The sequence below is a fragment of the Rubellimicrobium rubrum genome, from assembly GCF_006152115.1.
Classification (GTDB): domain Bacteria; phylum Pseudomonadota; class Alphaproteobacteria; order Rhodobacterales; family Rhodobacteraceae; genus Rubellimicrobium; species Rubellimicrobium rubrum.
Window position 1 is genome coordinate 1 of the sequence record NZ_VDFU01000029.1, and the last position, 43949, is coordinate 43949.

The 43949-nt window shown below is 67.0% G+C and carries 41 protein-coding genes, 3 tRNA genes, 1 pseudogene and 1 riboswitch; of the genes and pseudogenes, 20 read left to right on the forward strand and 25 right to left on the reverse strand.

Annotation, left to right across the window (positions count from 1 at the left end; genetic code table 11):
- The 6 genes and pseudogenes from FHG66_RS17405 to FHG66_RS17430 all read right to left on the reverse strand — a co-directional run.
- Positions 1–799, reverse strand: a 799-nt coding sequence (locus FHG66_RS17405; RefSeq protein WP_139078326.1) for a CHASE3 domain-containing protein, incomplete at its 3' end; no start/stop codon positions are given.
- The gene (locus tag FHG66_RS17410) at positions 796–996 is read right to left on the reverse strand and encodes a hypothetical protein (protein WP_139078327.1); all 201 of its coding nucleotides are present in this window, start codon (positions 994–996) and stop codon (positions 796–798) included. The genes FHG66_RS17405 and FHG66_RS17410, both read right to left, overlap by 4 nt.
- Positions 997–1056: 60 nt before the next feature.
- The gene (locus FHG66_RS22990; protein ID WP_176556319.1) at positions 1057–1524 is read right to left on the reverse strand and encodes an EAL domain-containing protein; all 468 of its coding nucleotides are present in this window, start codon (positions 1522–1524) and stop codon (positions 1057–1059) included.
- Complete coding sequence (locus FHG66_RS22995) at positions 1521–1772, reverse strand: EAL domain-containing protein (protein ID WP_139078365.1); 252 nt, start codon at positions 1770–1772, stop codon at positions 1521–1523. The genes FHG66_RS22990 and FHG66_RS22995 overlap by 4 nt, the downstream gene beginning before the upstream one ends.
- Positions 1773–1948: 176 nt before the next feature.
- Positions 1949–2444, reverse strand: a pseudogene (locus FHG66_RS17425) (IS3 family transposase); the annotation flags it as partial.
- 95 nt (positions 2445–2539) lie between these two features.
- Positions 2540–2615, reverse strand: a tRNA-Arg gene (locus FHG66_RS17430).
- A gap of 106 nt (positions 2616–2721) precedes the next feature.
- Here FHG66_RS17430 and FHG66_RS17435 point away from each other — a divergent pair.
- On the forward strand, positions 2722–3756 hold the full coding sequence (locus tag FHG66_RS17435; RefSeq protein WP_139078328.1) for a LacI family DNA-binding transcriptional regulator: 1035 nt from the start codon (positions 2722–2724) through the stop codon (positions 3754–3756).
- 37 nt (positions 3757–3793) lie between these two features.
- Here FHG66_RS17435 and FHG66_RS17440 read toward each other — a convergent pair whose 3' ends face one another.
- The 6 genes from FHG66_RS17440 to FHG66_RS17465 form a co-directional block, all read right to left on the reverse strand.
- Entirely contained in the window at positions 3794–5308 is a 1515-nt protein-coding gene (locus FHG66_RS17440) for an ABC-F family ATP-binding cassette domain-containing protein (protein WP_139078329.1), read from the reverse strand.
- A 231-nt stretch (positions 5309–5539) separates the two neighbouring features.
- The gene (locus FHG66_RS17445; RefSeq protein ID WP_139078330.1) at positions 5540–6196 is read right to left on the reverse strand and encodes a sulfite oxidase-like oxidoreductase; all 657 of its coding nucleotides are present in this window, start codon (positions 6194–6196) and stop codon (positions 5540–5542) included.
- A 9-nt stretch (positions 6197–6205) separates the two neighbouring features.
- Positions 6206–8272: an NAD(+) synthase gene (locus FHG66_RS17450; RefSeq protein WP_246082667.1), complete on the reverse strand. Its 2067-nt coding sequence runs from the start codon at positions 8270–8272 to the stop codon at positions 6206–6208.
- Positions 8269–8772 (reverse strand): CinA family protein, encoded by a 504-nt coding sequence (locus FHG66_RS17455; RefSeq protein WP_139078332.1) that lies wholly within the window; start codon positions 8770–8772, stop codon positions 8269–8271. The genes FHG66_RS17450 and FHG66_RS17455 overlap by 4 nt, the downstream gene beginning before the upstream one ends.
- 93 nt (positions 8773–8865) lie before the next feature.
- Positions 8866–8941: transfer RNA gene (locus FHG66_RS17460), tRNA-Lys, on the reverse strand.
- A gap of 67 nt (positions 8942–9008) precedes the next feature.
- A tRNA-Lys gene (locus FHG66_RS17465) sits at positions 9009–9084 on the reverse strand.
- 81 nt (positions 9085–9165) lie between these two features.
- Between FHG66_RS17465 and dapF the strand changes: the two genes are divergently transcribed.
- The 3 genes from dapF to FHG66_RS17480 all read left to right on the forward strand — a co-directional run bounded on the left by dapF (position 9166) and on the right by FHG66_RS17480 (position 11953).
- Positions 9166–10002, forward strand: a complete 837-nt coding sequence (gene dapF / locus FHG66_RS17470; RefSeq protein ID WP_139078333.1) for a diaminopimelate epimerase — start codon at positions 9166–9168, stop codon at positions 10000–10002.
- Entirely contained in the window at positions 9999–11255 is a 1257-nt protein-coding gene (mtaB, locus tag FHG66_RS17475) for a tRNA (N(6)-L-threonylcarbamoyladenosine(37)-C(2))-methylthiotransferase MtaB (protein ID WP_139078334.1), read from the forward strand. The genes dapF and mtaB overlap by 4 nt, the downstream gene beginning before the upstream one ends.
- A 95-nt stretch (positions 11256–11350) precedes the next feature.
- Positions 11351–11953 (forward strand): glutathione S-transferase, encoded by a 603-nt coding sequence (locus tag FHG66_RS17480; RefSeq protein WP_139078335.1) that lies wholly within the window; start codon positions 11351–11353, stop codon positions 11951–11953.
- Positions 11954–11957: 4 nt separating this feature from the next.
- Here FHG66_RS17480 and FHG66_RS17485 read toward each other — a convergent pair whose 3' ends face one another.
- The gene (locus FHG66_RS17485; RefSeq protein WP_139078336.1) at positions 11958–12551 is read right to left on the reverse strand and encodes an outer membrane protein; all 594 of its coding nucleotides are present in this window, start codon (positions 12549–12551) and stop codon (positions 11958–11960) included.
- Between the two features lie 341 nt (positions 12552–12892).
- Between FHG66_RS17485 and petA the strand changes: the two genes are divergently transcribed.
- The 3 genes from petA to FHG66_RS17500 are packed head-to-tail and all read left to right on the forward strand — an operon-like array spanning position 12893 to position 15718.
- A complete protein-coding gene (gene petA, locus FHG66_RS17490) occupies positions 12893–13474 on the forward strand; it encodes a ubiquinol-cytochrome c reductase iron-sulfur subunit (RefSeq protein ID WP_139078337.1) in 582 nt (193 codons plus the stop codon).
- Positions 13475–13485: 11 nt separating this feature from the next.
- Positions 13486–14832: a cytochrome b gene (locus FHG66_RS17495; protein WP_139078338.1), complete on the forward strand. Its 1347-nt coding sequence runs from the start codon at positions 13486–13488 to the stop codon at positions 14830–14832.
- Positions 14833–14845: 13 nt separating this feature from the next.
- The gene (locus tag FHG66_RS17500) at positions 14846–15718 is read left to right on the forward strand and encodes a cytochrome c1 (protein WP_139078339.1); all 873 of its coding nucleotides are present in this window, start codon (positions 14846–14848) and stop codon (positions 15716–15718) included.
- 99 nt (positions 15719–15817) lie between these two features.
- On the opposite strand, the gene FHG66_RS17505 is transcribed toward FHG66_RS17500, so the two are convergent.
- Genes FHG66_RS17505 through thiB form a run of 3 tightly spaced genes read right to left on the reverse strand, consistent with a single transcriptional unit; the run spans position 15818 to position 19017 of the window.
- Entirely contained in the window at positions 15818–16519 is a 702-nt protein-coding gene (locus tag FHG66_RS17505) for a thiamine ABC transporter ATP-binding protein (RefSeq protein ID WP_139078340.1), read from the reverse strand.
- Positions 16506–18032, reverse strand: a complete 1527-nt coding sequence (locus tag FHG66_RS17510; RefSeq protein WP_139078341.1) for an ABC transporter permease family protein — start codon at positions 18030–18032, stop codon at positions 16506–16508. Before FHG66_RS17510 ends, FHG66_RS17505 begins: the two co-directional genes overlap by 14 nt.
- A 7-nt stretch (positions 18033–18039) precedes the next feature.
- Complete coding sequence (gene thiB / locus FHG66_RS17515; protein ID WP_139078342.1) at positions 18040–19017, reverse strand: thiamine ABC transporter substrate binding subunit; 978 nt, start codon at positions 19015–19017, stop codon at positions 18040–18042.
- A gap of 32 nt (positions 19018–19049) precedes the next feature.
- Positions 19050–19151, reverse strand: a riboswitch (TPP riboswitch).
- 97 nt (positions 19152–19248) lie between these two features.
- Here thiB and FHG66_RS17520 point away from each other — a divergent pair.
- The 3 genes from FHG66_RS17520 (at position 19249) to FHG66_RS17530 (ending at position 22702) form a co-directional block, all read left to right on the forward strand.
- Positions 19249–20241 (forward strand): potassium channel beta subunit family protein, encoded by a 993-nt coding sequence (locus tag FHG66_RS17520; protein ID WP_139078343.1) that lies wholly within the window; start codon positions 19249–19251, stop codon positions 20239–20241.
- Positions 20242–21966 (forward strand): sn-glycerol-3-phosphate ABC transporter ATP-binding protein UgpC, encoded by a 1725-nt coding sequence (gene ugpC / locus FHG66_RS22780; protein WP_139078344.1) that lies wholly within the window; start codon positions 20242–20244, stop codon positions 21964–21966.
- Between the two features lie 91 nt (positions 21967–22057).
- On the forward strand, positions 22058–22702 hold the full coding sequence (locus tag FHG66_RS17530; RefSeq protein ID WP_176556322.1) for a 5-deoxy-glucuronate isomerase: 645 nt from the start codon (positions 22058–22060) through the stop codon (positions 22700–22702).
- A gap of 25 nt (positions 22703–22727) precedes the next feature.
- Here the strand turns inward: FHG66_RS17530 and FHG66_RS17535 are convergent, their stop codons facing one another.
- From FHG66_RS17535 to FHG66_RS17555, 5 genes are all read right to left on the reverse strand, one after another.
- Complete coding sequence (locus FHG66_RS17535) at positions 22728–23435, reverse strand: polysaccharide deacetylase family protein (protein ID WP_139078346.1); 708 nt, start codon at positions 23433–23435, stop codon at positions 22728–22730.
- Positions 23435–23782, reverse strand: a complete 348-nt coding sequence (locus tag FHG66_RS17540) for a hypothetical protein (RefSeq protein ID WP_139078347.1) — start codon at positions 23780–23782, stop codon at positions 23435–23437. The genes FHG66_RS17535 and FHG66_RS17540 overlap by 1 nt, the downstream gene beginning before the upstream one ends.
- A gap of 2 nt (positions 23783–23784) precedes the next feature.
- The gene (locus FHG66_RS17545) at positions 23785–24657 is read right to left on the reverse strand and encodes a carbohydrate ABC transporter permease (protein WP_139078348.1); all 873 of its coding nucleotides are present in this window, start codon (positions 24655–24657) and stop codon (positions 23785–23787) included.
- Positions 24658–24750: 93 nt separating this feature from the next.
- Positions 24751–25641 carry a carbohydrate ABC transporter permease gene (locus tag FHG66_RS17550; RefSeq protein WP_139078349.1) on the reverse strand — a complete coding sequence of 297 codons (891 nt, stop codon included), beginning with the start codon at positions 25639–25641 and terminating at the stop codon, positions 24751–24753.
- 28 nt (positions 25642–25669) lie between these two features.
- Complete coding sequence (locus FHG66_RS17555; RefSeq protein ID WP_139078350.1) at positions 25670–26932, reverse strand: extracellular solute-binding protein; 1263 nt, start codon at positions 26930–26932, stop codon at positions 25670–25672.
- Positions 26933–27421: 489 nt separating this feature from the next.
- Here FHG66_RS17555 and FHG66_RS17560 point away from each other — a divergent pair, with 489 nt between their 5' ends.
- Positions 27422–28405: an NAD-dependent epimerase/dehydratase family protein gene (locus tag FHG66_RS17560; RefSeq protein WP_139078351.1), complete on the forward strand. Its 984-nt coding sequence runs from the start codon at positions 27422–27424 to the stop codon at positions 28403–28405.
- 77 nt (positions 28406–28482) lie between these two features.
- On the opposite strand, the gene FHG66_RS17565 is transcribed toward FHG66_RS17560, so the two are convergent.
- Entirely contained in the window at positions 28483–29460 is a 978-nt protein-coding gene (locus FHG66_RS17565; RefSeq protein ID WP_139078352.1) for an SDR family NAD(P)-dependent oxidoreductase, read from the reverse strand.
- 210 nt (positions 29461–29670) lie between these two features.
- Here FHG66_RS17565 and FHG66_RS17570 point away from each other — a divergent pair, with 210 nt between their 5' ends.
- The 9 genes from FHG66_RS17570 to FHG66_RS17610 all read left to right on the forward strand — a co-directional run bounded on the left by FHG66_RS17570 (position 29671) and on the right by FHG66_RS17610 (position 38615).
- Positions 29671–31947 carry an FdhF/YdeP family oxidoreductase gene (locus FHG66_RS17570; RefSeq protein ID WP_139078353.1) on the forward strand — a complete coding sequence of 759 codons (2277 nt, stop codon included), beginning with the start codon at positions 29671–29673 and terminating at the stop codon, positions 31945–31947.
- Between the two features lie 109 nt (positions 31948–32056).
- Positions 32057–33139, forward strand: a complete 1083-nt coding sequence (locus tag FHG66_RS17575) for a lysine-2,3-aminomutase-like protein (protein ID WP_139078354.1) — start codon at positions 32057–32059, stop codon at positions 33137–33139.
- Positions 33140–33266: 127 nt separating this feature from the next.
- Entirely contained in the window at positions 33267–34343 is a 1077-nt protein-coding gene (locus tag FHG66_RS17580) for a LysR family transcriptional regulator (protein WP_176556323.1), read from the forward strand.
- Positions 34344–34458: 115 nt separating this feature from the next.
- A complete protein-coding gene (pqqA, locus tag FHG66_RS23000; protein WP_139078366.1) occupies positions 34459–34539 on the forward strand; it encodes a pyrroloquinoline quinone precursor peptide PqqA in 81 nt (26 codons plus the stop codon).
- Positions 34540–34573: 34 nt separating this feature from the next.
- On the forward strand, positions 34574–35476 hold the full coding sequence (gene pqqB / locus FHG66_RS17590; protein ID WP_139078356.1) for a pyrroloquinoline quinone biosynthesis protein PqqB: 903 nt from the start codon (positions 34574–34576) through the stop codon (positions 35474–35476).
- Positions 35473–36237, forward strand: coding sequence for a pyrroloquinoline-quinone synthase PqqC (gene pqqC / locus FHG66_RS17595; protein ID WP_139078357.1), 765 nt, complete (start codon positions 35473–35475; stop codon positions 36235–36237). The genes pqqB and pqqC overlap by 4 nt, the downstream gene beginning before the upstream one ends.
- On the forward strand, positions 36237–36536 hold the full coding sequence (gene pqqD, locus FHG66_RS17600) for a pyrroloquinoline quinone biosynthesis peptide chaperone PqqD (RefSeq protein WP_139078358.1): 300 nt from the start codon (positions 36237–36239) through the stop codon (positions 36534–36536). The genes pqqC and pqqD overlap by 1 nt, the downstream gene beginning before the upstream one ends.
- On the forward strand, positions 36529–37698 hold the full coding sequence (pqqE, locus tag FHG66_RS17605) for a pyrroloquinoline quinone biosynthesis protein PqqE (protein WP_139078359.1): 1170 nt from the start codon (positions 36529–36531) through the stop codon (positions 37696–37698). Before pqqD ends, pqqE begins: the two co-directional genes overlap by 8 nt.
- Positions 37698–38615 carry an alpha/beta fold hydrolase gene (locus tag FHG66_RS17610; RefSeq protein ID WP_139078360.1) on the forward strand — a complete coding sequence of 306 codons (918 nt, stop codon included), beginning with the start codon at positions 37698–37700 and terminating at the stop codon, positions 38613–38615. Before pqqE ends, FHG66_RS17610 begins: the two co-directional genes overlap by 1 nt.
- On the opposite strand, the gene FHG66_RS17615 is transcribed toward FHG66_RS17610, so the two are convergent.
- The 3 genes from FHG66_RS17615 to FHG66_RS17625 form a co-directional block, all read right to left on the reverse strand.
- Entirely contained in the window at positions 38612–41434 is a 2823-nt protein-coding gene (locus FHG66_RS17615; RefSeq protein WP_176556324.1) for an insulinase family protein, read from the reverse strand. The genes FHG66_RS17610 and FHG66_RS17615 overlap by 4 nt on opposite strands.
- 155 nt (positions 41435–41589) lie before the next feature.
- Positions 41590–42801: an MFS transporter gene (locus FHG66_RS17620; protein WP_139078362.1), complete on the reverse strand. Its 1212-nt coding sequence runs from the start codon at positions 42799–42801 to the stop codon at positions 41590–41592.
- 201 nt (positions 42802–43002) lie between these two features.
- Positions 43003–43949 (reverse strand): ABC transporter ATP-binding protein (locus tag FHG66_RS17625; RefSeq protein ID WP_139078363.1); only part of this gene is annotated, 947 nt, incomplete at its 5' end.

Genomic DNA, 43949 nt, shown 5'->3' on the forward strand with positions numbered 1-43949 from the left:
CGCTCACCTCCGTCACAATGGCGCGAAGCTTCAGGATCATCTCATTCTGGCTGGTCAGGAGATCGGTGATCTCGTCATTGCCCCGCAGCGCCGCAGTCTCGGTGAGATCGCCACCGGCCACACGCTGCGACAGCCCGATGGCTTGGGCCAGCCCGCGCGAGAGACCAATCAGGATCGTGACGCATAGGATGAGCGACAGCACAATGGTGCCGCCGACCGAGGCTATGACTGCATTGTAGGCCGTTGCGAAGGCACTCTCCATCGCTTCCGACCGTTCGGTCAGGAGCGCCTGTTCGATGCCGATCATCTCGGCGGTCTTGGCCCTGATGCCGTCCATGGCCTGCTTCCCCGCGCCGGAGACCTCAAGATCGTGCCCTTCGGCCGAGCCGCGTCTGGTCAGGCTGATGGCGCGTTCTGCGACGTCCCGCGTCCACTGGGTCTGAAGCGCTTCCAACTCCTCCAGATTTCCCTGCTGAATCGGGTTGTCGGAGGTCAGTTCCGCAACCTCGGCAAGATGCTCGGCAAAGGTCTCTCTGCCTTGGGTATAAGGTTCCAGAAAGGATTCGTTCGGATTCCCAGTGGCTGACGAGAGCAGATACCCGCGCAGCCCCGTCTCCTGATCCACCATGGACTGGACAAGGTTGCTGGCTTTCTCGATCACCGTAAGCGTGTGGGTGTTCCATTTCTGGGCTTGCTGGATCACTCCCACACTCTGGAAGATCGCGTAGCCTGAAATGGCTACAGTGATGATCACCGCGCCGAAAGAGAGCCCCAGTTTGGCCCTCAACGTCAGTCTCATGGGTTGGTCCTTTCGAGAGGAGTCGGGTTTACCCCCGATCCAGAAGTTCGTCGCATAGCGGGGACGACGATGAACTGCCCGTCGTGCCGTGCCGCGCCGCGCAGGTGTTCCGGGCGACAATGCATGCCGACCTTGGGCGCCTCCTCCATGCCACCGAGATTATTGTCGGCGAGCTTGAGAATGAGGGTCAGGCGCATAAGGGGATCATCCAGGGCAGATGGTCTAGGCCCACAGGTGTTAAAGCCGATGCCGCAACCTCAAACACAAACCCATGAACATTTTCCTATCAGGCGGGAAAGATCGTTGAATGGTGAATGAAGTCCTAGTACAATGCCTGGTCGCCAAGAGCCGACTACCTGCCCGGATCGGAGCGATCTGGTCTTCGGACCCCAAGGCCCAATCCATTCGCGCGCAGAATGACCGCAGTGCCGGGGGTTCTCGGCGAGGTCTGCGACAAAGCTCCTGTCGATTTTGATGTTGCCCACGGGGCACCGCCGCAGGCAACCCAGCGAAGAATAGCCCGTGCCGAAGTCGTCGACGGACAGACGCGTCCCTGGCGCTCGTAACGCGTCCAAGGTCTGGCAGATGATCACCTCGTCCCGAAGGAACAGGAATTCGGTGATCTCCAGCCGAAGCCGGTGCGCTGGAAGTCCGCTCATCCGAAGCGTCTCTCTCACGCAATCGACAATTCCCCTTCCGCGGAACGACCGAGACCGCAGGTTCACCGAAACGGAGATCGGCCACGGTTATGCCATGGCTTGTCGGCACGCCTTCTGCAGAACCCATGTCCGAAGGGCCACAATGGCGCAGGTGGACTCGGCCATGGGGATGAACTCGACCAGGCTGACCAGAGCCCCCTGCGAAGATGCTGCCAGCGCAGAAGCGCCCAAAAGGCCGACACCAGGCCGGTGTCGAGCTGCACAACGGGTTGGTAGTGCAAGGTGAACTCGCCCCGCGAGAGCGCCTGATGCAGATCGACCCGGAGCGCTTGGCTTCCCTAGGCCGATTGCTCCATGCCAGACTCGAGTAAGCGAGACATGCCTCGCCCATCCGCCTAGGCAATGTGAAGCGCGATGTGGGCCTTCTCGATCAGGTCATCAGTATCGTGGCCAGGCCGGATCACCCGCTTGACGCTGATGCTGGCCCCCACCACGTCTGCTCAACGCGCTTCACGTTCACCGTCCAGCCGGCCTCTCGAAGGAGCGCGATGATGCCGGCGGTCAGCGCCTCCTCGTCGGACCGGCCCCGCGGCGCCTTGCGGCTCGTGTCGAGCGATGCTGCCCCAGAACACGACAGGCGAAGCGCTCCGAGACCTGGAACGTCTGCCTGACATGCTCGATGCAGCGACGACGGCGGGCGGGGCTCGAGACAGCTCCCCGAGGCGTTCGGCCGATGGGCCTCACCCCGGAGGATCAGCCTCTCGAGCGTGAGGTCCGAGACCGCCTTCCGCAGCCGCGCGTTCTCCTCCAGCTCCCTGAGCCGCTTCACCTGGTCGGTCTTCAGGTCACCGAACTCCTTGCGCCAGCGTCAGTCAGGGGAACGGCGTCACGCCGATCGAGCGGATCGCCTCGGCCACCCACTGGCCCTACCACACCAGCACATCGACCGGCCAGAGCTCCTCGGGCTTGTGCTTCTTGTGGGGCATTCCTTCGCCTCCATCCGGCCCGAAAGCCTACTTCAGGGAGGACCACTCTGCAGGGGGTAGGCCACAAATTGGGACGCGACATCTTGGACCTTAGCTGGTGACCCCGGATGGATTCGAACCATCGACCTGCCGCTTAGGAGGCGGCCGCTCTATCCCCTGAGCTACGGGGCCCCGTGACCCCTCATGCCCGCGCGAGGGGCTCAGGTCAACGCCCGAGGCCGGGCTTGGCCATCACGGATCAGCGGGGCATAAGGAGAGCACAACCTTCGGCGGAGCCATGCCTGTGACCAAGCTGCCCAAACGCCCGCTCACGCTGCGCGACGTATCCGAGGCGTCGGGCGTGTCCGAGATGACCGTGAGCCGGGTGTTGCGGGGCATGGGCGATGTGAGCGAAGCCACGCGCACCCGCGTGCGTGAGGCCGCAGCCCGCCTGGGCTATGTCCCTAATCGGATCGCGGGGGCCTTGGCGTCAAATCGCGTGAACCTCGTGGCCGTCGTGATCCCCAGCTTGGCCAACATGGTCTTTCCCGAGGTGCTGCGCGGCATCTCGGAAGAATTGGGGCATACGGGGCTCCAGCCGGTCGTCGGAGTGACCGACTACCTGCCCGACACGGAGGAGAAGGTCCTCTTCGAGATGCTGTCCTGGCGGCCCTCCGGGGTGATCGTGGCGGGTCTGGAGCATTCGGCCGCGTCGCGCGCCATGCTGGAGCGGGCCGGCATTCCGGTCGTGGAGATCATGGACGTGGACGGCGAAGCCATCGACGCCGTCGTCGGCATCTCCCATGCCCGCGCCGGGCGCGAGATGGCCGAAGCCATCCTGGCCGCGGGCTATCGGCGGATCGGGTTCCTGGGAACCAAGATGCCGCTCGATTTCCGCGCCCGCAAACGGCTGGAGGGGTTCCGGGCCCGGCTGGCCGAGGCCGGGATCGCCCTGGCCGACCAGGAGTTCTACGACGGTGGGTCCGCGCTGCTCAAAGGTCGCGAGATGACGCAGGCGATGCTGGAGAGGAGCCCGGATCTCGACTTCCTTTACTACTCCAACGACATGATCGGCGCCGGGGGGCTCCTGTGGCTCCTGGACAAGGGTGTAGCCATCCCCGAAACGATCGGTCTGGCCGGGTTCAACCGGATCGAACTGCTGGACGGGCTACCCCGGCGCCTGGCCACCATGGACGCCTGCCGGCGCGAGATCGGCCGTCGCGCCGCCGCCATCGTCGCCGCCCGCCATGCCGACCCGGCCCTGCCAGGCGGCGAGCGGATCGAACTCACGCCGACCCTGGAAAGGGGCGACACCCTGCGCGGGCCGAGGTAGCTCGTGCCTCGGCCCTGGTCCGCCGCGCCGGAAGGGATCAGCCGCGCAGCGCATCCCTGAAGAAAGCCTCGGGCCCGTCCACCTCCACCAGTCTCCGCCCCTGGATCTGCCAGAAGCGGGTTCCCACCCCACGCACGAAGGCACGATCGTGCGACACGAGCAGGCCGCTCGCCTCGCGGGCGCAAAGCTCGGCTTCCAGCATCTCCTGTCCCTCGATGTCGAGATGGTTGGTGGGCTCATCAAGGAGGTAGAGGTTGGGTGCCGTCAGCCGCAACACCAGCATCGCGAGGCGTGACTTCTGCCCGCCCGAAAGCGCCGCCATCCGGGCTGACTGAAGATCGATCCCGATTCCCGCTCCGGCCAGCAGGGCCCGCGCCCTTTGGTCGCCCACGTCGAAGCGTTCGGTGACGGCGGCCCAGGGTGTCACAAACGCCTCGAGCTGGCCAAGGCCCTGGTCCGACCAGCCTTCGACCACCGTGGGCGCGACGGTGACGCCGGCGACGCTGCCTCCGACGGCGTGGTGGAGGAGTGACATGAGTTGGGTCTTGCCGCTGCCGTTTTGGCCAAGCAGCACGATCCGATCGCCCTTGTTGATCCAAAGGCGGCCCGTCCTGAAGAGCAGCCGTCCGTCCGGCGTGGTCACTGCCACGTCGTCCAACATCACGAGCGCCTTGGACGGGGTGCCACCGTTCACGAGCCGGATTGCCCCGGCCGACCGTTCCTGATGCGCGGGCCGCGCGGCTTCCTCCAACTTGTCGGCGCGGTCCTTGAGTTGCTTCGTCTTGACCACGAGAAGGTCAGAGCCCGAGTTGATGCCGATGTTCCGCAGCTTGGCCGCCTGCCGTCGCAACTGGGCGGCCTGCTTCATGTCGGTCTCGAACCGCCGTTCCTGCGCCTCGTCGGCTTCGGCCAAGGCGGCGCGGGCAGGACCGTAGGGGAGCCCGAACACCTGCGACCGTGCCTCGCGCAGGAACAGCGTCCGGTTGGTCACCGCGTCCAGGAAGGCGCGGTCGTGGCTCGCCACCACCACGGGCACGCCCTTCGCGACCGTCGAAAGCCAGGACTGGAGGTACCCGATCCGGCCCAGGTCGAGGTGGTTCGTAGGCTCGTCCATCAGCAGCGCGTCGGGTTCGGTCACCCACACGCGCGCGAGGAGCGCCGTCCGCTGCCAGCCACCGCTGAGCGCGCCCAAGGGGCGGTCGCGCAGATCCTCGGGCACCTCTAGGTCGTCCAGCACGATGTCCACGCGCCAGCCTTCGCTGTCCTGCTCGTCCGCCGACAGGGTGTCGAGCACGGCCTCACGCAGGGTCATGGTCAGGAGCGTCGCAGGCACGTCCTGCTCCACATGGCCGACGCGAAGGCCGCGGGCGCGCGTCACCTCGCCCGTCGTGACCTCGTGAGTACCGGCCAGGCAGCGCAGCAGGGTAGACTTGCCACGCCCGTTCGCGGCCACGAGACCCAGGCGGTCGTTCTTGGCAATGGTGAGATTCAAGCCGGTGAAGAGAGGCGCACCCAGGGTGACGCCAAGGTCCTTGCAACTGATGAGGGTCATGTTCGTCTCGGGATCGGAGCGTAATGGCCGCTGGCCAGAGGCCAGCCGCCGGAGCGGGCCGTCCGAGAGGAGATGCTAGGCGATGTCCCTCGGATCAGCCCTGCGAGCGGAGCCGCAGGGCAGGATCAGGTCCGGGATTGCGCTCGTGGAACGAGGTGGTGGGCACGACGGGCCTCTGCCGGAACGAAGAACTTGCTCAGTATATCAAACCCGTCGGGGTCCGGGCAAGCCTCAGTCCTCGCTGTAGCGCTGCTCGCGCCAGGGGTCGCCGTACATGTGGTAGCCGTTCCGCTCCCAGAACCCCGCGCGGTCGGCCCCGATCAGCTCGATCCGGCCCAGCCACTTGGCGCTTTTCCAGAAGTAGAGGTGCGGAACCATCGCCCGCATCGGCCCGCCATGCGCTTGGGTCAGCGGCTGCCCCTGCCAGTGCGTGGCCAGCATCGCGTCGGGCGCGGCAAAGTCCGTCAGCGGCAGATTGGTCGTGTAGCCGTCATAGGAATGGAGGAGGACGTGGGTCGCCTGCTCGACAGGATGCGCCACGTCGAGAAGTTCGCGCACGCGCACCCCTTTCCAGTCGTTGTCATAGCGCGACCATGTGGTGACGCAGTGGATGTCGGTGCGAAGCTCCGTCTGCGGCAGGGCCTGGAACTGCTCCCAGTTCAAGGACAGCCGGTTCTCCACCAACCCGACCACATCGAGCCGCCACGTAGAGAGCGGCAGGTCCGGGTGAATGCCCAGGTCCAGCACCGGCCAGTCGCGGACAAGGTGCTGGCCGGGAGGCAAGCGATCCTCCTCCGGGCGGCTCTGACGTCCTGTCAGGAACTTGCCTGCCTCGGCCCAAAGGCGCTTGGTGCGGGTCAGCTTGCTGTCGTCGGGGGTGTCGTCCATCGCCACCTCTTACGCTTCGGGAACGGACCGGCGCAGCTCCTCCAGCCAGACAGTCGCGACCGAATCCGACGGCGCGCGCCAGTCGCCGCGAGGGCTGAGCGACCCGCCCGCCGAGACCTTGGGCCCGTTGGGCAGCGCCGAGCGCTTGAACTGGCTGGTGGTGAAGAAGCGCCACAGGAACGACTCCATCCATTTGCGGATGGTGGCGAGGTCGTACTGCCTCTTGAGGCTGTCCGGAAACTCGTGCGGCCAAAGGCCGGCGCTCGCCTCCCGCCAAGCGTGCCAGGCCAGGAAGGCGACCTTGGACGGCGGCAGGCCGTAGCGCATGATGTGGAACAGGAAGAAGTCGTGCAGCTCGTAGGGACCGATCTTGTCCTCGGTGCTCTGCATCCCGGCCTCGTCGTCGGCCGGGATCAGCTCGGGCGAGATGGTGGTGCCCAGGATCGCCTCCAGCACGGCGTCGGTCTCCGGGTCGAACTGGTTCGACCGCACGGCCCAGCGAATCAGATACTGGATCAACGTCTTGGGGACGCCCGAGTTTACGGCGTAGTGGCTCATCTGGTCGCCCACGCCATAGGTGCACCAGCCCAGCGCCATCTCGGACAGGTCGCCCGTGCCGATGACGAAGCCGTTCCTCTGGTTGGCCAGTCGGAACAGGTAATCGGTCCGCAGCCCCGCCTGCACGTTCTCGAAGGTGATGTCGTACTGCGGCGCGCCCGATGCGAAGGGGTGGCCCATGTCGGCCAGCATCTGCCGCGCGGCGGGGCGGATGTCGATCTCGGCCGCGGTGATGCCCAAGGCACGCATCAGCTTCCAGGCGTTGGACTTGGTCGTCTCGCCGGTCGCAAAGCCCGGCATGGTGAAGCCCAGGATCGTGGAGCGCGGGATGTTCAGCCGGTCACAGACCTTGGCCGCGACGATCAGCGCGTGCGTCGAGTCGAGCCCGCCCGAGACGCCGATGACCATGGTGGTGCCGCTCGTCGCCTCGAAGCGGCGGCGCAGGCCCTCGACCTGAATGTTGAACGCCTCGTAGCAGTCGAGGTCGAGATGGCTCGCCCGGTTCGGCACATAAGGAAAGCGGCGGATCTTTCGGATCAGGCCCACGTCGCGGAAATGTGGCTGGTGGTCGAAGGTCACGCGCCGGAACACCCCTCCACTGCGACGCGCATGCTCGGCCGCGTCGGCGAAGGTGCCGGTCCGAAGGCGTTCGTTGAGGATGCGCTGCGTGTCGATGTCGGCCATGCAGAGCACGGGCTCCAGCGAGAACCGCTCGGACTCCGCCATCAGGTCGCCCAACTCGTAGATTGCCCCCTGCCCGTCCCAGGCGAGGTCGGTCGTGCTCTCCCCCGGTCCGGCGGCGGAATAGGCGTAGGCGGCGAAGGCCCGGGCCGACTGCGCGCGGCAAAGCATGTGCCGGTCGTCGGACTTGCCGATGACGATGTTGGAGGCCGACAGGTTGGTCAGGATCACCGCCCCGGCCAACGCCGCCTCGGAGGACGGCGGGATCGTCGCCCAGTAGTCCTCGCAGATCTCCACATGGAAGACGAAGCCGGGGAGGTCCGCCGCTTCGAAGATCAGGTCGGACCCGAAGGGCGCGTCCCTTTCCGCGACCCGGATCGTCTGACTCCGGATGTTGCGACCATGCGCAAACCAGCGCTTCTCATAATATTCCCGGTAGTTGGGCAGGAAGGACTTGGGCACGACGCCCAGGATCACGCCCCGCGCCACCACGACCGCGCAGTTGTAAAGCCGCCCCTCGTGCCGCAGCGGCGCGCCGATCAGGAGAACGGGCGAGAGGTTCCGGCTGGCCTCCACGATCGCTGCGATTGCGCCCTCGACCGCGTCGAGCAGCGCCGTCTGCATGTGCAGGTCGTCGATGGCGTAGGAAGACACGCAGAGCTCCGGGTAAACTACTAGATCCACGCCGACCTCATGCGCCCGCCGCGCTTCGGCCAGGATGGCATCGCAGTTGAACCCTACATCCGCCGGGCGGACACGCGGCGTGCTGGACGCGACCCGGACGAAGCCATGACGGTGCATGGCGTGGAAGTGGTCGGGCCCCGTGCGATCCGTCAATCCAGCATCTCCTCGATCATCTTCGTCGCGGCCTTGAGGCATTCGAGCCGGACCCCGCCGCGTCCGATCGCACCATAATGCGCCTCGCGGTGGATGGTATCCCGTCCTCGCCGGGCGCAGGCGAAATGGACAAGCCCTTCCTCCTCATCCCCGGCTGGCCCGGCATAGCCGGTGATCGCGACGGCGATATCGGCTGGAGAACGGTCCAAGGCCCCCTCGGCCATGGCACGCGCCACAGGCTCTGATACCGCCGTATGCTCCTCAAGGACGGCAGGAGAAACGCCCAGCATCTGGGTCTTCGCTTCCTCGGTGTAGACGACAAACCCGCGCTCGAACGCATGAGAGCATCCGGACACGTCGGTCAGCAGCGAAGCGAGGAGGCCGCCCGTGCAGCTTTCAGCCGTGGCGAGGCGGAGTTCCTTGGAGCAGGCCGTCTTCAGGACTCGGTCGATGGCAGCCTCAAGCGATGCAGGAAGGTCGCTCGACAATGTCTCGGTCATAATGGGCTCTCCTGACTGGGCCATCATCATGACCATGCAGGCCGAACCAACGAACCCGGTTGGCGGCAGTTCCACGACAAAGCAGGAGGCTGGTGGTGAGCCGTGCAGGATTCGAACCTGCGACCAACTGATTAAAAGTCAGTTGCTCTACCAACTGAGCTAACGGCCCGCTCGGGCTGGGAACTAGGCGGCTCTGCGAGAGGCGTCAACCAGATAGTTTGGGCAGGTTGGGTGGGTGGTGAGCCGTGTAGGGTTCGAACCTACGACCAACTGATTAAGAGTCAGTTGCTCTACCAACTGAGCTAACGGCCCCACGCCGGGCCACATATGGCCCAGCGTTGGCAGGGTCAAGGGCCTCTGGAAAGCGTCGTGCATCGAGAGTATGTGAGCCCCATGCGTGACATGACGGACACAGGCCTGCCCTTCGCCAAAATGCATGGGCTCGGCAACGACTTTCTGGTGATCGACGGGCGATCTGCGCCGGTGGACGTGACACCCGCGCTTGCGCGTGCCTTGGGCGACCGGCATCGGGGGGTCGGCTTCGATCAGTTGGCCGTGATCGCGGCCTCCGAGCAGGCCGACCTTGCCCTGCGGTTCTGGAACGCGGACGGCTCGGAGTCGTCCACCTGCGGCAATGCGACCCGCTGCATCGCCCGCGCCGAACTCGATCGGACCGGGCGCAAGCATCTCACCATTGCAACCGAGCGTGGGATCCTGAACGCCCGGGACGCGAGCGGCGGCCTCACATCGGTCAACTTGGGCGCACCCCGTCTGTTGTGGCACGAGATCCCGCTGGTCGGACCGATGGACACGCTGGAGCTTCCCATCGAAGGGCGGCCCACGGCGACATCCATGGGCAATCCGCACTGCACCTTCTTTGTCGAGGATGCGGAAGCGGTGGATCTTGGACGCTTCGGCCCTGTCCATGAGCATAATCCTCTCTTTCCCCAGCGCACCAACGTTCAGGTCGTGCAGGTCCTGTCGCGCGACCGCCTGCGGATGCGGGTCTGGGAGCGAGGGGCGGGATACACGCTGGCTTCCGGTTCCTCCTCCTGCGCGGTGACCGTGGCAGCCGCCCGGCGGGGCCTGACGGAGCGGGAGGTGACGGTCGTTCTCGATGGCGGCGAGTTGCGCATTCGCTGGGCCGAGGATGGCGTCTGGATGACCGGTCCCACCGCACATGTCTTCTCCGGGGTCCTTACCCCCGCCTTCCTGGAAGCACTGGCATGACCAAGGCACCCGTCTTCGCCACGCTGGGCTGTCGCCTCAACGCCTGGGAAACCGAGGCGATGAAGACGCTTGCGGCCCAGGCAGGCGTATCCGACGCGGTGGTGGTGAACACCTGTGCCGTCACGCAGGAAGCCGTCCGCAAGGCCAAGCAGGAGATTCGGCGGCTCGCGCGCGAGAATCCGGGCGCCCGCATGGTCGTGACCGGCTGCGCCGCGCAAGTGGAGCCCGAAACCTTCGCCGCCATGCCCGAGGTTTCACTCGTTCTGGGCAACGCCGAGAAGATGGATCCGGGAGCCTGGGCCCGACTCGCCCCCGATTTCGTCGGCGAGACCGAGCGGGTGCTCGTGGACGACATCATGTCGGTGCACGAGACGGCCTCCCACCTGATCGACGGGTTCGGCACCCGGGCGCGGGCCTATGTGCAGGTCCAGAACGGCTGCGACCACCGTTGCACCTTCTGCATCATCCCGTTCGGTCGCGGAAACTCCCGCTCTGTCCCGGCCGGGGTCGTGGTGGACCAGATCGCCCGCCTCGTCGACAAGGGGTTTCTTGAGGTCGTGCTGACGGGTGTGGACCTCACCTCCTGGGGCGCGGACCTTCCGGGCACGCCACGGCTGGGCGATCTCGTGCTTCAGGTGCTGCGCCATGTTCCGGGCCTGAGCCGCCTGCGGATTTCCTCGATCGATTCGATCGAGGCGGACCCCCGCCTCATGGAAGCCCTGGCGACGGAGTCCCGGCTGATGCCGCACCTGCACCTGAGCCTTCAGGCCGGCCACGACCTGACACTCAAGCGCATGAAGCGGCGGCATCTTCGCGACGACGCTATCCGCTTCTGCGAGGAGGCGCGCGCCTTGCGGCCCGGCCTGACCTTTGGCGCCGACCTGATCGCGGGCTTCCCGACCGAGACCGAGGAGATGTTCGACGGCACGCTGCGCCTCGTGCAGGATTGCGGCCTCACCTGGCTCCATGTCTTCCCGTTCAGCCCCCGCAAGGGCACCCCGGCCGCGAAGATGCCCGCGGTGCCGGGCCCCGTGATCCGCGAACGAGCGGCGCGGCTCCGCATGGCCGGCGAGGAGGCGGCTCGCCGGCATCTTGATGCCCAGGTCGGGCGGCGACACCCCGTGCTGATGGAAAGCGCGACCCTGGGCCGGACCGAGCAGTTCGCCGAGGTCGTCTTCGGGGAAGATCGTCCCGTGGGCGCCATCGTGGACGCCACGATTCGGGGCGTAGCGGCCGGGCGGCTCGCGGCCTGACATCAAGGGGCACGGCGTGTCCGGGCCCATGCCGCCGGCGGGGGGGTTGAGCGGCCTGAACCGCCAGCCTACGGTCGGTCAGCCGGAGGGTCCCCATGAAGCTTCTGACTTCGCCTGCATCGCCTTTTGTCCGCAAGGTCCGCGTCCTGATCCGCGAGGCTGGGCGCGAAGAAGCCGTCGAGGAGATTCCCGTCAGTACATCGGCCTTGGCCACCGACCCGCAGATCCTTTCGCACAACCCATTGGGCCGCATCCCCACGCTGATCCGCGACGATGGTCCGGCGATGGTGGACAGCCGGGTGATCTGCCGCTTTCTCGATGCGCAGTTCAAATTGGGCCTTTACCCTGAGGAGCACCTTTGGGACGTCCTCACGCTCGAGGCGCTGGCGGACGGCATGCTCGACTCGGCTGTCAGCATGGCCTACGAGGTGCGGCTGCGGCCCGAGGACAAGCGCTTTCCGGACTGGATCGAGGCCCAATGGGCCAAGATCGCGCGCGGGTTGGACAGCATCGAGGCGGACTGGTCCAGCCATCTGGCCCGCCTGATCGATATGGGGCAACTCGCCCTGGCCTGTGCGCTGGGCTACCTGGATTTCCGGCATGCTGCGCGGAACTGGCGCGAGGGCCGGCCCAGCCTAGCGGCGTGGGACGCACGCATGGCGCAGCGCCCTAGCCTGCAAGCGACCCGCCCTCGGTGACGGCTCAGAAGCTGAAGCTGACGCCCAGGTTGATGGAATTGGTCACGGTGTCGGCGTCCACCGTACCGGCTTCATCGAGATCCGCGTCTCCGGATGCATAGATGCCCTTGTATTCGCCAAAGACGGACCAGCTTTCGGAGATCGGCAAGGACGCACCGGCCATCCAGGAGACAGCGGGGCCGGTGACCTCGGCCTCCGAAGAGCCAACGCCTTCAGCGACCTCGATCTCGGACATGGCGACGCCCAGGCCGGCCCCGACATAGGGCGTGACACGACCGAACCCGTCATCCCAGCGCCGCATTCCGTTCACGGTCAGGACATCCAGCCCGCCAAAGGACAGATCGTCACCGTCCCCTTCGTCGCCCCCGAACCGGGTGAAGTCCGCTCCGAGGCCGAAGCCGCCCTCGCCCCACCAGGTGGCCCTCACTCCATAAAGGCCCGAGCCATCCAGACTTTCCTCCGTGGAGCCGTCGGTGGGATTGGAGAGAGTCACCTCGCCAGCCGACGCGCCCTGCCAGCCGCCATAAAAGCTCAGTTCCACGTCCGCCAGGGCGGGGGCAGCGGACACAAGGGCGAGGGACAGGAAAAGAAGGCGCATGGCAACTCCGGGGCGCTCGGCATGATCAGGATAGGGTGCATGGGTGCTGTCGACAAGGATCGCCGAGCGGACGGGCCGTGCCCCACGCCCTTTGTGTTACTGCGATGCAGCATCCCCGTCGCGTGAGGTGACACGGAGCCCTGCACGGCTCACCCTGGGATGCGCCAGGGATGCATCGACCCTCGACCAATCGTGTTCGCTGCCCACCCCCTGCGCCCAAGTGTCCGCTGGACCGTACGGATTTTGGTGATAAACAGCCGCGCATATAAGGGACGGGTGCGCCTGCGCGCGTCCCCACGCCTGTTGGCGGGCCACCCCGCCCCATCCCGAGAGAGGTCCCCTTGTCGCACACCGAAGCACCCCAGGGCACCCGCCGCGACTTCATCTATTACGCGACGGCCGGCGCCGGCGCGGTGGTGACCGGCGCGGCTGTGTGGCCCCTCGTCAACCAGATGAACCCCACGGCCGATGTCCAGGCTCTGGCCTCGATCCGCGTCGACGTCGCGGGCGTCCAGCCCGGCACGCAGATCACCGTGCTGTGGCAGGGCAAGCCCGTCTTCATCCGCGCCCGCACGGAAGAAGAGATCGCCGCCGCCCGCGAGGTCCCGCTCGACCAACTCGTGGACGCGCAGGCCAACAACGCCAACTTAGGCGCCGAAGCCCCGGCCACCGATGAGAACCGGACGCTCGCCGCCTTCGAAGGCTCTGAGGTGCCCGAGGGGACTTGGCTGGTCCAGATGGGCGTCTGCACCCACCTGGGTTGCGTGCCGCTGGGCGATTCGGGCGACTTCGGCGGCTGGTTCTGCCCCTGCCACGGCTCGCACTACGACACGGCGGGTCGCATCCGCCGGGGTCCTGCGCCCCGCAATTTGCCCATTCCCGTCGCGTCCTTCGTGGACGCGGCCACCATCCAGCTCGGCTGAGGAGCCTTCCTATGTCCGGAGTCCTGCACGACGACTACGTACCGAAGACCCGCGGCGAGAAATGGGTCGAACGACGGCTGCCGATCATCTCGCTCCTGTACGGAACGCTGATGATCCGCACGCCCCGCAACCTGAACTGGATGTGGATCTGGGGCATCGTCCTGATGTTCGCCCTGATCGGTCAGATCGCGACGGGCGTGGTCCTGGCCATGCACTACACGCCGCATGTCGACATGGCCTTCGCCTCGGTCGAGCATATCATGCGCGACGTGAACGGCGGCCACATGCTGCGCTACTTCCACGCCAACGGTGCGTCCTTGATGTTCGTGGCGGTCTACTTCCACATCTTCCGGAATCTCTACTACGGAAGCTACAAGACCCCGCGCGAGGTCACCTACATCATCGGCATCCTGATGTTCGTGCTGATGATGGGCATCGCCTTCATGGGCTACGTGCTGCCCTGGGGCCAGATGTCCTTCCATGGAACCTCGGTGATCACCGGCCTGTTCGGCGCCATCCCCTTCGTGGGCGAGTCGATCCAGACCTGGCTCCTTGGCGCCTCGGCCGTGGGCCAGCCCGCGCTGAACCGCTTCTTCTCGCTGCACTTCCTGCTGCCGTTCGTCCTACTGGGCCTGACTATGGTCCATGTCTGGGCCTTCCACACCACCGGCAACAACAACCCCACCGGGGTCGAGGTGCGCCGCTCCTCGGTTGAAGAAGCCAAAGCCGACACCGTTCCGTTCTGGCCCTACTTCATCCTGAAGGACTTCTATGCCCTGGCCATCGTGCTGGCGGTGTTCTTCGCGATCGTGGGCTTCATGCCGAACTACCTCGGCCACCCGGACAACTACGTCCCGGCCAACCCGCTCGCCACGCCGTCGCACATCGTGCCGGAATGGTACTTCCTGCCCTTCTACGCGATTCTGCGCGCCTTCACCGGCGACGTCTGGGTGGTGATGTTCGCCGACTGGATCTCGTTCGGGATCATCGACGCCAAGTTCTTCGGCGTGCTCGCGATGTTCGGCGCCATCATCGTCATGGCGCTGGCCCCCTGGCTCGACACCTCGCTCGTCCGCTCGGGCCGCTACCGCCCGATGTTCAAGTGGTGGTACTGGCTGCTGGCCGTGGACTTCATCGTGCTGATGTGGGTGGGCGCCCAGCCGGCCGAAGGGATCTACCCCTACATCGCCCTGATCGGCGCGACCTACTGGTTCGCCTATTTCCTCGTGATCCTGCCGCTTCTGGGCGTCATCGAAAAGCCGGTCGCGCCGCCCGTCTCGATCGCGGCCGACTTCGCGGCTCATTACGACCCCCAGACCGGGGGCACCAAGCAGTTCGCCGGCAGCCCCGCCGAGTGAGAGGACCACTTTGATGTTCAAGACGCTCGCCCTCGGGGCCGCCCTCGCTCTCGCCGCTCCGGCCGCCTTCGCGGCCGGGGAAGGGGAGATCACCGACTACGCCTTTCCGTTCGAAGGGCCGTTCGGATCCTACGACACGTTCCAGCTCCAGCGCGGCCTGCAGGTCTACACCGAGGTCTGCGCGTCCTGCCACGGGCTGAGCTACGTGGCGTTCCGCACCCTGTCCCAACCGGGCGGGCCGGAACTGCCCGAAGACCAGATGCGCGCTTATGCGGAGCAGTACGAGGTTTTCGACGAAACACTGGCCGACGGCGAGGGCGACTTCCGCCCGGCGACCCCGGCGGACCGTTTCCCGAACTCCTCCCTGGCGAACGCCCCGGACCTGAGCCTGATGGCCAAGGCCCGAGCCGGCTTCCACGGACCTTATGGCACGGGCCTGTCACAGCTGTTCAACGGCATGGGCGGGGCGGAGTACATCACGTCGCTCCTGGCCGGCTACCGTGATCCGCCGGAATGCGCCCCAGAGGACTTCGAGGGCTACTACAACATCGCCTTTGCCTCTGGCGGCTACCCCGAGGAGTGCAAGAACGAGGAAGGCCACCACGAGCATCCGGGCTCCTGGATCGCCATGCCCCCGCCGCTGTCGGATGGGCAGGTCGAATATGCAGATGGCGCGCCCAACACCGTCGAGGCGCTGAGCCACGACGCCGCGGCCTTCCTGATGTGGTCGGCCGAGCCCAAGCTGAACACACGCAAGCAGGCCGGCCTGACCGGTGTGCTGTTCCTCGCCGTGCTGGCCACCCTGCTTTATCTGACCAACAAGCGGGTCTGGGCACCGGTGAAAGCGGGCGGCAAGCCGCTCGGGCGGGACCAGACGGGCGTCTGAGTCGCTGAACAAGATTACCGAGTAGGGGCGTCCGGACCACCGGGCGCCCCTTTTCCTTTGGCACGTCCCACACTCACGGTTGAGGCAAAGGCGAGCTGACTAGCCCCGCTCTCCAAGGTAGGCCCGCAGAGCCGGTGGCGGGTCGGCCAGCACGGCACCTGTGGGCCTGGGTGCCTCGGCCTGGCCCTCGGCCACGACGACCACCATCTCTGCCAAGGCAGCCGCGTCATCGGGATCATGCGTCACCATCAGGATGGTGGCGGCCCGTCGCACCAGAACCTCGCGCGTCAGGTCCAGCATCTCGGCCTTGAGAGCCGGTCCCAAGGCACCGAACGGTTCGTCCATGAGGACAAGAGGGCGCTCCTGGACCAGCACGCGCGCCAACGCGGCCCTTGCCTGCTGGCCCCCTGACAGTTGAGCGGGCCGTCGCTCCTCTAGGCCGGCGAGCCCAACGCGCGCCAGCGCGTCGGAGGCACGCGCGCGCTCCTCCTGCCGGGGGCGAAGGGTCGGCCGGAGGCCGAGCACGACGTTCTGGAGCGCCGACAGGTGCGGAAACAGGTTGTTGTCCTGAAACAGGACGCTGATCGGGCGCTGGCCCGGGGGCAACGGCCCGAGATCTCGTCCGTCCCAGAGCACCTGGCCCGACTGGGGCTTCAGAAACCCGGCAATCCCGGCGAGGAGCGTCGATTTTCCTCCGCCAGAGGGCCCGAGCAGGGCGACAGAGGTGCCGCCCGGGATCTCCAGGTCAGCCCGAAGCCGGAAGTCGCCTTGCGCCAGTTCCAGCCCGTCAAGGCGCAGCATGGAGCCGCCCTCCGCGATCGAAGGCCCAGAACAACAGCAGCGCAAGCGCCAGAATGAGAAGCCCGACCCCAGCCGCCGCATCCATCCTGTAGGCACCCATCAACAGCGCCATCAACAGCGGCAGGGTCTCCTGCCCTTCCCCGCCGAACAGAGCGATGACGCCGAGATTGCCCATGGACAGCGCGCTTCCCAGTCCGGCGGCAAAGCCCAGGACTGGCCGAAGCAGCGGCAGGACGACGATCCTGAGGCGGGACAAGCCCGTCAGTCCCAGCGCGTCCGCGAGCCGTCCGTGACGCGCTTCTACCTCCGCCAAGGCGGGCGACAGGGCACGAAGGGCAAAGGGCAGCGCCACCAGCGCATCGACCAGAGCCGTCACAGGCAAGGCTACGGAAGAAAGGGCCACGAAGGGCCGGACCACGAGGAGAAGCCCGGTGCCCAGCACCAAGCTGGAAGCGGCCAAAGGCAGCGCGCCCGCAAGCTGGGCCAGGGTTCCACCCTGGAACGCCAGCGCCAGCGCCAGGATCAGGGTCATGGCCGTCGCGCCCAGCGCCACAAGGATCGACCGCAGCGCCGCGCCGGCGACCCCGTCCGGCAGATCCGCCAGGCCACCGAGCCCGTTGAGCACGGCGAGCCCCAGCGGCAATACCAGGAACAGACAGGCGAGGCCGATCCAAGCCATGTCTGCTATCCTCGCCATAAGCCCCTTCGCGTCCCACCGCTCCACGGCACGCCCCAGGCCCGCACCTCCCAAGGCTCTGGGCGAGAGCCAGAGGGCAAGACCCGCCGCGAGGCCGCAGATCGCATATTGCAGCAGCGCGAGTTGCGCCGCGCCCGAGAAATCCGCTTCGAATCGGATGGCCTGGTAGATGGCCAGTTCCACCGTCGTGGCGCGCGGCCCGCCCCCCAGGATCAGCGCGACGGAGAAGCTGGTGAGGCACAGCGCAAAGATGGCGGCGAAGGCTCCGGGCAGCACGCTGCGCAACATGGGCTGTTCCAGCAGCGGCCCGATCGGCGCGTTCAGCGTGGCCGCTAGGCGGAACCGCTCGGCTGGGATGTCGAGCCAGCCCTGGAGGATCAGCCGGGTGGCAAGCGGCAGGTTCAGGAACAGATGCGCGATGACCACCCCGTGCAATCCGTAAATGGAAACTCGCGGCAGCCCCAGGGCCCCCAAGGCATCGTTGAGCAGCCCGCCGCGCCCGAACAGCGCCAGAAGGCCCATCACGGCAACGATCACAGGGAGGAGGAAGGGCGCGCCTAGCAGCGTAACCAGCAGCCGTCGTCCCGGAAACACCCGCCGCGCGAGCGCCCGGGCCACGGGCACCGCAAGGCCCACCGACAGGCCGGCGGACAGGAGAGCCTGGAGCACCGTGAAACGGAACGCAGCCCAGTCCGCCGTTGCAAGCCCGCCCTGACCGACCCGGAGAAGCGGCAGGAGGGTGCCCAGGCATAGGCCCGCCACGAGAACTGCGGCGACGAGCCCTGGCAGCTTGGGCAACCCGGAGCCTCGGGTCATGATGCGGCTACTGCGAGAGCGCCGTGCGCCACGCCTCAATGGAGGGCTCGCGCAGGGGAGCCACATCGTCCGGGGGCAGGTACAGGGTCGTTTCGGGCCGCATGCTTTCGAAACCCTCGGGCAGCCCGGAGGCGGGGGTGACGGCCGGGTACATCCAGTTGGTCGTCGGGATCACGCCCTGGAATCCGTCGCTCAGCATAAAGGTCAGGAACCGGTCGGCCAGTTCGGGCTGATCCGTGGATGCGACCGTTCCGGCCACCTCGACCTGAAGGTAATGCCCTTCGCCGAAGGGAAGGGCGACATAGCCTGCATCCTGCTCCGCGATCAGGTGGTAGGCCGGCGATGTCGTGTAGCTCAGGACGAGGTCGGCCTCGCCTTCGAGGAACAGGTTGTAGGCCTCGGTCCAGCCCGGCGTGACCGTGACGATGTTGTCGGCCAGCGCCGCCCAGATCGCCGGGGCCTCCTCGCCATAGGCCGCCTCCATCCAGAGCACGAGCCCGAGGCCCGGCGTGGAGGAGCGAGGGTCCTCGATCACGATGCTGGCGTCGCTTTCGGCCAGTTCACGAAAGCTCTTGGGGCTCGGGCCGTCCTTGCGACCCACCACCGAAAACCAGCCCCAGTCGAACGGCAGGAAGGTGTCGTCCGACCATTCGACCGGCAGATCGAGCGATGGCACCTGCCCATGGGCGGCGAAAAGACCCGTGTCCCGCGCGGCCGCGATCAGGTTGGCGTCAAGGCCCAGGACCACGTCCGCCTCGGTCGTCGCTCCTTCAAGCTGGAGCCGGGCGAGCAGCGCCGCGCCGTCCCCGGCCGCCACGAACCGCAGGTCGCAGCCGCACTCGGCCTCGAAGGCGGTCTCCACGGCAGGCCCGGGCCCCCATTCGCTGGTGAAGCTGTCATAGGTCAGCACCGTCAGGACGGGCTTGTCCTGCGCCAGCACCGGAGCGGCGGCGACAGCGAGGGTGGCGGCAAGGGTTCTCTTCATCTGTTCGTCCTTTGGGCAGGCGGACGAACGGGCCCTGGTTGGGCCACCTTCCCTCCGCCGGTATTAGCCGGTTCAGGTTCGACGGGTTCGCTTGTCAGCATCTCAGCCCGAAACGGGCACCCCGAGGTGTAGCGGAACATAAGGGCGTGCGCCGCCGCCGCAAGTGGCCTTTCCCGCCCAGGGGTCCGGCTTAGGTTCTGCGCCGCCAACATGCCACGAAAGGGACACCCCATGGATTACCGCCGCCTCGGAAAGTCGGGCCTGCAGGTCAGCGCCCTGTCCTTCGGCTCCTGGGTGACCTTCGCCAAGCAGGTGGACACGCGTCTCGCCAAGGAACTCCTGACCGAAGCCTACGACGCGGGCGTCAACTTCTTCGACAACGCCGAAGGCTATGAAGCCGGGCAGTCCGAGGTCGTCATGGGGCAGGCCCTCAAGGAGTTGGGATGGCCGCGCGAGACGTGGATCGTGTCCTCCAAGGTTTTCTGGGGCGGCCAGAAGCCCACCCAGCGCGGGCTGTCCGCCAAACACGTGACCGAGGCCTGCCATGCTGCGCTGCGCCGCCTTCAGGTCGATCACCTCGACCTTTACTTCTGCCACCGCCCCGACATCGACACCCCCATCGAGGAAACGGTGCGCGCGATGCACAACCTGGTCCAGCAGGGCAAGGTGCTCTACTGGGGCACCTCGGAATGGTCTGCCCAGCAGATCACCGAGGCGCATCAGGTCGCCCGCGAATGGCGCATGACCCCGCCCACCATGGAGCAGCCACAGTACAACCTTTTCGAGCGCCAAAAGGTCGAGGGCGACTACCTGCCGATCTACGACACCTACGGCCTTGGCACGACGATCTGGTCGCCTCTGGCCTCTGGGCTGCTCACGGGCAAGTACAACGACGGCATCCCGCAGGACAGCCGGATGGCCCTGCCCGGCTATGAATGGCTGCGCGAGCAGATGGAAAGCGAGAAGGGGCAGAAGCGGCTCCAGCAAATCCGCGAACTGCAAACGATTGCCGACGGAGCCGGCATCAGCCTCACCCACCTCGCGCTGGCTTGGTGTTTGCGGAACCCGCGCGTGTCCACGGTCATCCTGGGGGCATCGCGGCTGTCGCAGCTTCAGGACAACCTCGCCGCGATGGACGCGGTGGAAAAGCTCACCCCCGATGTCATGGAGGCCATCGAAGGCGTGGTGCAGAACAAGCCGGCCGCGCCGCAACGCTTCGCCTGAGTGCGCCTTCTCGTCGTCCACGCGCACCCCGTTCCCGAAAGCTTTGGGTCGGCGCTGTTTCGGACCGTGGTGGAAACGGCCGAAGGCGCGGGTCACGAGGTCCGTGCCATCGATCTCCAGGCCGAGGGCTTCGATCCGGTCATGGGCGCCGAGGAGAGACGGGCCTACGGATCCGGCAAGGAACCCGCGGACCCTGCTCTCCTGCGCCAGATCGCCAATCTGCGCTGGGCCGAAGGGATTGTCTTCGTTTACCCGACCTGGTGGCATGGCCAGCCCGCGATCCTCAAAGGCTGGCTCGATCGGGTCTGGCGGCCAGATGTGGCCTTCCACATAGGCCCCAAGGGTCTGGCCCCGGGGCTCCCCCAGGTCCGGCTCCTTGGGGTGGTCACGACATTGGGCTCCTCCCGCTGGTTCTGGAGCCTGGCCATCGGCGCGCCGGGCCGGAAGATCCTGCTTCGCGGGCTTCTTGCCTGCACGGGCCTGCGCACCCGGACCTTCTGGCTGGGCCTGCACGACATGGACAGCGCCACCCCGGCCCAGCGCGAGCGGTTCCTGGCCCGGGTGCGCGCCCGGATCGCCCGCATCCCCGTCTTACCGTCCAAGCGAGCCGCCGTTGCCTCGCCCCCCGCCCCTCCTATCCTTCCGACGAACAGGGAGACACAGATGGCCAGGGTCACACTTTCCGACGTCCGCAAGGCTTTCGGCACCGTCGAGGTGGTCAAGGGCATCTCGGCCGAGATTGCCGATGGAGAGTTCGTGGTCCTTGTCGGCCCGTCCGGATGCGGCAAGTCCACGCTCCTGCGCATGATCGCCGGGCTTGAGGAGATCTCGGCGGGCACTGTGGCCATCGACGGGACGGTGGTGAACGACGTAGCGTCCAAGGACCGGGACATCGCCATGGTGTTCCAGAACTACGCGCTCTACCCGCACATGACCGTGGCCGAGAACATGGGCTTCTCGCTCCGCCTGCGGGGAGAGGACCGTCGGACCATCGCAGAGACGGTCGCCAAGGCCGCAGCCTCGCTCGAGGTCGCGCATCTCCTCGACCGCTACCCCCGGCAGCTTTCGGGCGGACAGCGGCAGCGTGTAGCTATGGGTCGGGCGATCGTCCGCAACCCGCGCCTGTTTCTGTTCGACGAGCCGCTGTCCAACCTCGACGCCAAGCTGCGCGTCCAGATGCGGGCCGAACTGCGCGAACTGCACCAGCGGCTTGGCGTCACCTCCATCTACGTCACGCACGACCAGATCGAGGCCATGACCATGGCCGACCGCATCATCGTCCTGCGGGAAGGACGAGTGGAGCAGCAGGGCCGCCCGCTCGACCTTTACGACCGGCCCGTCAACACCTTCGTTGCGGGCTTCATCGGCTCCCCGGCCATGAACCTCCTCGAATGCGCGCCCGGGCCAGAGGGTCTGGCACTGGCGGACGGCACGCCCCTGGGATTCGCGCCGAACCGCAGCCCGACCCGCATGACACTGGGCGTCCGCCCCGAACACCTGCACATCCTGCCGCCCGATGCGCCACGCGGCCTGCCAGCCCGCCTCCGGGTCGTAGAGCCGACGGGCTCCGAGACCATGATCATGGCGCAAATGGGTGATCGCGCCGTCACCGTCCTCGCGCGGGAGCGGATTCAGGCCCAGCCCGGCGACTTTGTGCGGCTTCTTCCCGATCCGGGACGGGCCCATTGGTTCGACGGCGACGGCCAGCGGATCGAGGCCGCCTGACCTTGGCCTGCCTCCGCGTCATCCCGAACGCGCGAAGGAACAAGGGCGCAGCCTCCGCCTTCAACCACCCGTCCGAATGTCCCTGAGTCCCATGCTGATCATTGAGCCCGACTTCGACCACCTGATCGATCTTCCTGGCGCCGGTCCGACGCCATGTCCCGTGGCTCTGGACTCGCGCGCGACGGGGTTCACCGACCTCGGCTCCCTGCAAGTGCATGAACTAGGGGACCGCGCGGCTATCGATGGCGAGACGGGAGAGGACGAGATGCTGATCGTTCTTCTCGCCGGGGCCATGACGGTCGCCGTTACCGGCCCACAGGAGGACGGGTTTCAGTTGGATGCCGATGGGGACTGGGCGATCTACCTGCCGCCTCACCACGTCTACCGGCTCGAGCCGCTGGTTCCCGCGACCGTGGCCCAGGCGCGCGCGCGGTCAAGCGCAGCGTCGTCCCCTCGAGCCTTTCGTCCTCTCAAGGGCCTGCTCCTTGTCGAAGAGCCCGCCGAACGCCTGCGCCTGAGGCTCCTGCCCCTGGAGGGAGAGACCGATGCCTCGGCCGGGCTGGACGAGACGACCGAACGTCTGGTCCACCTGACCGGCCCTGCAACGGTCCGCTCAAGGACGGTCACGCGGAACCTGCCCCCAGGTCACACGCTGGCGCTGGCTCCGGGCGAGAGCGCGATGGTGACAGGCGAAGGCGAGATCCTGGTCGTGGCTGCGCTCGGACCGCCGCGCTGAGGCTCACCTCAGTCTTGGCACTAGCTCAGGCCAGCCGTTGCACCTTGAAGTTCGAGAACAGGTAGCGGAAACCCGCTTCGCGCAGCATGGCGTCGGCGCGTGGGTTCACCCCCGCCTCCGCACCATGGAGCCAGCAGAAGATTTCGGCCGGCTGGCCAAGACCCGCTCGCATCTCGTTGGCGGCGGTGTGGATCTCGTCCCACAGGACATGATCGGGCGTCTCGGGGGTGAGCTCGAAGTGGCTCCGCGAATGGCAGGCGAACCCGTGACCGCGCGCGGCGATGGACCGGCCCTCGTCCCAGGTCATCACGACACGCTCGTCGGGGTATTCGTCCCGCTTGGGCAGATGCAATTTATGGGCCTTGGCGTAGCTGCGCTGGATAGCGGGCACTACCGCCGGAAAGGCCGAAGGCACGAAGAACCAGCCCTTGAACCCGAACTCCTCAAGGACAGGAAGCATCACGTCCACGTTGTCGCGGAAGCCTTCGAACAGCACCGGCATCAACCCTGGCCGCGGGTCGCTCCAGGTGCCGTCGAAGGCCGACGCGAAGTTGTCGGGGGTGATGGGCGTGAAGAGACCGGCATAAGCTGCGAACTGCTTACGGTACTCCTCCCGGCGGTAGCTGGGCGTCGCGTGAAAGTTCACGACGCGCAGCATGCGCCCGGCCGAGAGCCCCCGCACCAGCGCGGCCAAGGTCTCATCGAAGGAGCCGGGCAGCAGCAGTTCGCCCATCAGGCGGCCTCGACTGGGTGGAGATCGGCTGCGCGCGAGAAAGCGGGGGTGGCCAGCGACAGGAAGTGGCGGTCGGCCAGGGCTTCGATCAGGCGGGCGATGTCATCGGCCCCAAGATCGGGGCGGCGCAGGCGCAGTGCCTCGACCCCCTCGGCCAGCAGCATGGCAAGAATGCGGCCCGAGCCGTCGTGGATCACGGGCCGCGGCGACTGCCCGGTCAGATCCTCGGCCACGAGGAACATGGGCACGCCGATCTCGGCATAGTCGCGCGAGCCTAGCCGGTCCATGTCGGCCAGACGCGCATCCACCTCCTCCACAGGGAGAGGAGGCAGAGAGAAATTGATCATGATCAGCCCTTGACGCTGCCCGAGGTCACGCTAGCGACGTAGTACCTTTGCAAAGCCAGGAACACAACTATCACGGGTATAACCGAAACGAAGATCGCAGCCTGTTGCAGCGATTTCGTCGCTTCCTGCTCGAAGGCGCCACGCAGAAGATAGATGCCCACCGGCACAGTCTGGAGGTCAGGTGCGGTGCGCGTGACCGTCATGGTCCAGAGCACCTCGTTCCAGTGATACAGGAACACGAAGATTCCCAGGGTGGCGAGCCCCGACCCCACCAAAGGCAGGGCGATTCGGAAGAAGATGAAGAACTCCCCCGCCCCATCCATGCGGGCTGCATCCAGAAGCTCGTCGGGAATGGTCAGAAAGAACTGCCGCATCAGGAAGATGCCGTACCAGGTCACGGCAAAGGGCAGGACCAGCGCGGCATAGGAGTTCAGCAACCCCGCCCCCCCGGTTCCCGTCCAGTCGTTGCCACCGAGAAGGGGGACGTAGCGCAGGATGAAGAACCAGGGGATCAGGAAAATGAAGAAGGGGAACATCTGAGCGCCGACCACGAAGCGGAAGACGTTCAAACGGCCGCGAAACTGGAACTTGGCCAAGGCATAGCCCGCCATGGCCGAGGTCAGCATCTGCAAGAGCGTGATCGTTCCTGTCACGACTAGGCTGTTGGTCAGCCAGCGGAGCATCGGCAACTCGTCGAAGACCCGGACGAAATTCCCCCATTGCGGGTCGCGTGGCCAATAGACCGGTGGCCGGGCCAGGCGCTCGGCCGGGGTGCGCAGGGCTCCGAGCAGCATGTCGAGGAAGGGCAGCAGCATCAGCGCCGCCCCAAGGATCAGGAGCGCGTATTTGGCGACGGACCAGATCCGTCGCGCCATCGGTCGTCCTCGCCGAGGTGGGGGGCTCAGGACGGCGGTCGTCCCGGCGACAACGGGCGAGGCGGCAGGAAAGGCGGCGTCGGCCGGCATGGCTCAGTGCTCCTCCAACCCGCCCCGCCGCATCAGGCGCAGCTGGACCAGGGTTGCCACGAAGACCAGCGCGAACAGGACGTAGCTGACCGCCGAGGCGCGGCCCAGGCGGAGGTCCTCGAACGCCATCTGATACATGTATTGCCCGGTCGTGAGCGCCGCCCGGCTGGGCCCTCCCTGCGTGCCGGGGAACAGCACCAACATCAGGGTGAAGTAGCTCATGCCCGAGATGAAGTTGGTGATCACCACGAACAGGATCGTGGGCTTCAGGAGCGGGATGGTGATGCGGCGAAACAGGCTCCATGCTCCGGCACCGTCCATCGACGCGGCCTCGTAGTAGCTCTGGTCGATGCTGTTCAGCCCCGCCGAGAACAGGAGCATGTTCCGCCCCAACTCCATCCACACGAAGACCAGGATCGCCGACAGCATGGCCAGGCTGGGGTCAGTGAGCCAGCCCGGCCCCGGCAGCCCGAGAAGATCGAGAAGACGGTTCAAAAGGCCATCCGTCGGGCGCAGCAGGAAAGTGAAGATGAAAGCTACGGCCACGATGTTGGTCACCATGGGCAGCGTGTAGACGACACGCCAGACGCCCTGCAGCCGCGCCCGGCTCAGCGCATAGGCCAAGACCAGCGCGAGCGGGACGCCGAGCACCAGCGTCCCCAGAGCGAAGTAGAGCGTCTGCCAGACCGTTTTCCAGAAGATGGGATCGGTGGCGAAAAGGTACTGGTAGTTCTTCAGCCCCATCCAGCGGGGCGGCGACAGCGAATCCCAGGTGGTCAGGCTGATATAGGCGGCAAAGACCACCGGCAGCACGAAGAAGACCGCGGCGAACAGGATCACCGGGCTGAGGAACAGCCAGGGCGCCGCTTTCTTCGAACTGAGAAACTGCAGCATCGTCCCGAGGCTCAGGCGGCGGGGCGGGTCAGGGCTGTTCGTCCAGGATGGCCTGGATCTCGGCATCGGCGGCGGTCAGGGCTTCTTCGGCGGTCATGCTGCCCGACCAGGCCTGGTCAATGTAGCCGCGCAGGATGCGGTCCACCTCGGAGGCCTGCCAGATGTTGGGCTGCGTCACGGCCCGACCCGAGGTGACCTCCTCGACATAGGCGCGGTCGAAGTCGTCCGCACCCGCCGTCATCTGTTCGAGATCGGCGTTGTGACCCGAGAACGAGCCCATGCCCTGCATCATCTGCCCGGTGCAGGTCAGTCCGCCCTCCTGCGGCGTGTTGAGGAACCGGAGGAGGTCCCAGGCTTCGGGCTTGGCCTCCGAGGTGGCGTCCACCGCCCAAAGGAAGGAATAGAGCATCGTGCCGCCCGGCCCATCGGTCGGGATCGGGGCGATGCCGACGGTGTTGCCGAACTCCTCCCCGAAGGCCTCCTGCCAGCCGAACTTGTTCCAGTTGGCCGAGATCTGCATCCCCACGGCGTTCGAGGCGAAGTTGTCCACCACGATCTCGTTGGATGTGATCCCGTCCTGGAACAGCGCGGCCTGATCCGACAGGATGCGGATCGCCTCGGGCGAGGTCAGGTTGGTCGAGCGCCCGTCCTCCGCGAAGGGGGGCACGCCTGCCGCGAACATCTGGGCATAGAAGGGGTGCACGCCTTCGGCGACCGTGGTGCCATAGGCGTAGCCCCCGACGTCGATGTTCCCCTGATCGTTGGTGGTCGTGATCGCCTGGGCGATCTCGCGCAATTCGGCCCAGGTCTTGGGCGGGGCATCGTAGCCCGCCTGCTGGAGGAGCGCCTTGTTGTAGACCAGCGCGTAGATCGAGAGTTCGGTGGGAATGCCCCAAAGCTGGCCACCGATGGTTGCAGCCCCAACGGTTGCCGGCGAGTAGTTGGCGTTGATGAATTCGGCAATCTCGGCCGGGGGGGGCTCCAGCACGCCGGCTGCGGCGAGTTGCGGGACCCAGACGGAGTACACGTTGTATATGTCGGGCGCGGTTCCGCCCACACGGCTCGTCAGGATGGTCTGGAGAAAGTCGCCATAGGCCGTCTGCTGATGCTCGATGGTGATGCCGGGATGCTCGGCCTCATAGGCGTCGAAGCACGCCTGAAGCGGGGCGGCTTGCTCCCCGGTGTAGTGCGTCGCCACCTGGATCGTCTTGGCGTCCTGGGCGGAGGCCGCCCCCGCCGCAAGCCCCAGGGAAGAACAGGCGGCCAGAAGTCCGGTTAGCCGTCGAGTCATGCGTATCTCCCCATATGCGTCGGGACCGGCAGCATCGTGGCCCGCCGGCCCTCCCGAGACCTAGGAGCAGCATCGCGCTTGTCCAACGGCCCGCTGCTGTTCAGTCAGGAAGGAATAGGCCAGGTCTGGGACAGCTCCAGGGCAGTTCATGCCCAATCATTGATGCGGAGCCATCGAGCCACGGGGACATCATCTCGCCCAGGAACCGGGGGCAGGAGCATGTCCATAAGGCGCCGGGAAGCCCATCATCCGACACGCTGGCCTTCGCGCCGCGACGCCATAGACGTGACATGCCGGACCCCCTTTCAGGCTGCGCCGGGGCGAACGCCCGGCCTGTTCCGTTGCCTGGACTTGGTGCATGAGACTCCAAGCACCTAGGGCATCAAGGAAACGACCATTCGGCACGAGGCACGAGGCCGCCTGCGGCTTGACGCGACGTGCCCGAGGACCCTACAGGGCGCCGTCCTAGCCGATGAAAGGGTAGTGTGGATGACCCATTGGCTGGTAACGGGTGGCGCAGGCTTCATTGGCAGCCATCTGGTGCGTAGGCTCGTGGCCCAGGGCGACGCGGTCACCGTCCTTGACGACCTGTCCACCGGCTTCGCCGAAAACCTGTCGCCCGCAGCCGGTCTCGTTGTCGGGGACATCCTGGATGCCCCCTTGGTGGAACGGTGCATGGCCGGCGTGCAGGGCGTCTTCCACCTGGCAGCGAATGTTTCGGTACAGGACTGCGTGCACAACCTGCTCGCCGCCCATCGCGTCAACCTGACCGGCACCTTGACCATCCTCGAGGCCGCTCGCCGCAGCGGCAATTGTCCGGTGGTCTTTGCCTCGTCCGCAGCCGTCTATGGCGACCAGGGCGACCGGCCCTGCTCCGAGGACATGGCGCCCGCCCCGATCTCGCCTTACGGGGCCGACAAGGCGGCCTGCGAGATGCACGCCCGGGCGCTGCATGGCATCCATGGACTGCCGACGGCGGCCCTTCGCTTCTTCAATGTGTACGGGCCGGGACAGGATTCCGGCTCTCCTTATGCCGGGGTGATCTCGCGGTTTCTCGACAATCTCCGGCAGGGGTGTGTGCACCGCGTTTTCGGCGATGGCGGGCAGACCCGCGACTTTGTCTGCGTGGACGACGTGGTGGCCGCGCTTATCGCGGCGCAGGATCTTCTCGCGCGGGAGCCACAGGCGCTCGTCGCGAACGTCTGCACAGGGCGTTCCATCTCCCTTCTGGAACTTGCTGCAGCGCTGGACCGGCTGGGATCGGGCCGCGCCACCCCCATCGAGCATGCCCCAGTCCGCGCCGGGGACATTCGTCATTCGCGCGGCGCACCCGACCGGATGGAGCGTGACCTGGGCCTGCGCGCCTCCATTCCGCTGGATCGCGGGCTGGCGCGCCTTCTGACAACCGACCCCCATCCGGCGATCACCCGTTCGGTGGCTGGCACGGCGTTTGGGACGAATGTGTCGGAGTAGAGCGACACCAGGCCGCTCTGCCATTTTGGACGAACCGACGGGCTCTGGCCGAAACGGTCCATTCCCTCGCGCTGGCGTCAGACCGCCCCGCGATAGCGCTTGAACCATTCGACAAAGCGAGGAATCCCCACCTCGATGGGAGTGGTGGGCGCGAAGCCGTGGTCGCGGCGGATCGCTGCGATGTCCGCATAGGTCGAAGGAATGTCGCCCGGCTGGAGCGGCTCCAGACGCCGCTCCGCCTTGCGGCCGATGGATTGTTCCAGCAGGTCGATCATCCGCATCAGCGGCTCGGGCCGGTTGTTGCCGATGTTGTAGATGCGGTGCGGAGGGGCCGTCCCGTCGTCCATGGGCGGCGCGTCGGCCACGGCCACGACCCCCGCCACGATGTCGTCGATGTAGGTGAAGTCGCGCCACATGACGCCATGGTTGAAGACGGGGATCGGCTCGCCCGCCAAGATCGACTCGGTGAACAGCCAGACCGCCATGTCGGGCCGTCCCCAAGGCCCATAGACAGTGAAGAACCGGAGCCCCGTGAGGGGGATGCGGAACAGATGGGCGTACACGTTCCCCATCAGCTCGTCCGCCTTCTTGGTGGCGGCGTACAGCGAGACGGGATGATCCACCGGGTCGCTTTCGCTGAAGGGCAGCTTGGTGTTGCCGCCGTAAACCGAGCTCGAGGAGGCGTAGACCACCGACTCCAGCCCGTCGAGCTGGCGGGCGTATTCCAGAAGGTTCACCTGACCCACGAGGTTCGCCTGGACATAGGCGCGCGGATTTTCCAGTGAATGCCGCACCCCGGCCTGCGCGGCGAGGTGGATGATGCGCCGCACCCTTGCCCCGGACAAGGCTGCGTCCAGCGCCGCGGCATCGGCCAGATCGACGTGGCAAAAGGTGAAGCCCGGCCCCTCGAGCGCGGCCAGCCGCTGCCGCTTCAGCTCGGGCGAATAATAGGGGTTCAGGTCGTCGAGGCCGATCACCCGCTCTCCCCGGTCGAGCAGGTGCCGCGCGACGTGGAATCCGATGAAGCCGGCCGCGCCGGTGACCAGGGTCGTCATGCACCCCTCCGGGCTGCCGATCGGACCGGGCGGAAGGAAACGAGGACGAGGATCGGCGTTCTCCCGAATGGGCTTGCGATGCCGCGCAGCCATCGCCCCACCGAGAGGTTCCGTCAAGGCTTGGTCCCTTGGCGGGCCGCTTATGCCGGCTTCTGTGCGGATGCGCGACACGCCTTATGTTCCCGTTGGGACCAGAAGGAGGCCGGCGCCATGGCAGACGACCCGACGACCCAGCGTGAGGACACGCCCTACCACCGCGAAGGCGCGGGCGGTTGGGGCTCCGTGGAGGGCATGGCCAAGGTGATGGCCGAGATGAGGCCCACGCCCGCCGTGCTGGACACCTTGCGGGTCCAGAACAAGCCGGGCGGCCACATGTGCACCTCCTGTGCTTGGACCAAGCCAAAGGATCCGCACCCCTTCGAGTTCTGCGAGAACGGCGCCAAGGCTACCATCTGGGACCTGACCTCGGCCCGATGCGGCCCCGATTTCTTTGCCCAGCACACGGTGACCGAACTTCTGGGCTGGACGGATCACGACCTCGAGGTGCAGGGCCGCCTGACACACCCGATGCGCTACGATCCCCAGTCGGACAAGTACGTGGAAACCACCTGGGAGCAGGCCTTTGCCGGCATCGGGGCGGAGTTGCGGGTGCTCGACCCCAAGTCGGTCGTCTTTTACACCTCGGGACGCGCCAGCCTGGAGACCTCCTATCTATGGCAGCTTTTCGCGAGGCTTTACGGGCACAACAACCTGCCCGACAGCTCCAACATGTGCCACGAGACGACAAGTGTAGGCCTGAAGAAGGTCATCGGGTCGTCCGTGGGAACCTGCGTGCTCGAGGACTTCGACCACTGCGACATGCTCCTGTTCTTTGGGCAGAACACCGGTACCAACAGTCCGCGTTTCCTCCATCCCTTGAAGGAGGCCGCCAAGCGGGGCTGCCACATCGTGACCTTCAACCCCGTCCGCGAGGCGGGGCTCGTCAAGTTCAGAAGCCCGCAAAGCCCGGCGCAGATGACCATCGGCAGCGCCACGACCATCTCGGACACCTATCTCCAAGTTCGCCCCGGTGGGGACATCGCGGCGCTCCTGGGCCTCGTGAAGCGGGTGTTCGAGATCGAGGAGGCTCAGGGCGGCGTCATCGACCATGCCTTCGTGGCCGAGCACACCCATGGCTTCGACGCGCTGCGATCCTTTGCCCATGCGACCAGCTGGGACGCCATAGAGGCCGCCGCGGGCCTGGAGCGCGGGCAACTTGTGGAGGTGGCCGAGATCTATGCCAAGTCCAAGGCGGTGATCGGCATCTACGGCATGGGCCTGACGCAGCATGTCCACGGCTCCGACAGCATCGCGATGCTGGTGAACCTCCTCCTCCTGCGTGGGAACATCGGCCGGCCGGGAACCGGCATCTCGCCCGTGCGCGGTCATTCCAACGTGCAGGGCCAGCGCACCGTTGGGATCACCGAAAAGCCCGAGCTTGCCCCCTTGGACAAACTTGGGGAGATGTTCGGCTTCGAGCCCCCGCGAGAGAAGGGGCACACCACGGTCGAGGCGGTCGAAGGGCTGCTCGACGGCTCCGTGCGGGGCTTCCTGTCGCTGGGCGGCAACTTCGCCCATGCCATCTCGGACACCGGGCGCGTGCAGCCGGCGTGGCGCGACCTTGCCGTCAATGTCCAGATCGCGACCAAGCTCAACCGCTCGCATCTCTTGACCTGCCCCACGATGTGGCTGCTCCCCTGCCTCGTCCGGGCCGAGGAGGACGCGCAGGCCAGCGGCCCGCAGGCCGTCTCCATGGAAGACTCGCTCAGCCACATCCATGGCTCGATGGGCCGCCGCACGCCCGCCGCTGGCACCCTGCGGTCCGAGCCCGCCATCGTCGCGGGAATCGCCAAGGCGACGCTGCCCCCGAGCCCCAAGGTTCGGTGGGATGAGTGGGTGGGTGACTACGCCAAGGTCCGAGACCTGATCGCGCAGACCTGGCCCGACCAGTTCGGTGACTTCAACGGGCGGCTCTTCACGCCGGGCGGGTTCTACCGGGGCAACGCCGCCCGCGACCGCCAGTGGAAGACAGAGTCCGGCCGGGCCGAGTTCACGGTGCCTCCCTCCCTCCAGTCCCTGAAGCGCGAGTTGCGGGACGGGGAGTACACGCTAGTCACCCTGCGCTCGAACGACCAGTTCAACACGACGATCTACGGCTATTCCGACCGGCTGCGCGGCCTCGACACGGACCGCATGATCGTCCTGATGAACCCCGAGGAGATCGCCCGCGCGGGGCTGCACGAAGGACAGGCCGTTCGGCTCGTCTGTGCCTTGGACGACGGGCACCACCGAGAGGTGGGCGGGCTCAGGGTCACCCCCTACGACTTGCCCGACCGCTGCGTCGCGGCCTACTACCCCGAGGCCAATCCCCTTGTTCCGTTGTCCCTGCACGACGAGTTGTCCAAGACCCCCGCCTACAAGGGCACCCCGGTCCGCATCGAAGCGTAAGGCTACCCACTTCGGACGTTATGAACGGCAGTCCGGCCTTGGGTTCCAGTCGGGATTTGGGCATATCCGTCGCTTTCGATGCCGACCGGCCGCAGGAGGAGACGCGCCCATGACCACCGACGCCAGCCAGACCCTGCGCTCCGCGCGGGAGGTGGTCGAGGCCGGGCTTGCCCCTCGGGAGACGCTGTCAAGCCTGGACGCCGTGGCGGCCCGCTATGCGGTCGCCATCACCCCGGCCATGGCGGACCTGATCGAGCCCGGAGTGCCGGACGATCCCATCGCCCGGCAGTTCGTCCCCGACGAGGCCGAGTTGCGAGGCGCCCCCGAGGAGATCGCCGATCCCATCGGCGATGACGCGCACAGCCCCGTGCCAGGCATCGTGCACCGCTATCCCGACCGCGTCCTGTTCAAGCCGCTCCATGTCTGCCCCGTCTACTGCCGCTTCTGTTTCCGGCGCGAGATGGTGGGCCCCACCGGCCAGGGTAGCCTGAGCGCAGAGGAGACCGAGGCCGCGTTGGGCTATATCCGTGGCACTCCGGCGATCTGGGAAGTGGTGATCACCGGGGGCGACCCGCTGATCCTGTCCCCGCGACGGCTGCGCGACATCACCGAGCGGCTTTGCGCGATCGACCATGTCCAGGTCGTCCGTTTCCATAGCCGGGTGCCGGTGGTGGCCCCGGACCGCGTGACGGACGAATTGGTGGCGGCTCTACGGCCCGATCCCGGCAAGGCTGTCTATGTCGTGCTCCACGCCAATCACCCGCGCGAGTTGACGCCCGAGGCCCGCGCCGCCTGCGCCCGGCTGGTCGATGCGGGCGTCCCCATGCTCAGCCAGTCCGTGCTGCTCCGAGGCATCAACGACCGCCCGGAGGTGCTGGAAGCGCTGATGCGCGGACTCGTGGAGACGCGGATCAAGCCCTACTACCTGCACCACCCGGACCTCGCGCCGGGCACCGGCCATTTCCGCCTGCCGATCAGCGAAGGCCAGGCCCTTGTGCGGGCGCTCCGTGGCCGGGTTTCGGGCCTGTGCCAGCCTACCTATGTTCTTGATCTGCCCAACGGGCACGGAAAGTCGCCCATTGGTCCCGATTACGCGAAGCCCCTCCCGGGCGAGCCCGGCCGCTACAGGGTGGAGGATTATACCGGGCGCGTTCACGTCTATCCGCCTGGGGACGGACTTGCGCGGGACTGACCGTCTCACGCGGCGGCATGACGGCCCTCAACACAAAGTCGCATGTTCCCGACCCTGCCTCCCGCCCTAGACTCCAGACAAATGGGCGAGGCTCCGAGAAGTTCGCGCCCAAGGGATGGGGAACAGAATGCGACATCGTCAGACCCCCTCGGCCGCGTCGCAGGACGAGGCCGAAAACGGGGGCTCGCTGCGGCTCGAGGCGCGCATCGGCGGCGAGATCACCATCCGCCGGCTCCAGATCTTCTGGGCCGTGGCCCACACGACCTCGCTGACCAAGGCCGCCAAGCTGCTTGGCGTGACGCAGCCCTCGCTGTCCCAGCAACTGGCCAGCCTCGAGGCGACTATCGGAGCCAGGCTGTTCGACCGGGTGTCGAACGCGATGCTGCTGACCGAGACCGGAGCATCGATCCTTGGAAAGGCCGAGAACGTCCTGCGGAGCCTCCAGGAATTCGAGGACAGCCTGCCCGACGCGGGCGCCGGGGCGCACCAGACGATCCGGATCGCGGGCGTGGCTTCGGTGATGCGGACCATCCTGCCCGCAACCCTTCGCCCGCTGCGCGAGGCGCGGCCGCTCATCGACTTCGATCTCATCGAGGCGGCCCCGGCCGAGATCCTCGACCTGCTGCATGGCAGGCGGGTGAGCCTGGGCCTCCTGCCCTCCAACGCCGTGGCCGAAGCTGCCAGCGGGTTTCAGCAGCACCTCGTAGCCGAGGACCCCTATGTTCTCGTGGTGCCCGCCTCGCTCGACCTTGCGGGGGTGAGCGACCCGGAGAAGGATCTGTCGGCGGGCGACCGGAGCCTGCTTCACAGCACCGTCCAGTTCGTCTTCGGGAACCAGCATTCCCGGAGAATCCAGGACTGGTACGATCAGGTCCTTCCGGGCAACCGGCTGGCCGCGCAGGCGCGCAGCTTTGAGCTGGTCATCGAGATGGTGCGGAGCGGGTTGGGCGTCGGCGTCGTGCCCGCGCTCAGCGCCATGGCCGGACCGACGCCGATTGACGGCATCCGGCTGCACCGCATCGGCATAGAGCCGCGCCGGATCGTTGCGATGTTCCCGACGCACTGCCGCAACCAGGAGCCTTACGCCACGCTCGTGGCCACTCTGCGCGAAGCGGGCACAGGTCTGCGCCTGCCCACCGTCGCCGCGATGCCGCCCTTCATCGCCCAGCACGCCGGCGAGGAGGCCGATAGGTCCGGCTTATGACAGCCATAGATTGCGCCTTGGCAGACACGCCCCCTAGCTTGGCATGGCAGGAACGTCATCTGCGGAACCAGACGGCCCCACCCGATGGGGCCCGCAACTAGGGAAGAGACTCCACATGGCTTGGAATACCCCCACCGTCGTCGAAGTGCCGGTCGGCATGGAAATCAACATGTACGCCTGCGCGAAGACCAAGTGATCTTGGGCCTGCCGCGACCGGAAAGGACGGGCCGATGCTGACGGCCATCGTCCTGGGCGTCGCGGCAGGCGGCGGCGTACCGCAGTGGAACTGCAACTGCGGCATCTGCCAAGACGCCCGGCGCGACCCCGCCATGCAGAGCGGCCAGGCCTCCCTCGCGGTGAGCGCGGACGGGCGGAACTGGTTCCTCGTGAACGCCTCGCCCGACCTCAGGGCCCAGGTGATCGCCACGCCCGAGCTTCACCCCGACCCCGCACATCTGCGCCACACACCCATCGCCGGGGTGGTCCTGACCAATGGCGAGGTCGATGCCGTGGCGGGCCTGCTGTCCATGCGCGAGGGTTCGCCCTTCGGGCTCTGGGCTGCGCCCAAGGTGCTCGACACGCTGGCTGCGAACCCGATCTTCGGCGTCCTTCCCCCCGACCGCGTGCCCCGTCGCCCCCTGAACCTGAACGAGGCCGTGGATCTGCCGCTGCCTGACGGCTCCCCCTCCGGCCTGACGGTCGAGGCCTTCGACGTGCCGGGCAAGGTGGCCTGGTATCTCGAAGGGACGGCCCCGGCGAGCGGCGACACGATCGGCCTCACCTTCCGCGCCGGGGGGCAGACCATCCATGTCGTGACCGCCTGTGCGGGTGTCACCCCCGAACTTGCCGAGCGGCTGCGCGGCGCGGACACCGTCTTCTTCGACGGCACGCTCTGGACCGACGACGAGATGATCCGCGCGGGTCTGGGCCAGAAGACCGGGCAGCGGATGGGGCACCTGTCCATGTCGGGCCCGGACGGGTCGATGGCCGCGCTCGGGTCGCTGGGCATTCGGCGCAAGGTCTTCGTCCATGTGAACAATTCGAACCCCGTCCTCCGGCCGAACTCGCCCGAGCGTCAGGCCGTCGAGGCCGCCGGATGGATCATTCCCCAGCCAGGGAGCCGCTTCGCATGACCCATCAATCGCCCGTCCTGGCCGAACCCCAGGAGCCGCTCGACAGCGCGGACGCCATGGAGCGGCGGCTGCGCTGGATCGGGGCCACGCGCTACCATTCGCTCCACCCGTTCCACCGGATGCTGCACGGGGGCAAGCTGAGCCAGGGTCAGGTGCAGGCCTGGGCGCTGAACCGCTACTACTACCAAAGTTCGATCCCGATAAAGGACGCGGTCGTCCTGTCGCGCTTCCGCGACCGCCAGCTCCGGCTCGAATGGCGTCACCGGATCGAGGATCACGACGGCTTCTTCGACACCGAGGGCGGGATTGAGCGCTGGCTCAAGCTGACGGATGGGTTGGGCCTCGACCGCGCCTATGTTGAGTCCACCCAAGGCATTCTCGCCGCCACGCGGTTCGCCGTGGATGCCTATGTCCACTTCGTCCGCGACCGCACGCCCCTGGAAGCCATCGCCTCCTCCCTGACCGAGCTTTTCGCGCCGAACCTCCACGAGGAGCGAATCTCGGGGATGCTGAAGCATTACGACTTCATCAACCCTGCGGTGATGACCTACTTCCAGCGCCGCCTTGATCAGGCCCCGCGCGATGCGGACTTCGCCCTGCGCTACGTGCGCGAGAACGCCCGCACCCCGGAGGAGCGTCAGGCCGTCTGCGACGCGCTCACCTTCAAGACGGACTGCCTTTGGGTGCAGCAGGACGCGCTCTACCACGCTTATGTGAACGGCAACGTCCCGCCGGGCGCCTTCCGGCCGGAGGGGACGTGATGCGCCCCGAGATCGCGGCCGGGAGCGTGCCGCGCCTGCCGCGCCATGTGAAGCTGCGCCATGACAAGGCCCGCGACCGCTGGCTGATCCTCGTCCCCGAGCGAGTCTTGGTGCCCGACGACACGGCCGTGGCCGTGCTGTCCCGCGTGGACGGAACCCGCAGCGTGCAGGAGATCGCCGAGGATTTGGCGCAAACCTATCAAGCTCCGGTCGACGTGATCCTGAAGGACAGCGTGGCGCTTCTGCAGGATCTGGCCGACAAGGGCTTTCTGGCCGTGACGGAGGCGAACCATGCCTGAAGACCACGCCGATGACTTCCAGCTCGTCACCCGGACGGGCGAGGATGCGCGTGCCGCTTACGGCATTCCGCTCGCCGTGCTGGCCGAGGTGACGCATCGCTGCCCGCTCCAGTGCCCCTACTGCTCGAACCCGCTTGCGATGGAGCCGGCGTCGAACGAGCTTTCGACGGAGGACTGGCTTCGGGTGATCAGCGAATTGGCGGATCTGGGCGTCCTCCAGATCCACTTCTCCGGCGGAGAGCCGACGGCACGCAAGGATCTGGGCCAGATGATCGCCCGGGCGACCGATGTTGGGCTCTACTCGAACCTCATCACATCGGCAGTCATGCTGAGCCGCGACAAGCTGGCCGCCCTGGTCGATGCAGGGCTATGCCACGTCCAGATCAGCGTGCAAGGAGCCGAGGCGGGGCTGGCGGACCGCGTCGGGGGTTACCGCGGCGGCCACGCCAAGAAGATCGAGGCGGCGCGCTGGACCCGCGAGTTGGACCTGCCGCTGACGGTGAATGCGGTGATGCACCGCCAGAACCTGCACCAGCTCCCAGCCATCATCGACATGGCGGTGGAGATGGGCGCATCCCGGCTCGAGGTCGCCAACGTCCAGTATTACGGCTGGGCGCTGAAGAACCGCCATGCGCTGATGCCGACCCCTGCGCAGGTCGAGGACTGCACCGCCATCGTGGACGCGGCGCGGGTCCGTCTGCATGGCGTGATGGAGATCGACTACGTGATCCCCGACTACTACGCCCTGCGCCCCAAGCAGTGCATGGGCGGCTGGGGACGGCAGTTCTTCAACATCTCGCCCGCAGGCAAGGTCCTGCCCTGCCATGCCGCCGAGACGATCACCGGGCTGCAGTTCGATACCGTTCGCGACCGCTCGCTCGCCTGGATCTGGGAGCATTCCGAGGTCCTGAACGCCTATCGCGGCACCGCCTGGATGCCCGAGCCTTGCAGGGGCTGCGAATGGAAGGAGGTCGATTTCGGCGGTTGCCGCTGTCAGGCCTTTGCCCTGACCGGATCGGCCGGCAACACGGACCCAGCCTGCGCCAAGTCGCCCCTGCATGACCGCATCTTCGCCCTGGCCGAAACCGAGGCGACCGAGGAGCGCAACCGCTTCATCTACCGCAACCTGTCGGGCGGGACCGAGGAGGCCGGGCCCGCCTGATGGAGGCTGGGGAGGGCTTCTACCTCGATGTGGGCGATGGGCACCGGATCTGGGTCCAGCCCTGGGGCAGCCTGTCCGGGACCCCGATCCTGTTCCTGCATGGCGGCCCCGGAAGCGGCTGCAACCCCGGGCAGCGGGTGCTGTTCGACTCCTCGCGTCACCGCGTCGTCTTCGTGGACCAGCGCGGGGCGGGACGGAGCCAGCCGCCCCGCGCGCGACACGCCAACACGACGGCGCACCTTGTCGATGACCTGGAACGGGTCCGAATCCATCAAGGGATCGAACGCTGGCTCGTCGTCGGCGGCTCTTGGGGAGCGACGCTGGCCCTAGCCTATGCACAGGCCTGTCCGGAGCGTGTCACCGGCCTCGTGCTGCGCGCCACGTTCCTGGGCATGCGGGCCGAACTCGACTGGGCCTTCGGCATGGGCCTCGCGACCTTCCACCCCCGTCTGCACGCGGGACTCAAGGCCCTTGTGCCGCCCGAAGAGCAGGCGGACCCGCTGCCGGCGCTCTGGCGGCGCATCCTCGACCCCGATCCGCAGGCGCATGTCCCGGCGGCGATGGCCTGGTTCCACACGGAGCGGGCTCTGTCCGAACTCGTTCCGCCGACATCCACCCTGCCTCCTGTCGGCAACGGCACGCTTCCGGCAACGCCTTTCATGGAGGCGCATTATTTCCTGCACGGCTGCTTCCTGCCGGAAGGCGCCCTCCTGGCCGGGGCCTACCGGTTGCATGGGCTGCCGGGAATCCTTGTGCAGGCGCGCTACGATCTTCTGTGCCCGCCCGTCACGGCGCATCGCCTGGCCGCGCGCTGGCCCGAGGCGCGCGTGGTCGAGGTCGAGGCCGCGGGCCACTCTCTCGGTCACCCGGCGGTCACGGCAGCAGTCCGCGAGGCCGTGGACGCGCTCGCGTTCTAACGGTCCTCCTCGGCCAGAACGAAGGCGCCCGGCCGCTCCTCCAAGGCCGCTCGGAGAGCCACCTCGGGGCCCAGCACCACGACGGGGCCGGTCGGGATCGTCGCATCGAGGGCGTCCGCCAGACCGAGCAGATCGTCGGGCCGTGCTGCAAGCACCGCGTCAAGCTCTGCCTGCCGCAGGTCGTCGGTCAGACCGATCAGGTGGCGCTGCAGGAGGTCGAGCGCGAGGGTATCGGACGGCAGGGGGCGGTCCAGGGCGGCCACTGCGCCGACTACGGCGCGGTCCAGAAGCTCGGGACTCGCCATCCGGCGCAGCCATGCCCCGCTCTCCGCAAAGGCGTCCAGGGTCCGTAGAAGATGCGGGTCCCGAAACGACAGGAATGTCGCCACCCCGGTCTGGCTATCGAGTCGTGCTGTCACCCCGTACGCGCCGCCGGCCACCCGCACAGCGTCCCACAGCCAACCCGTCGCGATGGCGCAAAGGCCGATCCGTGCGCCCCCCACGGCAAGGCGCCCCGCATCGCCCAGCTCGGCCGCGAGACCCACGGCCTGGACGGGCAGCGCAACCTCATGGCCTTCATGGCGGCATCCAAGACCGGCGACCTGCGGCGGGCTGTCTGTTCCGGGGCCCCCCTGCTCTTCGGCAAGGGCGGCGAGCAACCGCTCGCCCGACGCGGCGGCGTCCATCCCGGCCAACCCCAGTGTCAGCCGCGCCGGATCGAAAAAGCGGGACCGCAGATCCCGAAGATCGTCCATAACCTGGTCCGGCGCCACCTCAAGCCTCAGAGCAAGGTGCTGCAGAAAAACAAGCTGGCCAAGGCCGTCGAGCCGATCCGCCATGGCTCCTGCTAGCCCGGTCATCGCGCGAAGCCGCAGGTCCACCATCTGATGGCCAGCCAACCGAAGTCGCGCCTGCTGTCGGGCGATCCCTTCCTGGATGAAGGCCTCTACTGTGCGGGGCTCCGGCCTGAACGGCTCCGCGAGCGCTTGGCCCATCCGGTCGAGCAGATCGGCCCCTTGCTCGGCCAGGGCCTTGCCGCGCAACACTAGCCCGGCCCGGGCCCCCCGCGGTCCGGCCCGGCTCCAGACCTCCGGGACGAGCAGCCCGTTGGAACCAGCGGTCCCCTGTGTCAGGAGGCGTCCGAGAGTCGGGACCAGATCGAGAGCGGCCAGCGGCAGGCCCGTCAGATCGATGGCGAGATCGGCCCGGACGATGCCAGGTTCCCCTAGCTCCATCCGGAGAACCGATCCGGCCGTCCGGATCGGCACTCGGTCCAGATGTCGGGGCAGTTCGGCCCGGGACAGGACGGGCAGGCTCCGCCGGGCGGCTGCCGAGTCCTCAGGGCCCCTGCGCCGCGCCGCTGTCTTTCGCGCCAGGGTCCGACGCATGGCCGGGGTCAAGCCCTTCGCGATGACCGCGAGACGGTCCGCTTCCGGATCCGGCAGCACCCCAGTCGGTTCGGGCCAGAGGGTCACCCGGTGCGGGTTGTCCAGAAGCTCCGCCCGGATCGCCTCCCGGAGAGGCGCCCCCCCCTGCCCCGCGCTGGCCCGAAGATGAACCAAGGCCGGAGCATGATCCAGCAGGTCCAGAGGATCGACGCCATGCCGCCAGGGCCCAAGGATCCGGTCCAGGACCACGAGGCCGCGCGGACGCGGGCCAGACAGGTTTTCCCGCAGGCGCAGCTCGAACACGTCGAGGCACCGCTCCAGATGCCCGTCCTCGAAGCCGTGGCGGACCACCCGATCCAAGGCCGCGAATATCAGGCCCTGCGCATCGTCCGGCCGTTCGGCCCCGATCCCCTCGATCCCCAGGCTGAGCACGGGCCCGCGGAACGCATCCAGACGCGGCATGCTGGGCATGATCCGCCCCGTGCCGGCCGTCCGCAGCGCGACGGGCCAAGGGGCTGCGGCTCCGTCGGCCAGAGCGCGCGTCATGAAGGCGCGTCGATAGAACTCCGGGGCTCCTGTGGTTTCAGGGAGAACCCAGCCTAACGCCATAAGGCCCGACGCATTCCCTCCCTGCCCGGCCTTGGACGGCCGATCCGTTCGCGGGGGTCCGAGCGGCGTCGTGATCGAGACGGGATCCTGCGGCGCGAAGCCGCTGAAACAATGGTCGATCTGATCCAGCCGAGCGCTGATGTCGTGGTTTCCCCAAAGAAACAGGCGCGCATTGGAGGGATGGTAGTGGCGGCTGTGAAAGGCCACCAGATCTGCAAGGGTCAGATCGGGAATGCTGTCCGGCCTCCCGCCATAGGCATGTTCATAAACCGTGCCAGGCAAAAGGGCCCGTCGCAGGTCCTCCAGCAGGACGTTCGCTGGGGAAGCGAAGTGCCCCTTCATCTCGGACAGCACGATGCCCCCCAGGCGGGGCTTCGAAGACAGGCCGTCCAGCGCCAGGTGCCATCCTTCCTCATCGAAGTCGGCCTCCCGCAGAAGCGGTCGGAGGACGGCATCGAGCGTCACCGCGATCAGGTGATCCAAATCGGCGTGGTTCTGGCTGGCCAAGTGAAAGCTGGTCAGATCCGGTCCCGTGGTGGCGTTGAGAGCGGTGTGGAGCGACCCTTGCAGAAGTCCGGCGAAGGGGCGGCGCAGCGGATAGGCCTGCGATCCGCGGAACACCATGTGCTCAAGGACATGTGCCACGCCCGTATCGTTCACGGGCAGGGTGGCGAAGGTGATCGCAAAAAGCTTGTTGGCGTCGGGCGTTCGGACGACGACGACCTCGGCTCCGGTAATCCGATGCGTCAAGTGCCAGCCTTTGCCGTCGAGTTCGGGCAAAGGGCGCCACGAGCGGATGAGGAAGGCGGGATGGTCGATCAACCGCTGACCTTTCCAATCCGTGGTGGGCCGCCGAGAACGAGCCGCGGCGCTTGCCTGGAGGCAAGGATGCTCGATCTGACAGACCATGTCACGCCACGGCCTCTCCCCCTGCCGTCGATCCTCCGTGGCGCTGCACCCAAGGCGGGGATTCGCGTTCAGGTCGCCGAACCGCGGGGCGCTCCGATCGCCCGAGCGCCGTCATCCTGCCCATCGGGCCGCTGGCTGAGCGCGCCCGCAGCCAGGAAGCTCAGCGCCACGAAGGGCAGTCCCAGTCCGTAGACCCAGCGGATCCCCCAATGCTCGCCCACGAAACCAAGAAGCGGAGGACCGAGAAGGAAGGCGACAAACGCGATCTGCGCCAGCGCCGCGACGTTCACGGCCGCGGGCCGGTCGGTCCGCTGCGCCGCAGCCGACATCGCCAGCGGGAAAATGGCGCTCGTGCCGAACCCCAAAAGCGCAAAGCTCAGGAGAGACAGGACCGGACCGGGCGATGCGAGCAACAGGACAAGAGCCAGCGCCAGGAGGACAAGCTGCGTGCGGGCCACGACAGCCGGCGAATACCGCTCGACGAAGCCGTCGGAGAAGTAGCGCCCGACTGCCTGGGAGACCGCAACCAAAGCTACGGCGATTGCCGCGACCGAGGTTTCCGACCCGAACAGGTTCGTCATGTAGATGGCCGACCAGTCGAGTCCCGCCCCCTCCATCAGTACCGCCGAGAGTGTCACGGCAACCAGCACGAGGATCGGCCAGGTGGGCCGGGCAACCCGATGGGCAGGCTCCTCGACCGCGCGGCTCGGCGCAGGTTCGAAGCGGCCCAGGGCCAGCATGACCGAGAGAAGGACCACAGGCACGACAAGAGCCAGATGCGCCTGAGGCGACATTCCGATTTCCGCCAGTCCCGCCCCAGCAAGGCCCGTCCCGAAGAAGCCCAGGCTCCAGAAGGCATGCGCCCGGTTCATGATGCGCCGCCCGATGAACCCTTCGATCCTGTCCGCCTCAAGGTTGAGGATGATCTCGGCGCAGCCGATCAGCAGGCCTGCCGGGATCAGGAGCAGGAAGAACATCAATGGCTCGGTCGCCCGGACCGCCAGGGCATAGGCCAGCGCGACCAGGGGCATCGCCACGAGGAGCGTGAGCCGGTGGCCGATCCGTTCGAGAAGTGGTGCCGCAGTGGTAAGGGCGATGAGCGTGCCAACGGGTACGCCGATGAGGCTGAGGCCCAGCGTCCCCTCGCCCACGCCCATGCCGTCACGGATTTCGGGCAGACGCGGAAACAGGCTGCCCATGGTCATGGCATGAACGGCAAAGCCCGCGAAGATCCGGTGCTCGGACCGGAGCCTAAGCCCGAAGCGCCACAAGGGATTCATGCTGACTCTCCATGAGGTCTGGCGATGCAGAGGGATGCCCTGGTTCACGAGCGCCGGAATGGCGGTCTTCGCACCCGCGGACCCTAGTGCCTGGACAGCGGGACGCAATGGTGTCCGCTCACGAATAGGCCCTTCCAAGCGGCCTGCTCGTGACGATGAGTTGGTGTGCCGAAGGCCCGTCCAGGTTCTCGAAGGGAGGTGTCAAGAAGGGACAGCGCCGGAAGCGGACAGAGCCGTTCTGGGAAAGTGGCAGGCGACGAGGCGTCCGTCAGTGAGCGGGCGCAACTCGGGACGCTGGGCGCGGCAGACATCCTGCGCATAGGGGCAGCGGGTCACGAACTTGCAACCCTTGGGCGGGTTGGCAGCGTTCGGGATCTCCCCCTTGAGGATTATTCGGCGGCGGCGCGCGGCGGGGTCGGCCACGGGCACCGGGATCGCGGACAGCAACGCCTCGGTATAAGGATGGGCAGGCGCATCGAAGATCGTATCGGTCTCGCCGGTCTCGATGATGGAGCCCAGGTACATGATTGCCACGCGGGTCGATACCTGCCGAACCACGCCCAGGTCGTGCGCGATGAACAGATAGGTGAGCGACAACCGCTCGCGCAGGTCTGCAAACAGGTTCACGATCTGGGCCTGCACGGAAACGTCGAGCGCCGACACGGGCTCGTCCGCGACGATCAGGCGTGGCTCCATGGCGAGCGCCCGGGCGATGCCGATGCGCTGGCGCTGCCCGCCCGAGAACTCGTGCGGGAAGCGATCGAGCGCGGTGACGGGCAGACCCACGAGGTCCATGAGTTCGCGCAGGCGTTTGGGGATCTCGGGCTGCGGACAGATGCCATGCACCGAGAACGGCTCGGACAGGATGTCGCCCACACGGCGCCGGGGGTTCAGCGAGGAGGATGGGTCCTGGAAGATCATCTGGACCGACCGCCGGAACGGCCGGAGTCCCCGAGTGCCCAGCCGTGTCACGTCCTGCCCGTCGTACACCACAGCGCCGTCCGTGGTCTCGATCAGGCGTGTGAGACAGCGGCCCAAGGTGGACTTGCCAGACCCGCTCTCCCCCACGAGGCCCAGCTGGTCTGCCCCCTGAAAAGTGGTCCTCCCTGAAGTAGGCTTTCGGGCCTGAGGAGGACGAAGGAATGCCC

Excerpts from the sequence above, each read along its gene's own strand:
- FHG66_RS17410 (WP_139078327.1), bottom strand. The coding sequence starts at position 996 with ATGCGCCTGACCCTCATTCTCAAGCTCGCCGACAATAATCTCGGTGGC.
- FHG66_RS17435 (WP_139078328.1), top strand. The coding sequence starts at position 2,722 with ATGCCTGTGACCAAGCTGCCCAAACGCCCGCTCACGCTGCGCGACGTA.
- FHG66_RS17440 (WP_139078329.1), bottom strand. The coding sequence starts at position 5,308 with ATGACCCTCATCAGTTGCAAGGACCTTGGCGTCACCCTGGGTGCGCCT.
- FHG66_RS17445 (WP_139078330.1), bottom strand. The coding sequence starts at position 6,196 with ATGGACGACACCCCCGACGACAGCAAGCTGACCCGCACCAAGCGCCTT.
- FHG66_RS17455 (WP_139078332.1), bottom strand. The coding sequence starts at position 8,772 with ATGACCGAGACATTGTCGAGCGACCTTCCTGCATCGCTTGAGGCTGCC.
- dapF (WP_139078333.1), top strand. The coding sequence starts at position 9,166 with ATGCGTGACATGACGGACACAGGCCTGCCCTTCGCCAAAATGCATGGG.
- mtaB (WP_139078334.1), top strand. The coding sequence starts at position 9,999 with ATGACCAAGGCACCCGTCTTCGCCACGCTGGGCTGTCGCCTCAACGCC.
- FHG66_RS17480 (WP_139078335.1), top strand. The coding sequence starts at position 11,351 with ATGAAGCTTCTGACTTCGCCTGCATCGCCTTTTGTCCGCAAGGTCCGC.
- FHG66_RS17485 (WP_139078336.1), bottom strand. The coding sequence starts at position 12,551 with ATGCGCCTTCTTTTCCTGTCCCTCGCCCTTGTGTCCGCTGCCCCCGCC.
- FHG66_RS17495 (WP_139078338.1), top strand. The coding sequence starts at position 13,486 with ATGTCCGGAGTCCTGCACGACGACTACGTACCGAAGACCCGCGGCGAG.
- FHG66_RS17500 (WP_139078339.1), top strand. The coding sequence starts at position 14,846 with ATGTTCAAGACGCTCGCCCTCGGGGCCGCCCTCGCTCTCGCCGCTCCG.
- FHG66_RS17505 (WP_139078340.1), bottom strand. The coding sequence starts at position 16,519 with ATGCTGCGCCTTGACGGGCTGGAACTGGCGCAAGGCGACTTCCGGCTT.
- FHG66_RS17510 (WP_139078341.1), bottom strand. The coding sequence starts at position 18,032 with ATGACCCGAGGCTCCGGGTTGCCCAAGCTGCCAGGGCTCGTCGCCGCA.
- thiB (WP_139078342.1), bottom strand. The coding sequence starts at position 19,017 with ATGAAGAGAACCCTTGCCGCCACCCTCGCTGTCGCCGCCGCTCCGGTG.
- FHG66_RS17520 (WP_139078343.1), top strand. The coding sequence starts at position 19,249 with ATGGATTACCGCCGCCTCGGAAAGTCGGGCCTGCAGGTCAGCGCCCTG.
- FHG66_RS17530 (WP_176556322.1), top strand. The coding sequence starts at position 22,058 with ATGCTGATCATTGAGCCCGACTTCGACCACCTGATCGATCTTCCTGGC.
- FHG66_RS17535 (WP_139078346.1), bottom strand. The coding sequence starts at position 23,435 with ATGGGCGAACTGCTGCTGCCCGGCTCCTTCGATGAGACCTTGGCCGCG.
- FHG66_RS17540 (WP_139078347.1), bottom strand. The coding sequence starts at position 23,782 with ATGATCAATTTCTCTCTGCCTCCTCTCCCTGTGGAGGAGGTGGATGCG.
- FHG66_RS17545 (WP_139078348.1), bottom strand. The coding sequence starts at position 24,657 with ATGGCGCGACGGATCTGGTCCGTCGCCAAATACGCGCTCCTGATCCTT.
- FHG66_RS17550 (WP_139078349.1), bottom strand. The coding sequence starts at position 25,641 with ATGCTGCAGTTTCTCAGTTCGAAGAAAGCGGCGCCCTGGCTGTTCCTC.
- FHG66_RS17555 (WP_139078350.1), bottom strand. The coding sequence starts at position 26,932 with ATGACTCGACGGCTAACCGGACTTCTGGCCGCCTGTTCTTCCCTGGGG.
- FHG66_RS17560 (WP_139078351.1), top strand. The coding sequence starts at position 27,422 with ATGACCCATTGGCTGGTAACGGGTGGCGCAGGCTTCATTGGCAGCCAT.
- FHG66_RS17565 (WP_139078352.1), bottom strand. The coding sequence starts at position 29,460 with ATGACGACCCTGGTCACCGGCGCGGCCGGCTTCATCGGATTCCACGTC.
- FHG66_RS17570 (WP_139078353.1), top strand. The coding sequence starts at position 29,671 with ATGGCAGACGACCCGACGACCCAGCGTGAGGACACGCCCTACCACCGC.
- FHG66_RS17575 (WP_139078354.1), top strand. The coding sequence starts at position 32,057 with ATGACCACCGACGCCAGCCAGACCCTGCGCTCCGCGCGGGAGGTGGTC.
- FHG66_RS17580 (WP_176556323.1), top strand. The coding sequence starts at position 33,267 with ATGCGACATCGTCAGACCCCCTCGGCCGCGTCGCAGGACGAGGCCGAA.
- pqqA (WP_139078366.1), top strand. The coding sequence starts at position 34,459 with ATGGCTTGGAATACCCCCACCGTCGTCGAAGTGCCGGTCGGCATGGAA.
- pqqB (WP_139078356.1), top strand. The coding sequence starts at position 34,574 with ATGCTGACGGCCATCGTCCTGGGCGTCGCGGCAGGCGGCGGCGTACCG.
- pqqC (WP_139078357.1), top strand. The coding sequence starts at position 35,473 with ATGACCCATCAATCGCCCGTCCTGGCCGAACCCCAGGAGCCGCTCGAC.
- pqqD (WP_139078358.1), top strand. The coding sequence starts at position 36,237 with ATGCGCCCCGAGATCGCGGCCGGGAGCGTGCCGCGCCTGCCGCGCCAT.
- pqqE (WP_139078359.1), top strand. The coding sequence starts at position 36,529 with ATGCCTGAAGACCACGCCGATGACTTCCAGCTCGTCACCCGGACGGGC.
- FHG66_RS17610 (WP_139078360.1), top strand. The coding sequence starts at position 37,698 with ATGGAGGCTGGGGAGGGCTTCTACCTCGATGTGGGCGATGGGCACCGG.
- FHG66_RS17620 (WP_139078362.1), bottom strand. The coding sequence starts at position 42,801 with ATGAATCCCTTGTGGCGCTTCGGGCTTAGGCTCCGGTCCGAGCACCGG.